Below are 57,671 nucleotides of genomic sequence, written 5' to 3'. Positions count from 1 at the left end.
TTCAGCACTTCGCCCATCGCCAGATAGAACGCACTCGAACCGCAAATAATGCCAATCCAGCCGGCAACGCGCAGCAACCCCGCGTTGTCGGTCAGGTGGCCGATAGCCAGCAGCGCAAACAGCAGCGTCAGGCTGGCGAAGATGAACTGCAGCATTTTCGGTGACTTCAGCGTGCCGAAAAATAGGAATGCAGTGAACACGCCCCACAGCGCGAGATACGCGCCAAGGAAGTGGCCGTCGGCCGCCTCTGCCAGCCCCAGTTTTGGCAGCAGTAGAATCGCTACCAACGTTAACCAGAAGCTGCCGTAAGAGGTAAAGGCGGTCAGCCCGAAGGTGTTGCCTTTCTTATATTCCAGCAGCCCGGCAAAAATTTGCGCGATGCCGCCGTAGAAAATCCCCATCGCCAGGATGATCACATCCATCGCAAACAGGCCGGTGTTGTGTAAGTTGAGCAGGATGGTGGTCATACCGAATCCCATCAGGCCCAACGGGGCGGGATTCGCCAGCGTGGTATTGCTCATAATTCCTCAGAAGCAGCGTTGAAGATGTTGTTCGTGTTTTACACCCGCGCAAACCGCTGGGGGCGCGAGGCGCTGCATAATAAGCGGCCTCTTTTTGCCCAACTTTGATCTGAATCGACGAGAGAATGAAATTTTTTTTAGTTTTAACCCTTGATGCGCATCGAACCGGCCCCATTTACTTGTCATCGAGCGTTGTGAGGCAGCAAAAAAAAGCCTGCTTCAGCAGTTGAAAGTGGTCAGTTTGACCGCATCTCTGTTTCACAACCCAAATTGGCAAAGAATTTAAGTAGGAGACGTTTAGATGGGTAAGATTATTGGTATTGACTTGGGTACAACCAACTCATGTGTTGCAGTTATGGATGGTGGTAAAGCACGCGTACTGGAAAACGCCGAAGGCGATCGCACCACGCCGTCGATCATTGCGTATGCACAAGATGGCGAAACTCTGGTGGGTCAACCGGCTAAACGTCAGTCTGTGACCAACCCGCAGAACACCCTGTTTGCGATCAAGCGCCTGATTGGCCGTCGCTTCCAGGACGAAGAAGTACAGCGTGATATTAAAATTATGCCGTACAAAATCATCGGCGCAGATAACGGCGACGCATGGCTGGACGTAAAAGGCCAGAAAATGGCACCGCCGCAGATCTCGGCTGAAGTGCTGAAAAAGATGAAGAAAACCGCGGAAGATTTCCTCGGTGAAGCCGTCACTGAAGCGGTTATTACCGTTCCAGCTTACTTCAACGATGCGCAGCGTCAGGCGACCAAAGACGCCGGCCGTATCGCGGGTCTGGAAGTAAAACGTATCATCAACGAACCAACCGCAGCTGCACTGGCTTACGGCCTGGATAAAGGTCAGGGCAACCGCACCATCGCGGTATACGACCTGGGCGGCGGTACTTTCGATATCTCAATCATTGAGATCGACGACGTTGATGGCGAGAAAACCTTTGAAGTTCTGGCAACCAACGGTGATACCCACCTGGGTGGTGAAGACTTCGATAGCCGTCTGATTAACTATCTGGTGGCTGAATTTAAGAAAGATCAGGGCATCGATCTGCACAACGATCCGCTGGCCATGCAGCGTCTGAAAGAAGCGGCAGAGAAAGCCAAGATCGAGCTGTCTTCAGCACAGCAGACCGACGTTAACCTGCCTTACATCACGGCGGATGCGACCGGTCCTAAGCACCTGAACATCAAAGTAACACGTGCGAAACTGGAATCACTGGTTGAAGACTTGGTTTCTCGCTCTATCGAGCCGTTGAAAGTAGCTCTGCAGGATGCGGGTCTGTCTGTTTCAGACATCAACGACGTGATCCTGGTGGGCGGTCAAACGCGTATGCCAATGGTTCAGGCCAAAGTGACTGAGTTCTTTGGTAAAGAGCCACGTAAAGATGTGAACCCGGATGAAGCGGTAGCCGTGGGTGCTGCGGTTCAGGGCGGCGTGTTGGCGGGTGAAGTGAAAGACGTTCTGCTGCTGGACGTGACTCCGCTGTCGCTGGGTATCGAAACCATGGGCGGCGTGATGACTTCGCTGATCAGCAAGAACACCACCATCCCAACCAAGCACAGCCAGGTGTTCTCTACCGCTGAAGATAACCAGTCTGCCGTGACGATTCACGTGCTGCAGGGTGAGCGTAAGCGTTCAGGTGATAACAAATCCCTGGGCCAGTTCAACCTCGACGGTATCCAGGCTGCACCGCGCGGTATGCCGCAGATCGAAGTCACCTTCGATATCGATGCGGATGGTATCCTGCACGTGTCTGCGAAAGACAAAAACAGCGGTAAAGAGCAGAAGATCACCATCAAGGCCTCTTCTGGTCTGAATGAAGAAGAGATCGAAAAAATGGTGCGTGACGCGGAAGCGAACGCCGAGTCTGACCGCAAGTTCGAAGAGCTGGTTCAGACCCGTAACCAGGGCGATCAGATTTCGCACAGCACCCGTAAGCAGCTGGACGAAGCGGGCGACAAACTGTCTGCTGACGACAAAGCGCCAATCGAAGCTGCGTTGACCGAGCTGAACACCGCGCTGAAAGGCGAAGACAAAGCAGAAATCGAAGCCAAAATGCAGGCATTGATGGAAGTGTCCAGCAAACTGATGGAGCTGGCACAGCAGCAGGGTCAGGCAGCTGATGCAGGCGATGCTTCTGCACAGAAAGAAGACGACGTTGTCGACGCTGAGTTCGAAGAAGTTAAAGACAAAAAATAATTGCCCCTGACCGGGCGCGACAGCTGGCCTGACAGCCGTTGAAACCAGCACGGGCGTAGGAGATCTCTCCACGCCCGTGCGATCATGTTAAGGGCAGAACAAATATGGCTAAGAGTGATTTATACGAGATCTTAGGCGTCTCTAAATCCGCAGATGAGCGTGAAATCAAAAAGGCTTATAAGCGCCTGGCGATGAAATACCATCCGGACCGTAATCCGGACAATAAAGAAGCCGAAGCGAAGTTTAAAGAAATTAAGGAAGCCTACGAAATTCTGACCGACGCACAGAAGCGTGCGGCCTACGACCAATATGGTCACGCAGCCTTTGAACAAGGCGGCATGGGCGGCGGTGGTGGCTTCGGCGGCGGCGGTGCTGACTTCAGCGATATCTTTGGCGACGTATTTGGCGATATCTTTGGTGGTGGCCGCCGTCAGCGTGCCGCTCGTGGCGCCGATTTACGCTACAACATGGAGCTAACGCTGGAAGAAGCGGTACGCGGCGTGACCAAAGAGATCCGCATTCCAACACTGGAAGAGTGCGATGTCTGCCACGGCAGCGGCGCGAAAGCGGGGACTAAACCGCAGACCTGTCATACCTGTCACGGCGCAGGCCAGGTGCAGATGCGTCAGGGCTTCTTCACCGTGCAGCAGGCGTGTCCGACCTGTCACGGTCGCGGTTCAGTGATCAAAGATCCGTGCAATGCTTGTCATGGTCACGGTCGCGTTGAGCGCAGTAAAACCCTGTCGGTGAAAATTCCAGCAGGCGTGGATACCGGCGATCGCATTCGTCTGACCGGCGAAGGTGAAGCGGGCGAACAGGGCGCACCAGCGGGCGATCTGTACGTTCAGGTTTCGGTGAAAAAGCACCCGATCTTCGAGCGTGAAGATAACAACCTGTATTGCGAAGTGCCGATTAACTTCGCGATGGCAGCATTGGGCGGCGAGATTGAAGTGCCGACGCTTGATGGGCGTGTGAACCTGAAAGTGCCTTCTGAGACGCAAACCGGTAAGCTGTTCCGCATGCGCGGTAAAGGCGTGAAATCGGTGCGTGGCGGGGCGGTAGGCGATTTGCTGTGTCGTGTGGTGGTGGAAACGCCAGTCAGCCTCAATGACAAACAGAAAGCGTTACTGCGCGAACTGGAAGAGAGTTTTGGCGGCCCGAGCGGCGAGAAAAACAGCCCGCGCTCCAAAAGCTTCCTCGACGGCGTGAAGAAGTTTTTTGACGATTTAACACGTTAATCCCGTCTGACATACCTAATGAAGCGGAGAGGAAACTCTCCGCTTTTTTTATGTTTTCCCGCCAACGCGTCGCTCCTGATATAAGCTCAATCTGCCTGGCGTGAGATAAAAGCAGAAACCCTTTCGTAATGCATCGGTATTATCGAGTCGTTAACGAGACATAAGCTGCTTTTAACGAGGTGTTTGAGTCGCTACACTTCTCAGCCTAAATGTCTCTACTCAGGAGGAGTTGTGAACAAACCCCGTTCTCTTCGAAGCTTACTGAAAAGCTTTATTGCCAGTGATGCCAGCAACGGCATGGTGCTGATTCTGGCGGCCGTCGCGGCAATGATTTTGGCTAACAGCGCGGAAACCGCTCAAGCTTATCAATCGTTTCTCGCCGAACCGGTGCAGATTCGCTTCGGTGCATTAGACATCAGCAAAAACCTGCTGCTGTGGATCAACGATGCCATGATGGCGCTGTTTTTCCTGTTAATTGGTTTGGAAGTGAAACGTGAACTGATCACCGGTGAACTCGCCAGCCGCGATCGCGCCATTTTCCCGGTGATTGCGGCAATTGGCGGCATGGTTATGCCGGGACTGATTTTCCTGATGCTTAATCATGGCGATCCTATTGCACGTAACGGCTGGGCAATTCCTACTGCTACTGATATCGCCTTTGCTTTGGGCGTGCTGGCACTGTTGGGCAGCCGCGTGCCAACCGCGCTGAAAGTGTTCCTGATGGCGCTGGCGATTATTGATGATCTCGGCGCTATCGTGATTATCGCGCTGTTCTACACCAGCGATCTCTCCGTGCTGTCGCTGAGCGTAGCGGCAGGTGCGATTGTGCTGCTGGCGATTCTCAATCGTTGCGGCGTGCGTAACATTGCCATCTATATGTTAGTCGGCATTGTGCTGTGGACGGCGGTGCTTAAATCGGGTGTGCACGCAACGTTAGCAGGCGTGATTGTTGGCTTCTTCGTGCCGCTGGAAGAGAAGAACGGCCATTCTCCAGCCGAGCATTTGGCGCATGGTTTAATGCCGTGGGTAAACTGGCTGATTCTGCCGCTGTTCGCTTTTGCCAACGCCGGCATTTCGCTGAGCGGCATTACCTTTATGGATACGCTGTCGCCAGAGCCGCTGGGCATCATTCTCGGCTTGCTGATTGGTAAACCGTTGGGTATCACGCTGTTCTGCTGGCTGGCGGTGAAGTGGCGGCTGGCGGTGTTGCCGGCGGGCACCACGATACGCGATATCATGGCGATTGGTGTGCTGTGCGGTATCGGCTTCACCATGTCAATCTTTATCAGTTCGCTGGCGTTTGATGCCGCCCATGAGCAACTGGTGACCTTCTCCAAGCTGGGGATTCTCAGTGGCTCGCTGCTCTCAGCGGTGATTGGTTACACGCTGCTGCGCATCAAATTGCGTTAAAAGAGGAAGGGGGCGAAAGCCTCCTTTTTTGCCGATGAATCAGCTCAACTTTAATCATCTCTACTATTTCTGGCAGGTGTGTAAAACTGGTTCGGTGGTGCGCGCGGCGGATGTGCTGTGCCTGGCGCCACAGACGGTCACTGGCCAGATTAAATCGCTGGAAGAGCAACTCGGCGGCGTGCTGTTTCGTCGTCAGGGGCGCGGTTTAGTGCCGACGGAGCTTGGTCAGCTGGTGTTCCGCTATGCCGACCGCATGTTCATGCTGAGCCAGGAGATGCTCGATATCGTTAACTACCGCAAAGAGTCGCATCTGCTGTTTGATGTTGGCGTGGCGGATGCGCTATCTAAGCAACTGGTGAGCAAGGTGCTGGAGGCTGCGGTGGTGGCTGAAGAGCGAATCCATCTGCGCTGCTTTGAATCGACGCACGAGATGCTGCTGGAACAGCTAAGCCAGCACAAGCTGGATATGATCCTTTCCGATTGCCCGATTGATTCGACTCAGCAGGAAGGGCTGTTTTCGGTCAAGCTGGGCGAGTGTCCGATCAGCTTCTGGTGCAACACGCCGTTACCGACTTTGCCGTTTCCTGCCTGCCTGGAAGAGCGGCGTTTGCTGATTCCGGGCCGTCGCTCGATGCTGGGTCGCAAACTGCTGAACTGGATTCACAGCCAGGGATTGCAGGTGGAGATTCTGGGCGAGTTTGATGATGCGGCATTAATGAAAGCTTTTGGTGCGCTGAACAACGCGATATTTGTGGCTCCGACGCTGTATGGCGACGAGATTTATCGGGATGACGCCATCAAAGAGATTGGGCGGTTGGATGCGGTAATGGAGGAGTATCACGTGATCTTTGCCGAACGGATGATTCAACATCCGGCGGTACAGCGGATCTGTCATCGCGACTTTAGTGCGCTGTTTACCACTGAATCGCAGGCATAAAAAAACCGGCTAAGCGCCGGTTCTTTTTTACAAAGCGATTAACAGACGGGCGATTAAGCCAGTTTGTTGATCTGAGCAGTCAGGTTTGCTTTATGACGTGCAGCTTTGTTTTTGTGGATCAGACCTTTAGCAGCCTGACGGTCCACGAGTGGTTGCATTTCGTTGAATGCGTTCTGCGCAGCAGCTTTGTCGCCTGTTGCGATAGCCGCGTATACTTTCTTGATGAAAGTACGCATCATTGAACGGTTGCTTGCGTTATGCTTGCGACGTTTCTCAGATGTTACGGCGCGTTTCTTAGCTGATTTGATATTAGCCAAGGTCCAACTCCCAAATGTGATCTATATGGACAAATCAAAGGCCGAGGACTATGCCTTTTGCGCCTTCTTATGTCAATGGATTTGTGCAAATAAGCGTCGTTTTAAAAACAACACTCGATTACGTAATTGATGGCGCAGGATTCTACCAGCAACGCGGCGTTGAATACAGTATTTCGCAGCAAAAATCTTCAGATCCTTGCTAAGCAACTGGCCACGCGTGGAATAAGCCGCGCCAGAAGCAGGAAAGGCACGTATACGGGTTAACCTAAACGCCATTCAAGGGTATAATCCGCCGATTTCCACCGGTTTGAGTCAGCCATGAAGTTTATCCGCGGTATTTATAATCTGAAAGAGCAGCATCGCGGCTGCGTCCTGACCATTGGCAATTTCGACGGCGTACATCGCGGCCACCAGGCTTTGATGGCGCAACTGATTGCCGAAGGACGAAAACGCAATCTGCCGGTGGTGGTGATGGTATTTGAGCCACAACCGCTTGAGCTGTTTGCCGGCGATAAAGCCCCGGCGCGCCTTACGCGTTTGCGTGAAAAGCTGAAGTACCTCGAACAAGCGGGTGTTGATGCCGTACTCTGCGTACGTTTTGATCGTCGCTTCGCTGCGCATTCGGCGCAGAGTTTTATTTCCGAATTGCTGGTGGACAAGCTGAACGTCAAGTTCCTTGCCGTCGGCGATGATTTCCGCTTCGGCGCTGGTCGCCAGGGGGATTTCCTGTTATTACAGAAAGCCGGTGCGGAGTATGGCTTTGAGGTTATCAGCACCCAGACTTATTGTGACAGCGGCAAGCGCATCAGCAGTACCGCCGTTCGTCAGGCGCTGGCGCAGGATGATTTTGCGCAAGCCGAAGCGCTGCTTGGCCATCCGTTCAGCATCTCAGGCCGCGTAGTGCACGGCGATGCACTCGGGCGCACTATCGGTTTCCCAACGGCTAATCTCCCTTTGCGTCGCACCGTTACGCCGGTTAAAGGCGTGTTTGCGGTGGCAGTGTTGGGCCTTGGCGATCAGCCGCTGCCCGGCGTGGCCAATATTGGTACGCGCCCAACGGTAAAAGGTTTACGTCAGCAGCTTGAAGTTCATCTGCTCGACACACATATGAATCTCTATGGGCGTCACATTGAAGTGGTGCTGAAACAGAAGATTCGCGATGAACAGCGTTTCGCTTCGCTGGACGCGCTGAAAGAACAAATTGCGAAAGATGTGGTGACAGCCCGCCAATTCTTTGGGCTAAAAACACCGGTTTAATGACCGAAATACGGAATCGAGAATCTGATGAGTGACTATAAATCTACCCTGAATTTGCCGGAAACGGGGTTCCCGATGCGTGGCGATCTGGCCAAGCGTGAACCGGGAATGCTGCAACGTTGGTATGATGACAACCTGTACGGCATCATCCGCGAAGCCAAAAAAGGGAAAAAAACCTTTATTTTGCATGATGGCCCTCCTTATGCGAACGGCAGCATTCATATTGGTCACTCAGTTAACAAGATTCTGAAAGACATTATCGTTAAGTCGAAAGGCATGGCGGGCTACGACTCGCCGTACGTTCCAGGTTGGGACTGCCACGGCTTGCCGATTGAGCACAAAGTTGAGCAGATGATTGGTAAGCCGGGCGAGAAAGTGAGCGCGGCTGAATTCCGTGCCGCTTGCCGCCAATACGCGGCGGAGCAGGTTGAAGGCCAGAAAAATGACTTCATCCGTCTCGGCGTGCTCGGTGACTGGGATCGTCCTTATCTGACGATGAACTTCCAGACCGAAGCCAACATCATTCGTGCGCTGGGTAAAATCATCGGCAACGGCCATCTGCACAAAGGCGCGAAGCCGGTGCACTGGTGCATGGATTGCCGCTCGGCGCTGGCTGAAGCGGAAGTTGAGTATTACGACAAAACCTCGCCATCCATCGACGTGATGTTCAATGCCGTTGATGCCGATGCGGTGCGCGCGAAGTTTGGCGTCGCCGCGTCAGAAGGCCCGGTTTCACTGGTGATCTGGACCACCACGCCGTGGACCATGCCAGCCAACCGCGGTATCTCGCTGCATCCGGAATTTGAATACCAGCTGCTGCAGATCGACGGTCGCAGCCTGATTCTCGCCAAAGAGATGGTTGAGAGCGTGATGAAGCGCGCGGGCATCAGCGACTGGACTGTGCTGGGCGAATGCAACGGCGCGGCGCTGGAGCTGCAGCTGTTCCAGCATCCGTTCCTCGAGCAGATCCAATCGAAAGTGGTTCTGGGTGAGCACGTGACGCTGGAAGCCGGTACCGGTGCGGTACACACCGCGCCGGGCCACGGCCCGGATGACTATGTTATCGGTCAGAAATACGGTCTGGAAACCGCCAATCCGGTGGGTCCGGATGGCGCGTATCTGCCAGGCACCTACCCTACGCTTGATGGCGTAAACGTCTTTAAAGCCAACGACATGATCGTTGAGCTGCTGAAAGAGAAGGGCGCGCTGCTGCACGTTGAGAAACTGCTGCACAGCTACCCGCACTGCTGGCGCCATAAAACGCCAATCATCTTCCGTGCCACGCCACAATGGTTCATCAGCATGGATCAGAAAGGCCTGCGTGCGCAGTCGCTGAAAGAGATCAAAGGCGTGCAATGGATCCCGGATTGGGGCCAGGCGCGTATCGAAGCGATGGTAGCGAACCGTCCGGACTGGTGTATCTCACGTCAGCGTACGTGGGGTGTGCCGATGGCGCTGTTCGTGCATAAAGAGAGCGAGCAGCTGCATCCGGATACGCTGGAGCTGATGGAGAAAGTCGCGAAACGGGTTGAGCAGGACGGCATCCAGGCGTGGTGGGATCTCGATCCGCGCGACCTGATGGGCGACGACGCTGACCACTACGTCAAAGTGCCAGACACCTTAGACGTCTGGTTCGACTCTGGATCTACCAGCTACTCAGTGGTGGATGCGCGTCCTGAATTCGGCGGCCATACGCCAGATATGTACCTGGAAGGTTCGGATCAGCATCGCGGCTGGTTCATGTCTTCACTGATGATCTCCACGGCGATGAAAGGCAAAGCGCCTTATCGTCAGGTACTGACGCACGGTTTCACCGTGGATGGTCAGGGCCGCAAGATGTCGAAATCGATCGGCAACACCGTGGCGCCGCAGGATGTGATGGATAAGCTGGGCGCGGATATTTTGCGTCTGTGGGTCGCTTCTACCGATTATTCCGGTGAGATGGCGGTCTCCGACGAAATCCTGAAGCGTGCCGCAGACAGCTATCGTCGTATCCGTAACACCGCGCGTTTCCTGCTGGCTAACCTTGCTGGCTTCAACCCGGCGACAGATTGCGTCAAGCCGGAAGAGATGGTGGTGGTGGATCGCTGGGCAGTTGGCCGTGCGCTGGCAGCGCAGCAGGATATCGTGCACTCCTACGAAAACTACGATTTCCACGAAGTGGTGCAGCGTCTGATGCACTTCTGCTCGATCGAAATGGGCTCGTTCTATCTCGATGTGATCAAAGATCGTCAGTACACCGCGAAAGGCGACAGCCTGGCGCGTCGCAGCTGCCAAACCGCGTTGTGGCACATCGTTGAAGCGCTGGTGCGCTGGATGGCGCCAATCATGTCCTTCACCGCAGACGAAATCTGGGGCTACCTGCCGGGCGAGCGCGCGAAATATGTGTTCACCGAAGAGTGGTATCAGGATCTGTTTGGTCTGGCGGATAACGAAACGCTGAACGACGCCTACTGGGATGACCTGCTGAAAGTCCGTGGCGAAGTGAACAAGGTGATTGAGCAAGCGCGTAGCGACAAACGCATCGGTGGCGCGCTGGAAGCGACGGTTACGCTGTATGCGGATGCCGAGCTGGCCGCCAAGCTGCAGGCGCTGGGCGATGAGCTGCGTTTCGTGCTGTTAACTTCAGGCGCGACCGTGGCGGATTACGCCACTGCCAGCGATGAAGCGCAGCAGAGCGAGCTGTTCAAAGGTCTGAAAATCGCGCTGCACAAAGCAGAAGGCGAGAAATGTCCGCGCTGCTGGCATTACACTACTGACGTTGGCCAGAATCCGGAGCATGCTGCGGTGTGTGGTCGTTGCTACACCAACGTCGCTGGCAATGGCGAACAGCGGAAATTTGCCTGATGAGTAAAGCGCTATCTTCAACCGGTTTGCGCTGGCTTTGGCTGGTGCTGGTGGTGATCGCCATCGATTTTGGCAGCAAGATGTGGGTCATCAACAACATGATGCTGCATGAAACGCAGCCGCTGATGCCGTTCCTGAACCTGTTCTACGCACATAATTATGGCGCGGCGTTCAGCTTCCTGGCCGACAAAGGCGGCTGGCAGCGCTGGTTCTTCGCCGGCATCGCCATTGCTATCGTGGTGGCGCTGTTGGTGATGATGTATCGCAACGCTGCCAGCAACAAATTAACCAATATTGCCTACGCGCTGATTATCGGCGGGGCGTTGGGTAACCTGTTTGACCGTTCATATCACGGCTTTGTGGTCGATTTTATCGACTTTTATGTCGGTGACTGGCACTTCGCGACCTTTAACATCGCCGACTGTGCCATCTGCATCGGCGCGGCGCTGGTGGTGCTGGAAGGTTTTCTCAGCCCGAACGGCAAACCGGCTAAACAGAAAGGGTAACTGATGACAGACTTAGTTCAGCGCGATAGCGCGTTGCTGGTGCATTTTACGCTGAAGCTGGAGGATGGCTCGACGGCCGAATCCACGCGCGCCAACGGCAAACCTGCGCTGTTCCGTCTGGGTGATGGCAGCCTGTCGGGTGCGCTGGAACAGCAGCTACTCGGGCGTAAAGTGGGCGACAAGCACGCATTTACGCTGGAGCCGGAAGATGCATTTGGCGGCACCAGCCCGGACCTGGTTCAGTACTTCTCACGTCGTGACTTTAACGATGCGGGCGAGCCGGAAGTCGGTGCCATCATGCTGTTCAGCGGCCGCGGCGGCAGCGAAATGCCTGGCGTGATCCGTGAAGTGTCCGGTGACTCGATCACCGTAGACTTCAACCATCCGCTGGCGGGCCAGCGCATTCAGTTTGACATTGAAGTGCTGGAGATTGATCCGGCGCTGGAGGCCAACGATGCAAATCCTGTTAGCTAACCCACGCGGTTTCTGCGCAGGCGTTGATCGCGCCATCAGCATCGTTGAGCGCGCGCTGGAGATGTACGGCGCGCCCATCTACGTGCGTCACGAAGTGGTGCATAACCGCTACGTCGTCAGCAGCCTGCGCGAGCGCGGGGCGATCTTTATTGAAGAGATCGCTGAAGTGCCGGATAACGCTATTTTGATCTTCTCCGCACACGGCGTATCGCAAGCGGTTCGCGCCGAAGCCAAAGCACGTAACCTCACCATGCTGTTTGATGCGACCTGTCCGCTGGTGACCAAAGTGCATATGGAAGTGGCGCGCGCCAGCCGTAAAGGTGTTGAAGCTATTCTTATTGGTCACGCGGGGCATCCGGAAGTGGAAGGCACCATGGGCCAGTACAGCAATCCCAACGGCGGCATGTATCTGGTGGAATCGCCGGAAGATGTGTTCAAGCTGAACGTCAAAGATGAGAGCAACCTGTGCTTTATGACGCAGACCACGCTGTCAGTTGATGATACCTCGGACGTGATTGATGCGCTGCGTCAGCGCTTCCCGGCGATTATCGGCCCACGTAAAGATGACATCTGCTACGCCACCACCAACCGTCAGGAAGCAGTTCGCGTGCTGGCGCGTGATGCGGAAGTGGTGCTGGTCGTGGGTTCAAAAAACTCCTCTAACTCCAATCGTCTGGCCGAACTGGCGCAGCGTGCTGGTAAGCTAGCGAAGCTGATTGATACGGCTGATGACATTCAGGAAGAGTGGGTCAAAGACAAGCAGATCATCGGCGTCACGGCGGGCGCTTCTGCCCCTGATATTCTGGTGCAGCAGGTGATTCAGCGTCTGCGTGAGCTCGGCGGTGAAGCAGCGATTGAGCTGATTGGCCGCGAAGAGAACATCGTGTTTGAAGTACCGAAAGAGCTGCGCGTAGAAGTGCGTAACGTGCAGTAAGTGGTTTACACCGCAGTAAAATCAGGCCGACATTGTTCGGCCTTTTCTTTGCCTGTCGCTGTAGAAAATCCTACTTCCAGCATGCGGGATTGCTTTTACTGATAATGTTTCGCGGCTGGCATAAAATTCTTATATCCCTTTATTATTGTGGCGTGACTGTTATCTGACCGTTAACCTGTTTACGCTTTACATGCATAGATTTGTATCAGGAATGAATAATTATGAGTGAAATCCGCATTGCTATCGTTGGTGCGCCGGGTCGCATGGGACGCAATTTGATTCAGGCCGTACAGCAGGCGGAAGGTGTTGCGCTAGGCGCAGCACTGGCGCGTAGCGGTTCGTCATTGCTGGGCGTAGATGCTGGCGAACTGGCGGGCATCGGCAAAACGGGCGTGATCGTCTCTGACGACCTGCAAAAGGTGGTTAACGACTTCGATGTCCTGATCGATTTCACCCGTCCGGAAGGCACGCTGGAGTATCTGGCGTTTTGTCGACAGCACAACAAAGCGATGGTGATCGGTACCACCGGTTTTGATGAAGCAGGCAAAGCGGCGATTCGCGCGGCCGCCGAAGAGATAGGCATCGTGTTTGCCGCCAACTTCAGCGTGGGCGTCAATCTGGTGCTGAATCTGCTGCAACAGGCGGCGAAGGTGATGGGCGACTACGCGGACATTGAAATTGTAGAAGCGCACCATCGTCACAAAGTTGATGCACCATCAGGCACTGCGCTGGCGATGGGCGAAGCGATTGCCGATGCCATGAAGTGGAATCTGGATGAACACGCGGTGTATGCCCGTGAAGGTCATACCGGTGAGCGTAAAGCGCAAACCATCGGATTTGCTACCGTGCGCGCTGGTGATATCGTCGGTGAACACACCGCGATGTTTGCAGATATTGGTGAGCGCGTAGAGATTAGCCACAAGGCTTCCAGCCGCATGACCTTTGCAAATGGTGCAGTTAAAGCGGCAAGCTGGTTAAAGAACAAGAAATCTGGCCTTTACGACATGCGTGATGTGCTGGATTTATCGATGTTGTGAGTGTTGTGAACCATCGTGATGTGGTTATTTCAATCGGTAAGACCTTGATTGACGAGGGCAATGTGATCATTGCCCTTTATTTTATCTGTAAATGAACATTTTGCTATATTATTGGTTCGAAGTGCTTATTTGTCGAAGTTTATGAGTGATTATCAGGCTTGCGATGGCTAATTTTGACCGTTTGGTCAAAAATTTATGCGCGCCAGCACCAGTTTGCCATTATCGCCGTCAGGCAACCGATTATTTTTCCGAGTTATCTCACTCTTTTATCGCCTTTCACCGTTTTTAACATTCAGTTGCCCGAAATATACAAAAAAATAACCACATGTTGTAGACAAGGTGCGGGGCGATCATTAGAATGCGCGCAATTTGCCAAAATTCGAGTACTCAGGCGGGTTTTGCATTGATTCTGGTACTGCTTTTGAATTAATATGCAAATATTGTGACTGTTTATTCCCTGGAGGATGTTTTGATTAAGTCAGCGCTCTTGGTTCTGGAAGACGGAACCCAATTCCACGGTCGGGCCATCGGGGCTACGGGGTCGGCAGTGGGGGAAGTTGTTTTCAACACTTCAATGACCGGTTATCAAGAAATCCTCACTGATCCTTCCTATTCCCGCCAAATCGTTACCCTCACTTATCCCCATATCGGCAATGTTGGCGTTAACGCCGCCGATGAAGAATCCAGCCAAATCCATGCTCAAGGCCTCGTTATTCGCGATCTGCCGCTGATTACCAGCAACTTCCGCAGCGAAGAAAGTCTGGCAGCTTACCTGCAGCGCAATAACATCGTTGGCATCGCCGATATCGACACGCGCAAACTGACCCGTTTGCTGCGCGAGAAGGGTGCACAGAGCGGCTGCATTATTGCGGGTGATAATCCGGATGCCGCACTGGCGCTGCAGAAAGCGCAGGCGTTCCCGGGCTTGAAAGGCATGGATCTGGCGAAAGAAGTGACCACCGCGGAAACCTACGCGTGGCAGCAAGGTAGCTGGACACTGGAAGGTGACCTGCCGGAGCAGAAAACGTCGGAAGAGCTGCCGTTCCATGTGGTGGCGTACGATTACGGCGCTAAGCGCAACATCCTGCGTATGCTGGTGGATCGCGGCTGCCGCCTGACGGTCGTGCCGGCGCAAACTCCAGCGGAAGAGGTTCTGGCACTTAATCCAGACGGTATTTTTCTGTCGAACGGTCCTGGCGACCCGGAGCCATGCGACTATGCCATTAACGCCATTCAGGCATTCCTGAAAACCGATGTTCCGGTATTCGGTATCTGCCTTGGGCACCAGCTGTTAGCGCTGGCGAGCGGTGCCAAAACCATCAAGATGAAACTCGGCCACCACGGCGGCAACCATCCGGTGAAAGATCTTGATAACAACACCGTGATGATCACCGCACAGAACCACGGTTTTGCGGTTGATGACAGCCAATTACCGGCCAATCTGCGCGTGACGCATGTGTCGCTGTTCGACCAAACCGTGCAGGGCATTCATCGTACTGACAAACCGGCCTTCAGCTTCCAGGGACACCCGGAAGCGAGCCCAGGCCCGCACGATGCGGCGCCACTGTTCGATCACTTTATCGAATTGATCAAAGCATACCGTTCTAACGCGAAGTAATCAGGAGCCCACGATGCCAAAACGTACAGACATAAAATCCATCCTGATTCTTGGTGCTGGCCCGATCGTTATCGGCCAGGCATGTGAATTTGACTACTCCGGTGCGCAGGCGTGTAAAGCGCTGCGTGAAGAGGGCTACCGCGTCATTCTGGTGAACTCGAACCCGGCAACCATTATGACCGACCCGGAAATGGCCGATGCGACCTACATCGAGCCGATTCACTGGGAAGTGGTACGCAAGATTATCGAAAAAGAGCGCCCGGATGCGGTGCTGCCAACCATGGGCGGCCAGACAGCGCTGAACTGTGCGCTGGAGCTGGAGCGTCAGGGCGTGCTGGCTGAGTTCGGCGTCACCATGATTGGTGCAACTGCCGATGCCATCGATAAAGCTGAAGATCGTCGTCGCTTCGACGTGGCGATGAAGAGCATTGGTCTGGGCACCGCACGTTCCGGTATCGCGCATACCATGGAAGAAGCGCTGGCGGTGGCTGAAGACGTTGGCTTCCCGTGCATCATCCGCCCTTCCTTTACGATGGGCGGCACCGGCGGCGGTATCGCCTATAACCGCGAAGAGTTCGAAGAGATTTGCGAACGCGGTCTGGACTTGTCGCCAACCAATGAGCTGCTGATTGATGAGTCGCTGATTGGCTGGAAAGAGTACGAGATGGAAGTGGTACGTGATAAAAACGACAACTGCATCATCGTCTGCTCGATCGAAAACTTCGATGCAATGGGCATCCACACCGGTGACTCTATCACCGTGGCGCCCGCGCAAACTCTGACCGACAAAGAGTATCAAATCATGCGTAACGCCTCGCTGGCGGTACTGCGTGAAATCGGTGTCGAAACCGGTGGTTCGAACGTCCAGTTCTCGGTGAATCCGAAAGATGGCCGTATGATCGTCATCGAAATGAACCCGCGCGTATCGCGTTCGTCAGCGCTGGCTTCAAAAGCGACCGGCTTCCCGATTGCCAAAGTGGCGGCGAAACTGGCGGTGGGCTTTACCCTTGATGAGCTGATGAACGACATCACCGGCGGCTTAACGCCTGCGTCGTTCGAACCCTCTATCGACTACGTCGTTACCAAGATTCCTCGCTTCAATTTCGAGAAGTTCGCCGGTGCCAACGATCGTCTGACCACGCAGATGAAATCGGTCGGTGAAGTGATGGCGATTGGCCGCACCTTCCAGGAATCGATGCAGAAAGCGCTGCGCGGTCTGGAAGTCGGTGCCAACGGTTTCGACCCGAAAGTCAGCCTCGACGATCCAGAAGCGTTAACGCGCATTCGCCGCGAACTGAAAGATGCCGGTTCTGACCGTATCTGGTACATCGCCGATGCGTTCCGCGCCGGCATGTCAGTTGATGGTGTGTTCAACCTCACCAACATTGATCGCTGGTTCCTGGTGCAGATTGAAGAGCTGGTGCGTCTGGAAGAGCAGGTTGAACGCGAAGGTGTGAACTCGCTGAACGCGGAGTTCCTGCGCGCGCTGAAGCGTAAAGGCTTTGCTGATGTCCGTCTGGCCGCGCTGGCGGGCGTATCTGAAGGCGAAATCCGTAAGCTGCGTCAGCAATTTAACCTGCATCCGGTTTATAAACGCGTTGATACCTGCGCGGCTGAATTCGCCACCGACACCGCCTATATGTACTCAACCTACGAGGAAGAGTGCGAAGCCAATCCAAACCAGGATCGTGAAAAAATCATGATTCTGGGCGGCGGTCCAAACCGTATCGGCCAGGGCATTGAGTTCGATTACTGCTGCGTGCATGCGGCGCTGGCGCTGCGTGAAGACGGTTACGAGACCATCATGGTCAACTGTAACCCGGAAACCGTCTCAACCGACTACGACACCTCGGATCGCCTCTACTTCGAGCCGGTCACGCTGGAAGATGTGCTGGAAATCGTGCGTATCGAGAAGCCGAAAGGCGTCATCGTACAGTACGGCGGCCAGACGCCGCTGAAACTGGCACGCGCGCTGGAAGCGGCTGGCGTGCCGGTGATTGGTACCAGCCCGGACTCGATTGACCGTGCAGAAGACCGTGAGCGTTTCCAGCAGGCGGTTGATCGCCTGAGCCTGAAGCAGCCGGCTAACGCCACCGTTGCCACGCTGGAACAGGCCGTTGAGAAAGCGGCTGGGATCGGTTATCCGCTGGTGGTGCGTCCTTCTTATGTGCTGGGCGGCCGTGCGATGGAGATTGTTTACGACGAAATCGACCTGAAGCGTTACTTCCAGACGGCGGTGTCGGTCTCTAACGATGCGCCAGTGCTGCTGGATCGCTTCCTCGATGATGCGGTTGAGGTGGATGTTGATGCGATTTGCGACGGCGAGCGCGTACTGATTGGCGGCATCATGGAGCACATCGAGCAGGCGGGCGTGCACTCCGGTGACTCCGCATGTTCACTGCCGGCCTACACGCTGAGCACTGAAATCCAGAACGTGATGCGTCAGCAGGTGGAAAAACTGGCCTTCGAGCTGAACGTACGTGGCCTGATGAACGTGCAGTTCGCGGTGAAGGACAATGAAGTTTACCTGATTGAGGTCAACCCACGTGCCGCGCGTACCGTGCCGTTCGTGTCGAAAGCCACTGGCGTGGCGCTGGCGAAGGTTGCCGCGCGCGTGATGGCAGGTAAAACGCTGGCTGAACAGGGCGTCACCAAAGAAGTAATTCCACCGTATTACTCGGTGAAAGAAGTGGTGCTGCCGTTCAACAAGTTCCCAGGCGTTGACCCAATCCTCGGCCCAGAGATGCGCTCTACCGGTGAAGTGATGGGCGTCGGCCGCACCTTCGCTGAAGCCTTCGCCAAAGCGATGCTGGGTGCGCAGAGCAACATGAAGAAAACCGGTCGCGCGTTGCTGTCAGTGCGTGAAGGCGATAAGAAACGTATCGTCGACCTGGCGGCAAAACTGCAGAAGTTTGGTTTCGAGCTGGATGCGACACACGGTACCGCTGTGGTGCTGGGCGAAGCGGGCATCAATCCACGTCTGGTAAACAAGGTGCATGAAGGTCGTCCGCACATTCAGGATCGCCTGAAGAATGGCGAATATACCTACATCGTCAACACCACGGCGGGACGTCAGGCGATTGAAGACTCCAAGCTGATTCGTCGTAGTGCGCTGCAGTACAAAGTGCATTACGACACCACGCTGAACGGCGGTTTTGCCACAGCGATGGCGCTGAACGCAGATCCAACGGAGCAGGTAATTTCGGTGCAGGAAATGCACGCGCAAATTAAAGGCTGATTCCAATTGGCTACCCATTAACGGCTCCTGCGGGGGCCGTTTTTTTATCCTTTTACCAATGCCCGCATTTCCTTATCTGTAAAAATCCTATTGATTTGACATATGTTTTATCAGTTGATGCGGAAAGCGTTACACCTCGGAATATCCGCACAAAATTATAAATAAGATCCCAGTTAGCGCACCGTACTATTTCGCTCGCTCACCAATAGAGCGCTCACCTTAACTGGGATATAAAAAATGCAAATGCGTGCTTTCACTCTCAGCGCTATTGCTGCGTTACTCGCAGCGGCGCCACTCGCCAGCCAGGCGGAAATTACTTTACTCAAGCAGGATCCACAGGCGGGCGATGCGCTAAGCCGTCTCGACTTCAAAGTGGGCGGCAGTATTCGTCCGCAGTTCCAACATCAGAATGGCGTGAACGACAAATCGTACAAACGTAATGGCTACGACGGTGGCTCACGCTTCCGCTTCAGCGCCAATTATTACCTGTTCGACGACGTAAGCTGGGTCGGTTACTACGAGTTGGGCGTTAACTTCCCGGCCTGGTGGGGTTGGGACAATCATCATGCAGATGGTGCGAATAACACCTCGCGCCGCCAACTTTATACTGGCTTCAAAAGCGCCACCTTGGGTGAGCTCTACTTTGGTCAGCAGAACAGCGTTTACTACGATGTCGTAGGAGCGAAGACCGATATCTGGGATTACGACATGCTGGCGCAGGCGCCGGGCAATGGCATCAATGGTGATTACGATGGTTCTTACCGTTCGCGCAAAATGCTGAAGTACAAAAATACCTTCGGCGATGCGGATGTGTATGCGTCGTATCTGTTTGAAGATAATGAGTTCCTGCCAGGCAACGGCCTACGCTACAAGCGTAAAGGCGGTGGCTCGCTGGGTGTGAACTACCACATCACCAAAGACCTGGCGTGGGGAACCGCGTGGAACTATACCCGCGCCGATATCCGCAATCCAGGCAATGGCGACAGCAAACGCTATGACCAGAATATCTACGGTACCGCTCTGAGCTGGACGCCGGATAACTGGACGCTGTCAGCCGGTGCGGGTTGGTATGAGAACTTCTCCCCAACCAAACGTAATACCGTTAACAATTACTTCGCGGATGACGCGTGGGGCATCGAATACTTTGCTGGCTACAAATTCCCAATTGGTCAGTATGCGGTGAAATCTATTCAGCCTTACTTCATGGGCGACCGTCTGGAGTTCGTCAACGGACGTGACTACAAGCGTATTGATAACGGCGTTGGCGTGAGTGCCCAGCTGGATTACGGCTTCCGTGTCGACTACGAATATGTCATCACCTCCAGCACCGACAAGTCACTGGGCAACGTGAACCTGGTGCGTCTACGCTACGATTTCTAAAGCGTTTCAACGGCTCCTGCGGGAGCCGTTTTCTTTTTTTGCACAGAGTGCGCTTTTCTTTACACTGCGATACCAATAACGCGACGTTTCGCGCCGAGTTGTGCCGCCTCGTCAGCAATTTCTGGCTCCTCGCCCCGCAATTGCCGGGAAAGTCGGTGTAAAACTCTGTCCAATAACAAAAGTGCGGTGGCATCGGAGCTTTACGCAAATAGCGGGGGCGGCCTATCGACGAAAGTTTCGCCTTTACGTATGATGGCGCCAATTTTTTCCAGTAGGTCTTTTAACATGATTAGTCTGATCGCGGCACTGGCAGCGGATCGCATTATTGGTATGGAAAACGCCATGCCATGGAACCTGCCTGCAGATTTGGCATGGTTCAAACGTAATACCTTGAATAAGCCGGTGATTATGGGTCGTCTGACCTTTGAATCGATAGGCCGCCCGCTTCCTGGACGCCTGAACATTGTGGTCAGCAGCCAGCCGGGCAACCATGAAGGCGTCACCTGGGTGACATCGCTGGAAGAGGCGGTAAAAGCGGCGGGTGATGTCGAAGAGATGATGGTGATTGGTGGTGGACGCGTTTACGAGCAGATGCTGGCTCGCGCGGATCGCCTCTACCTGACCCATATCGATGCGGAAGTGGAAGGGGATACGCAGTTCCCGGATTACGAACCGGACGAGTGGCAGTCAACCTTCAGCGAATTTCATGACGCCGATGAGCAGAACTCGCACAGCTACTGCTTCGAGATCCTTGATCGCCGCACGTAACGTTGCCAGTGATGGCGAACCATAAAAAACCCCGCTTATGCGGGGTTTTTTATTTACGGCGTATCACTTAACGGTGGATGCGCACTCACCGCGCTTTCGGCCATCGCCTGTTCGCGATTGGATGCCTGTACGTAATACTGTTTAGTTTCCCAATGCAGCAGCGTCAATGTTCCACCCCAGCAGCAGCCGGTATCCAGACCAATCACATGTTCCGGTGTGCCTTTACCTTCCAGCGATGCCCAGTGACCAAAGATCTGCGTATAGTCGCTGTCGATTTTGCCCGGCACCTTAAACCACGGCTTGAGCGGCGGCGGCGCTGATTCAGGCGACTCTTTGCAGATCATATCCAGCTGGCCGTTCGGGAAGCAGAAGCGCATGCGCGTCAGCGCATTAGTGCTAAAGCGCAGTCGCGCCAGACCGCTGAGTTCCGGCGTCCAGTTGTTTGGCATGTCGCCATACATCGCATCCAGAAACAGCGGATAGCTGTCGCTGGAGAGCACCGCTTCCACTTCACGCGCGCACAGCTGCGCCGTCTCTAAATCCCATTGCGGCGTAATGCCCGCATGCGCCATCAACAGCTTCTTCTCTTCATCTACCTGCAACAGCGGCTGACGACGTAACCAGTTGATCAACTCATCGGCATCATCGGCTTCCAGCAGCGGCGTCAGGCGATCTTTCGGCTTGTTGCGGCTGATACCGGCATACACCGCCAGCAAATGCAGGTCATGATTACCCAGCACCAGGCGCACGCAATTTCCCAGCGATTTTACATAGCGCAGCACATCGAGCGAACCGGGGCCGCGCGCCACCAAATCGCCGGTAAGCCATAAGGTGTCCTGCTGCGGATCGAAGTCAACCTGCGCCAACAGCGCACGAAGCTCGTCATAACAGCCATGAACATCGCCAATCAGGTATGTACTCATTGTCAGTCCGATTAAAACGCGCCGCCCGGACGGGCCGGGCGGAGGAGGATTAGTGAATGTGGGTTTGCACCGCGAGTCGGAACACCGGAATCTCGACGTGGAACTCTTCGCCCGCATCGTCGATCATCACATAGTGGCCTTGCATGGTGCCCATCGGCGTTTCCAGAATCGCGCCGCTGGTGTACTGATACTCGCCGCCGGCCGCAATGTGCGGCTGTTCGCCGACCACGCCTTCACCTTGCACTTCAGTCTCGCGACCGTTGCCGTTGGTGATCAGCCAATAGCGGCTACGCAGCTGGACGTTGCTGCGCCCCAAATTGCGAATGGTGATGGTGTAGGCAAACACGTAGCGATCCTCGTCGGGCAAGGATTGCGACTCCACATACTGACTATGCACATGGATACAGACGCGGGCCAAATCACTCATGCACTCAACTCTCCGGAGTTTCTGCCTGATGCTTGCTCAACCAGTTTGCCAGTTGGCAATATTGCGCCACAGAGACGTTCTCTGCACGCAGCGAGGCATCGATTTCTAATTGATCCAGCGCACCAGCCGCAAACATATGAGCAAGGCTGTTGCGCAGCGTTTTACGGCGTTTACCAAAGGCTTCCGTGGTGATACGGCTCAGCAGACGAATATCGCTGACCGGATACTGTGGCTGCATGTACGGCACTAAACGCACCACGGCCGATTCCACTTTCGGTGCCGGCGTGAAGGATTCTGGTGGCACCTCCAGCACAGGAATAACCTGGCAATAGTACTGCGCCATCACGCTCAAACGACCATAAGCTTTGCTGCCCGGACCGGCGACTAAACGATTCACCACTTCTTTCTGCAGCATGAAGTGCATATCTTTAATCGAACCAGTATAGCTGAAAAGGTGGAACATCAGCGGCGTCGAGATGTTGTACGGTAGGTTGCCGAACACGCGCAGCGGCTGGCCTTTCTCTTGCGCCAGCGCAGAGAAATCAAAGGTCATCGCATCCTGCTGGAAAATGGTCAGCTTAGGACCGAGGAACGGGTGCGTTTGCAGACGCGCAGCAAGGTCGCGGTCCAGCTCGACCACGGTCAGCTCATCCAGACGTTCGCCTACCGGCTCGGTTAATGCACCCAAGCCGGGGCCGATTTCCACGATAGCTTCACCTTTTTGCGGGTGAATGGCGGAGACAATGCTATCGATAATGTACTGATCGTTCAGGAAGTTCTGCCCGAAACGTTTACGGGCGTAATGCCCCTGATGGACGCGATTATTCATTACTGCTCTTGATCATAGTGATGGCGAGATTAAGCGCCGTGATAAAGCTGCCCGGTTCTGCCTGACCGAGACCGGCTAATTCAAGCGCGGTGCCGTGATCGACAGAAGTCCGGATAAAGGGCAGGCCAAGTGTGATATTCACCGCGCGGCCAAACCCCTGAAATTTTAGCACCGGCAAGCCCTGGTCGTGATACATCGCCAGAACCGCATCGGCATGTTGCAGATATTTCGGCTGGAACAGCGTATCGGCTGGCAGAGGTCCGGTAAGTTGGATGCCTTGCTGGCGCAGTTCGTTGAGGGCCGGAATGATAGTATCAATCTCTTCGCGGCCCATATGGCCGCTCTCGCCGGCATGCGGATTAAGGCCGCAGACGAAGATATGAGGATGCGGTAAACCAAACTTCTGCTGCAGATCCCGATGCAGAATGGTGATCACTTCATGCAGCGTGTCGCGGGTAATTGCGGCAGAAACATCTTTCAGCGGCAGATGTGTGGTAGCCAATGCCACACGCAACTCTTCTGTTGCCAGCATCATCACCACTAAATCGCCACCGGCGCGATCGGCAAAAAATTCGGTATGACCGGTAAACGGAATGCCCGCATCGTTGATCACGCCTTTGTGCACCGGACCGGTAATCAGCGCGGCAAATTCGCCGTTCAGACAACCGTCACAGGCGCGCATCAGGGTTTCCAGCACGTAGTGACTGTTTGCGACGCAGAGTTCTCCGGCGGTCACTGGCTGAGCGGTATCGACCTGCAGCAGCGTAAGCGTGCCGGCCTGCTGCGGTTGTGCCGCAACGCCAGGTTGATAATCACGTAGCGTCAGCGGCAAACCCAATAAAGCAGCGCGACGGCGCAAAAGCTCGCCGTCGCAGCAGACCACCAATTCAACCGGCCAGTTTTGCTGCGCCAGTTGCAGGGTGAGGTCGGGACCAATCCCGGCGGGTTCGCCGGGCGTGATCACCACTCGATAATTACTGACCATTGTTATCCAGAATTTTCACGTAAGCACTGGCGCGCTGTTCCTGCATCCAGGTTTGCGCTTCTTCCGCGAATTTACGGTTGAACAGCATGCGATAGGCGCGCTCTTTCTGCGCGGCATCGGTCTTATCAACCTGACGCGTATCCAGTAACTGAATCAAGTGCCAGCCAAATGAGGAGTGAACCGGCTGGCTGACCTGGCCTTTCTGCAGCTTCAGCAATGCATCGCGGAATGCCGGATCGTAAATTTCTGGAGATGCCCAGCCGAGATCGCCGCCCTGGTTAGCCGAACCCGGATCGTCGGAGAACTGTTTGGCCGCTGCGGCGAAGGTGGTTTTACCGCTTTTAATATCCGCTGCAATCTGTTCGATTTTGGCCTGCGCCTGAGCGTCGGTCAGGATCGGTGAAGGCTTCAGCAGAATGTGACGCGCATGCACCTCAGTCACAGAGATGCTTTTGCTTTCGCCACGCAGGTCGTTCACCTTCAGGATGTGGAAACCAACACCTGAACGGATTGGACCGACGATATCGCCTTTCTTCGCGGTGCTCAGCGCCTGCGAGAACAGCGTTGGCAGCTCTTCGATTTTGCCCCAACCCATGTTGCCGCCTTTCAGCGCCTGCGGATCGGCTGAGTAAGTCACGGCCAGCTTGCCGAAGTCTGCACCGCCTTTCAGCTGAGCAACCAGTTGGCGCGCCAGCGTTTCCTGGTCGTCAACCTGCTGCTGCGTCGGGTTTTCTGACAGCGGCAGCAGAATCTGGCTGATGTTAAGCTCAGTACCTTGCGTGTTCTGCGCACCCACCTGCGTAGCCAGCGTATCCACTTCCTGCGGCAGGATAGTGACGCGGCGACGCACTTCGTTGTTACGCACTTCTGAAATCAGCATCTCTTTGCGGATCTGCGCACGATAATCGTTGTAGTTCATACCGTCGTAGGCCAGACGGCTACGCAGCTGATCGAGGCTCATGCGGTTTTGGGCGGCAATGTTCTGAATTGCCTGATCCAGCTGCTGATCGGTAATCTGCACGCCCGCTCTTTCACCCATTTGCAGAATGATGGCATCCATGACCTGACGTTCAAGGATCTGATGACGTAAGGTTTTGTCATCAGGGAGTTGCTGGTTTGCCTGCTGCGCCTGTGATTTCACGGTGCGCATCATGTTATCAACGTCACTTTCCAGTACCACGCCGTTGTTCACGACTGCGGCAACTTTATCAACCACTTGTGGGGCTGCGAACGCAGTGTTAGCGGTAATCGCTACACCAAGAATCAGCATTCTCCAGTTCTTCATACTTTATCCATTGTTGTTTCCGCACTGCGGGAGAGCCTGTCAAACATCACAACATCAGAAAGCGCGCTGGTAAGGGATGATGCCCTGACGCAGCATTTCGTTGGTGCCTAAGCCATAGTTAGAACTCAGACCACGCAGCTCAATGTTGAATGAGATTTGGTTGTCATACTTACTGTCGTTGTTTTCCCAACCGTTGATCTTGCGTTCGTAACCCAGACGAATGGCATAGCAGCACGAGCTGTACTGCAGGCCGACCAGCTGTTCAGCCGGACGACTGTTGCGGGTATCGTAGTAATAACCGCCCACCAGTGACCAGGCATCCGCAATCGGCCAGCTGGCAGTGCCGCCCACCTGTGAAATCCCGTTTTTATAGATCGGGTTAGTCACCAGGCTTGAGTTATTCAGCGCCTGCGCCACATATTCCGGGCTGCTGTAGCGATAGCTCAGCTGCACCATACGATCGGCATCCTGACGATACTCAACTACCGCATTGCCCTGCGCGACGTTATCGAGGCGGGTGTCATATTGCAGACCGCCACGCGCCCCCCAGCGATCGCTGATTTTCCAGTACGTGTCGCCGGCCCAAACCAGGCTGCCGGTGTCATCTTCCTGGTTCGTCTGGTTTACGCCGGTACGAGACGGGGTAAACGAGTAGATTTGACCCACAGAAACGTTAAAACGTTCAACCAGATCGTTATCATAAATACGCGTGGTTACGCCGGTCGCCACTTCATTTGCTGAAGCGATGCGATCCAGGCCGCTATAGGTACGATCGCGGAACAGGCCGGTGTAGTCGGTTTGCAGCAACGTCGAGTCGTACGGATAGATATTGCTCTGGTTACGATAGGGGACATAAAGGTACTGAACACGCGGTTCCAGCGTTTGCGTATAGCCTGGTTCCCAGTCCATATCGCGGTCAAACACCAGGCGGCCATCCACTTTGAACTGGGGCAGCGTGCGGTTGACCGAGTTTTCCAGCTGATTATCACGAGCGGTATTAACCGAGGTGTTGTAATACTCAACGTCATCCTGCTGATAATGGGTTGCCAGGAATTTCGCTTCGGTATCGAGACTCGCCCAGCCGTTAGACAGCGGCAAATTCAACGTTGGCTCAACATGCAGACGCGTGGTTTCAGGCATCTGGCTATTCACGTTGGTAAATTTCACCGCCTGCGCAAAGATTCGACCATCAAACGGCCCCATATCGTTCTGATAGAAGTTCAGATCGAGCTGCGGCATCGCACGATAGACGTTGCTGTTGCTGGTGTTACCAAACACCTGGAAGTCTTTGGTCGACAGCGTCGCGTCCCAGTTGGTATCCGCGTAGCCAAGGCTGAATTTCTGCGTGGCGTAACCATCGGTGGAGCTGTAGTACTTCGACTCAAGATCGTTGAAGTAATAGGGGTCGCTTACTTTGGTGTAGTCAGCGTTGAAGCGCCAGTGCTGGTCGTATACACCCGAATGGCGCCAGTAGAACAGCCAGCGATCGGAACTATCGTCCTGCGCGATACCACGCACTGCTTTGTCATTGTCGTACTGCTTATCTGACTGCAGATAATCCAGCTCCATCAAGCCAGCACCAAACACTGTCAAATAGCGGAATTCGTTCTGCAGCTGCAGACCCCGTTTTTCCATATAGTGCGGCGTGATGGTGGCATCGGCCTGCGGCGCGATGTTCCAGTAATACGGCAGCATGAACTCGAAGCCGTTATTACTGCCGTATTTCGCATTCGGGATCAGGAACCCGGAGCGGCGGCGATCGCCAATCGGTAGCTGTAAATAAGGGCTGTAAAAGACCGGCACATTGCCGAGCTTAAAGCGGGCGTTCCAGATTTCCGCGACTTCTTCCTCGCGGTCCTGGATCACTTCGGAACCGACCACGCTCCAGCTGTTGGAACCCGGCAAACAGGAGGTAAAGCTGCCGTTTTCCAGAATGGTGTAGCGATTGTTACCGCGCAGTTTCATCTGATCGGCATCGCCGCGGCCCTGACGGCCAACCATCTGATAATCACCGTTCCACACGTTGGTGTCTTTGGTGTTCAGATTTGACCAGGCTTTCGGACCTTTGAGGATGACCTGATTATCGTCATAGTGCACATTACCCAGCGCATCCACGGTACGAACCGGCGTGGTTTGTCCTTCCTGCTGACGTTGATGCAGCTGCACCTCATCGGAACGCAGGCGGCTATTGCCTTGCTGCACGTCGACGTTACCGGTGAACACCGCATCATCCGGATAGTTGCCTTTGGCGGAATCAGAATGGATGGTGACCGGCAGCGAGTTGGTGTCGCCATTGACCAGCGGGCGGTTGTAACTCGGCACGCCCAGCATGCACTGCGACATCAGATCGTCGGCGAGTGATGACTGGCTATAAAGCGCTGCACCAATCATGGTAGCCAGCAAGGTAGGTATACGTTTTTTCATACGCGGTTTCGATAATTCCATGAAAACTGGCATCATGCCGACAATCCGGTCAGAGACTAACTTACTGCCCGGCGTTGCGCCAGTGTTAATCCTTGTCTGCCCGCGTTGCCGTTAGGCGCTGAGATAAATGACAGGTATGATAATGCAATTTTCAGCCGCAAGCATGGCGAATTGAGGAGTTTATGCGCTACTGGGGAAAAGTAATTGGTCTGGCGCTCGGGATATTTTCCGGGGCAGGCTTTTGGGGCATTGTACTGGGTCTGATCATTGGTCACATGTTTGACAAAGTGCGCAGCGTAAAAGGACAGGGCTATTTCGCCAATAACCAGGCGCGTCAGACGCTGTTTTTCAGTACCACATTTCAGGTGATGGGCCATTTGACCAAATCAAAAGGGCGCGTCACCGAAGCGGATATCCAGATTGCTTCCTTATTTATGGATCGCATGCAGCTGCATGGCGATGCGCGCACTGCCGCGCAGCGTGCGTTCCGTGAAGGTAAACAGAGCGACTATCCGTTGCGCAGTAAACTGCGCGAGCTGCGCAGCGCCTGCTTTGGCCGGTTTGATTTGATTCGGATGTTTCTGGAAATCCAAATCCAGGCCGCCTTCGCTGATGGTTCACTGCATCCCAACGAACGTCAGGTGCTGTATGTGATTGCCGAAGAGCTGGGTATTTCACGCGCACAGTTCGATCAGTTCCTGCGCATGATGGAAGGCGGTCAGCAGTTTGGTGGTGGCGGTTCTTCCCGCGGCGGCGCCTATCAGCAGGCGCAACGCGGTCCTACGCTGGAAGATGCCTGCAGCGTGCTGGGCGTGAAAAGCAGCGATGATGGCACCACCATCAAGCGCGCCTACCGTAAGCTAATGAGCGAACATCATCCCGACAAGCTGGTGGCGAAAGGTTTACCGCCGGAAATGATGGAGATGGCGAAGCAGAAAGCGCAGGAGATTCAGGCGGCTTACGATCTGATTCGTAAGGAGAAGGGGTTTAAATAATTTTATTGCTGTCCCCCATCCCGGTCTTCCCCCGCAAGAGGGGGAAGGAGATACTGCCCCATGCAGCTTCATCACTAACATGTAGCAACATCTTCCTCCCCCATTTATGGGGGAGGACCGAGGTGGGGGGCAGCAAGCACGGAACGAGGAGAGGGACTGCAAGCACGGACCGAGGAGGGGCAGCATCTCCAACACTAAAATCCCGCCGGCTGCCTGAACGTCATGCTATTGCCAAACGCCGGATGGGTGATCGTCAGCGACTCCGCATGCAACTGCAAACGCGGCGCCATCGCCAGCGCCTCATCATGTGCATAAAAGCGGTCGCCAAGAATCGGATGCCCCAGCGCCAGCAGATGCACACGCAGCTGGTGTGAGCGTCCGGTAATTGGCTTAAGCTTGACGCGCGCACTGTTCGTGGCTTCATACTCCAGCACCTGATATTCGGTCTGCGCCGCTTTGCCGTTCTCGAAACACACCATCTGCTTCGGCCGATTCGGCCAGTCGCAAATCAGCGGCAGATCGATCAAACCCTCTTCTGCCGCTGGATGGCCCCACACGCGCGCCACATAGTATTTGGAAGGCTCGCGCTCACGGAACTGTCGCTTGAGCTCACGCTCAGCCGCTTTATTCAGGGCCACGACGATCACGCCGCTGGTAGCCATATCGAGACGGTGCACCGATTCCGCCTGTGGGAAATCACGCTGGATGCGCGTCATCACGCTATCCTTGTGCTCTTCGAGACGGCCCGGCACCGACAGCAACCCGCTCGGTTTATTCACTACCATAATGTGCTCGTCCTGATACAGAATATGCAGCCAGGGTTCGAGCGGCGGGTTGTAAGCTTCCATCAGCATGATGTCGCGGTCCTGAACATTATTGGTGCGTGACAACGATCAGACGCAGCGCATCGAGACGCCAGCCTGCATCGCCCAGGCTTTCCAACACCTGTTCGCGATTGCTTTCCAGCGCTTCAACCTCGTCATCACGGATGTTGGGGTTAACCGCGCGCAGCGCTTCGAGACGTGACAGCTCAGCACCGAGTTTCTCTTCGGCTTCCACTTTCGCTGCCGCGATAATCGCCTGCGCTTCCGGAACGATCGCTTTTTCGGCCTGGGTCAGAATCTCGTGCACGTCTTGCTGCACCGCATTCACCAGCTTGCTGCCGGTATGACGATTCACCGCATTCAGCTGACGGTTAAAGCTTTCAAACTCCACTTTGCCCGCCAGATTGTTCCCGGCGCGATCCATCAGTAAACGCACCGGCGTTGGCGGCAGGAAGCGGGTGAGCTGCAGACTTTTCGGCGCTTGCGCTTCAACCACATAGATCATCTCGACCAGCAGCGTCCCGACCGGCAGCGCCTTGTTCTTCAGCAGCGACAGCGCACAGCTACCGGTATCGCCCGAAAGGATCAGGTCGAGGCCGTTGAGGATCAGCGGATGTTCCCAGGTAATAAACTGGGTATCTTCGCGCGACAGCGCCTGGTTGCGGTTAAAGGTCACGGTGCAACCCTCTTCCGGCAGGCCAGGGAAATCAGGCACCAGCATGTGATCGGACGGCGTCAGCACGATCAGGCTATCGCTGCGGTCTTCCTGATTGATGCCGACGATATCGAACAGGTTCAGCGCAAAGTTAACCAGATCGGTATCGTTGTCCTGCTCGCCGATGGCATTTGCCAGCTCCTGAGCGGCTTCACCGCCGTTGGAGTTCAGTTCCAGTAAGCGATCGCGTCCCTGTTCCAGCTGTGATTTCAGCGCATCGTGCTGCTTGCGGCTTGCGCTGATGAACTCATCGAGTCCCTGCGGATTTTCCGGCGCGGCAAGATATTCAATCAGCTGATTGTACTCGTTGTCATAAATGGCGCGGCCAGTTGGGCAGGTGTGTTCAAACGCATCCAACCCTTCGTGATACCAGCGCAGCAGCACCGCCTGCGCGGTTTTTTCCAGCCACGGCACCAGAATCTGGATGTCATGCATCTGGCCGATACGATCGAGACGACCGATACGCTGCTCCAGCAGATCCGGGTTGAACGGCAAATCGAACATCACCAAACGGCTGGCGAACTGGAAGTTACGGCCTTCAGAACCGATTTCGGAACACAGCAACACCTGCGCGCCATCCTCTTCGGAGGCGAAGAAGGCTGCTGCGCGGTCGCGTTCGATAATCGACAAGCCTTCGTGGAACACGGCGGCACGGATGCCTTCGCGCTCACGCAGCACCTGCTCCAGCTGCAGCGCGGTGGCGGCTTTGGCGCAGATCACCAGCACTTTCTCTTTGCGGTTGCTGGTGAGGTAACCCATCAGCCACTCAACGCGCGGATCGAAGTTCCACCATGTACCGCTATCGCCTTCAAATTCCTGATAAATCTGCTCGGGATACAGCATGTCACGCGCGCGCTCTTCTGCGCTTTTGCGCGTGCCCATGATGCCGGAGACTTTAATCGCGGTTTGATACTGCGCCGGCAGCGGCAGACGAATCTGGTGCAGCTCGCGTTTCGGGAAGCCCTTCACGCCGTTACGGGTGTTACGGAACAGCACGCGGCTGGTGCCGTGGCGATCCATCAGCATCGAGACCAGCTCTTTACGCGCGTCTTCTTTGCCATCGCGATCGCTGTTCGCCACTTGCAGCAGCGGCTCGATATCCTGTTCACCGATCAGATCGTTAATCAGGTTCATCTCATCTTTGCTGATGGCGTGGTCGGCCAGCAGCGAGCTCACCGCATCTGCCACCGGACGATAATGCTGCTGCTCTTCGACAAACTGGCCGAAATCGTGGAAACGATTTGGGTCGAGCAGACGCAGACGCGCAAAGTGGCTCTCTAAGCCCAGCTGTTCTGGCGTGGCAGTCAGCAACAGTACGCCAGCGGTTTTCTCTGCCAGCTGCTCGATAACCTGATATTCGCGGCTCGGTGCGTCTTCGCTCCATGCCAGATGGTGCGCTTCATCAACCACCAGCAGATCCCACTCGGCATCGGCCAGCAGCTCAAGACGCTGCTTGTTACGGCGTACAAAATCGAGCGAACAGATAATCAGCTGCTCGGTTTCAAAGGCATTGTCGCTGTCGTGCTGCGCTTCGGTGTAGCGATCGTCATCAAACAGCGCAAAGCGCAGGTTAAAGCGACGCAGCATTTCCACCAGCCACTGATGTTGCAGCGTTTCCGGCACCACAATCAGCACACGCTCGGCACGACCGGCCAGCAGCTGTTGCTGGATGATCATCCCGGCTTCAATGGTTTTACCCAAGCCCACTTCATCTGCCAGCAGCACGCGCGGCGCGTGGCGACGGCCGACATCGTGAGCGATGTGCAGCTGATGCGGAATCAAATTGGTGCGCATCCCGCGCAGGCCGCTGATCGGCAGGCGGTATTGCTCGCTGTGGTATTTGCGTGCGCGGAAACGCAGCGCAAAGCGGTCCATGCGGTCGAGCTGACCGGCGAACAGGCGATCCTGCGGCTTGCTGAACACCAGTTTGCTGTCCAGCATCACTTCGCGCATGACGACGCCCGCTTCTTCGGTGTCGAGACGTGTGCCGATGTAAGTCATTAAATCGTTTTCGTTGCGGACTTCATCGACGGTCATCTGCCAGCCTTCGTGGCTGGTGATGGTGTCACCCGGATTGAAAATCACACGAGTGACCGGAGAATCGTTTCGGGCATACAGGCGGTTTTCGCCGGTTGCCGGAAAAAGCATGGTGATCATGCGCGTATCGAGCGCGACCACCGTGCCCAATCCCAGTTCACTTTCCGTATCACTAATCCAGCGCTGACCCAGTGTAAAAACCATATATTTTTTGCTCGACTCTCTGACATGCCATAAAGAAGTTCACCTGTACTCAGGCAATACCCAACCGCCAAACGGGTGTTTGGTCAGATTGTGAGTGCGGTGAGAATCAGGAAGGGCGCTATGGTACTGGATGGCAAGGCATTCGTCACCTGTCAAAAAAGCCCCAGCTGCCCAGTAATGAGTGTAGCAAAGTCGTCACCGACGAACGGCAAAATGCCGTCAGCCACCGGCTGCAGCTGTTTGGTGACGTAATGATCGTAGTCGAGGGGCGTATTACGCGCCTCGAGCGGTTCCGGTCCGGCCGTGGCCATCACATAGCGGATCGAGCCACCGTTTTGATACTGCAGCGGGCGCTGCAGCTTGCGGTTTTGCTCATCGGCGAGACGCGCAGCGCGCACATGTGGCGGCACATTGCGCTCGTAATCTTTCAGCGCGCGCCGCAGGCGTTTTTTATACACCAGCTGATCGTCGAGTTCACCGTTCAGCAGCTGCGCCACCGTTTCGCGAATGTAATCCTGCCACTGCTCGCCACGGAAAATACGGCCATACAGATTTTGCTGGAACTGCTGCGCCAGCGGCGTCCAGTCGGTGCGCACTGATTCGAGGCCTTTAAACACCAGCCGCTCGCCGCCCTCGTTGCGAATCATGCCGGCATAGCGCTTTTTGCTGCCCTGTTCGGCGCCGCGAATGGTAGGCATCAGGAAACGGCTGAAGTGCGTTTCATACTCCAGCTCCAGCGCGCTCTCCAGCCCATAAGTCGATTGCAGATGCTGCCGCCACCAGCCGTTCACCTGTTCAGCGAGATGACGACCAATCGCCGTCGCCTCCGCTTCACTGTGCGCGCCTTTCAGCCAGACGAAGGTGGAATCGGTATCGCCGTAAATCACATCAAAGCCTTCCGCTTCAATCAGCTCGCGCGTTTGCTGCATGATGGCGTGGCCGCGCAGGGTGATGGATGACGCGAGGCGCGGATCGAAGAAGCGGCAGGCGCTGGTGCCGAGCACGCCATAAAAAGCATTCATGATAATTTTCAGCGCCTGCGACAGCGGTTTGTTGTTGTCGCGCTTGGCGGCTTCACGCCCTTGCCAAATCTGCTCGACAATCGCCGGTAAACAGTGGGTTTCACGGGAAAAGCGCGCATTGCGGAAGCCGGGCACGGAATCGGCGTCATCCGGGTGCGCCAGACCCTCCACCAAACCCACCGGATCGATAAGGAAGGTGCGAATAATTGAGGGATAGAGGCTTTTGTAATCCAGCACCAGCACCGAATCGTACAGGCCGGGCCGCGAATCCATCACGTAGCCGCCGGGGCTGGCTTCAGGTGCCACTTCGCCGAGATTCGGCGCCACGAAACCGGCACGGTGCATGCGTGGGATATAGAGATGACCAAAGGCCGCCACTGAACCGCCGTGACGATCCACCGCTAAGCCATTCACCGTGGCGCGTTCCAGCAGGAACGGCATGATGGCGGTGTGCTGGAAAATGCGCGTCACCAGCTCGCAATCCTTGAGATTATATTTCGCCAGCGCCGGTTTATCATTGGCAAAGCGCCAGTTGATCTCTTCCATGCGATCCCACGGATTATTGATGGCCTTGCCTTCACCAAGCAGCTGGCGCGAGACCGCTTCAAGGCTGAAAGAGGGGAAATCCCAGAAGGCAGATTTGAGCGCGTCGATACCATCAATAATCAAGCGGCCCGTTGCCTGCGCGAAGAACACACCAGGTTTGAAGCCGTGCTCGCGCCACTCCAGCGCCTGCTTCTGACGCCCTAAACGCAGCGGAATGCCGTAGCGATCGGCGTGTTTCTGCAGTACGCGCAGATCGAACTGCACTACATTCCAGCCAATAATCACATCCGGTTCATGCCGCTCAAACCACGCGTTGAGCTGCTCAAGCAGCTGCGGGCGGCTATCAACATAGATCAGTTCAAAATCGAGCGTGCTGGCATCGCCGTTGGGCGGACCGAGCATGTAAACCTGGCGCTGACCGCAGCCTTCCAGCCCGATGCAGTAGAGCTCACCGTGCTGCGTGGTTTCGATATCCAGCGATACCCATTTCAGCTGCGGACGGTAATCAGGATGCGGTTTCAGACGCGCGTTGACCACGCTGTCACCGCGTGTTTCACCGCTAAACCACACCGGCGCGGTGATAAAGCGCTCCATCAAATAGCGTTCGGGTGGCCGAATATCCGCTTCATAGACCGGAATGCCGTTTTCACGCAGGCGCTTTTCCAGATTTTGCAGCTGACGATTGCTGCGGCAATAGAGGCCAAACACCGGGCGGCGGCGGAAATCCTTCAGCTCCAGCGTTTGCAGGCGCGTATGGCGTTCGTCGCGGATCAGCGCTTCGGTTGGCGTGCGAAACTCTTCAGGCACAAACGCCACGGATTCCTGGGCAGGCAGCACCAGCCGCTGCGGGCCGCTGTCGGTGGCCAGCCACAGCACCACTTCGCTGCCAGTCGGCGTATCTCGCCAATGTCGGGTAAGCAGAAAACCTGCGCGCGGATCGGTCACGTGAACTCCAGAGAATGAATTGCATTGAGTATAACATGGATGTTTATACAGTGTCCTGCAGGCGAAATTGTCACCACTTTGTCAACATCGTTCTACAATTCTTGCCTTGACGGCTACCTGCATGCTCTGGACAATCCAGCCTCTATATTCCGCAGAGGATATTTATGGAAGCCTGGATTCAACACCTGTTTTCGCAATCGCTGGAGTACGCGCTGATCGCTGTGGCGCTGGTGACCTTTCTTGAGTCGCTGGCCTTCGTGGGATTGCTGTTGCCGGGCACGGTATTAATGGCCAGCCTTGGGGCGCTGGTCGGAAGCGGACAAATTGGTCTTTACCCTGCGTGGGCGGCCGGATTCGTTGGCTGTTTAATCGGCGATTGGGTCTCTTACGGCATCGGCTGGAAGTTTCAGGGGCCGCTGCATCGCTGGAAATATCTGAAAAAGTACAAGGGTTTGCTGGATAAAACCGAGCATGCGCTGCATCAACACAGCATGTTCACCATTCTGGTGGGGCGATTTGTCGGCCCGACGCGTCCGCTGATTCCGCTAGCAGCGGGCATGCTGGAGTTGCCGGTGCGCAAATTCCTGCCGCCTAACCTGATTGGCTGCATCCTCTGGCCGCCCGCGTATTTGATGCCGGGCATTCTGGCGGGCGTGGCAATTGATGTACCACAGGCCGCGCAGGGCGGCAGCTTTAAATGGCTGCTTTTGCTGGTGGCGCTGCTGCTGTGGATCGGTGGCTGGTTGCTGTGGCGCTGGTCGCGCAGCGGTAAAACGGTGGATTGGGCGACAAAGTATCTGCCTGCATCGCGTTTGCGCTGGCTGGCACCGCTGATGGCGGCGATTGGCCTGGGCGCGTTTATCGCAATCCAGTTCCATCCGATGATGCCAATCTTCCGCCACCTGCTGTGGAAAGTTTTCTTCGCTTAACGCGCTGTCACGCCAAGGATGGCGGCCGCGGCACTTTCACCGCGCACCAAACTCTCTGTACTGCCATCCCAATAGATGCGCCCGTCGACGATCACCAAACTGCGCGGCGCAATCTGCTGAGCATCTTCCAGGCTGTGCGACACCATCAACAAGGTGATGTTGCGGCTTTCGCATACCGAACGTACCAGTTGCAGCATCTCGTTGCGCAGCGCCGGATCCAGCGCTGAGAAGGGTTCATCCAGCAGCAAAATCGGCTGATTGCGCAGCAGGCAACGCGCCAGTGCCACGCGCTGACGCTGGCCGCCGGAAAGCTGACCAGGCAAACGCGTTAGCATCGCCTGCAGGCCGGTTTGCTCGGCGATATCCACCACTTGTTGCTGCTGTTCGCGCGTCAGTTTCAGGCCCGGATGTAAACCCAACGCCATGTTTTGCTGCACCGTGAGATGCGGAAAAAGATTGTTCTCCTGGAACAGCATGGAAACTGGCCGCGCCGACGGCACGCTGTGGGTATGATCAACGCCGTTCATCACCAGCGCGCCTTGATTGATCGGCAAAAAGCCGCCAATCAGACTCAGCAAGGTACTTTTCCCCGCGCCGCTCGGACCGAGGATCGCCAGACGTTCACCCGCCTGCGCTGCAAAACTGAAGCGCATCGGCAGATGCTGATAAAGGTAAGTGAGGTTATTCAGTGTCAGCATGGCGACCCGGTAATTTTTCCATCAGAGTAAAAAGTAGTAAGCAGAGCAGCAGCAGCAGGAGTGCGGTGACGGCACCGTCCGCACCGCGATAGGCGCCAATCTGTTGGAACAGATAGAAGGGCAGCGTGCGGAAATCGGCGCTGCCGAACAGCGCGACCACGCCAAAATCGCCAATCGACAGCACGCAGGCAAACGCCAGCGCCTGAGCAATCGGGCGTTTCAGCGCGCGTAGCTCAATCAGCCGCAAGCGGTTGAAGCCGGAGATGCCGAGTGAAGCGCAGAGCTGGCTGTAAAGGGCGCTGATATCGCGCATCGGATTCTCCAGCACTTTCATCGCATAAGGAATGGCGATCAGGGCGTTAGTAAAGATCACCAAACCATCGGCGCGCTGCGGCAACCCCACGGTGGCGTTGAACAGCAGAAAGAAACCGCTCGCCAGTACAATGCCCGGCATCGCAAGAATCAGCATGCCGCTCATCTCCATCGCCTGCGCGGCGACTCTGTTCTGGCGCTGCCGCAGTTCGCGGCTGCTCCATAGCAGCATCATGGTCAGCACCACACTGAGCACGCCGGCGCCCACGGCAATACGCAGCGAGGTAAAGGTGGCTTGCCACAGCGCCGCTTGTTGCAGCGCACCGGCAACGCCGCCGCGCAAACCATCGACGATTACTGCCGCCAGCGGCGGTAGCAGCAGCAGCAGCGCCAGGCCAATCAGCACCGTATCGCTGATGCGCGCCTGCCATGAATCCTGCGGATCGCGCCAGCCGCGAATGCTCTGGCTGCCGGTGGGAATGGCTTTGCTAAAGCGCTGGCTCAGCAGCACCAGCAGCAAACAGCAAGCGAGCTGTAACAGCGCCAGCAGCGCCGCGCGGCCCGGATCGTAATCGAAATTCAGCGCCTGATAGATCGCCAGTTCCAGCGTGGTCGCTTGTGGTCCGCCGCCCAGCGCCAGCACCGTGGCGAAGCTGGCGAAACAGAGCATAAAGATCAGTGCCGCCGTCGGCAGAATCTGACGGCGCAGCCACGGCCACTCCAGCAAGCGAAACAGATTCCAGCCGCGCAGGCCAAGCTGGGCGGCGACTTGCCGCTGCTCGCCGGGAATGCTCTCCAGCGCCTGTAACAGCAGGCGCGTCGCCAGCGGTAGGTTAAAGAAGACGTGCGCCAGCAGAATGCCCTGCAGACCATACGGCGAAAAGTGGTAGTCAAAGCCGATGGTCGTGCACAGTTGTGCCAGCCAGCCGCTGCGACCGTACACGCTGAGCAAGCCAAACACCGCCACCAGCACCGGCAGCACCAGCGTCATGGCGCACAGACGTAGCAACAGATTGCGTCCCGGAAAACGGCGACGATAGAGCGCGCGCGCCAGCAGGATCGCGGGCAGCACCGACAGCAGCGCCGACAGCAGCGCCTGCTCAAACGAGAACAGCAGCACATGATGCAAATAGCTGTCGTCGAGTAGCGCGCGCCAGTCGGTGGCCGGAGCGACCATCACCAATGCGCCAAATGCCAGCAGCGCCACCGCGCACAGCAACAGCGCGATGGCGCTACCGGGAATCAACCAGCCGGGCATTAACGGCTTACGGCGCTTTGCCATGCGCTGATCCACGCGGCGCGATGGTCGGCGACTTCGGCTGGCGTGAATTGCAACGCCTTCGTAGGCACCTGCAACGTTTGATAACCGGCTGGCAGATCGCTTTTGATCACCGGATACATCCAGTTGCCGGTAGGAATGGTCTGCTGGAAGGCCGGAGAAACCATAAACTGCATGAACTGCTGCGCCAGCTTAGGCTGTTTGCTGCTGGCGAGCTGCGCGGCGACTTCCACCTGTAAATAGTGGCCTTCGCTGAATTTGGCCGCGGCGTAATTCTCTTTCTTCTCTTCGATGATGTGATAAGCCGGAGAGGTGGTGTAGCTCAACACCAGATCGCCTTCGCCTTTCAGGAACAAGCCGTAAGCTTCGCTCCAGCCTTTGGTGACGGTAACGGTTTTTTGCGCCAGCTTCTGCCACGCGTCAGCTGCGTTATCGCCATACACTTTTTGCATCCACAGCAGCAGGCCAAGCCCCGGCGTGCTGGTGCGCGGATCTTCATAAATCACGCGCCATTTTTCCGGGCTTTCGACCAGCTCTTTCAGGCTTTTCGGCGGGTTCTGCAGCTTGTTTTTATCGTAGACGAAAGCGAAGTAGCCATAATCGAAAGGGATAAAGGTTTGATTGTTCCAGCCGTCCGGCAGTTTTAAGCCGCGGGTATCGACGCTGCTTTTGGCAAACAGGCCGGTTTTCTCCGCCGCCTGAACCAAATTGTTATCTAACCCGAGCACCACATCGGCTTTGCTGTTTTTGCCTTCCATGCGTACTCGATTGAGCAGCGATACGCCATCTTCCAGCGCCACATACTTCAGCTCGCAGTCGCACTGCGCTTCAAAGGCTTTTTTGACCGCCGGACCGGGGCCCCAATCGGCAGAGAACGAATCGTAGGTGTAAACGGTCAGAACCGGTTTGGCAGCGAAAGCCGGTGCCGTAACCAGCAGCAACATAGGCAGAACTTTGTTTAACACTTTGCGCTCCTTGAGGAGAAGAGATGTTGAGTCGCAAAGGATCTGAGGCGTGAGGCATCTCAAATCCCTACGCCGGTATTAGCCGGATCAGGTTCGACGGGTTTCTCTCAGCCCTGATATCAAGGCACCCCGTTGAGAACGGCTCATTCTAGACATTTATATGACAGCGCGAAAGGATCACAGCTCCGGTGGTGCAAACCAGGCTGATTTGAAGTCAAACCAGCCGAGCGTATTCAGTCGCACGCCGCGCATACTGCGTTGCCCTTCCAGCAGCAGCCAGTGATGGAACAGCGGATGCAGATAGTCGCGGTCGATCAGCTGTTTGCTCCATTCCGCCAGCGGTAACGCTTTCTGCCGCCAGCGCGCGGCATCGGCTTGCCAGTCAATCGGAATGCAGTGATGCATCAACGGCAACTCGAACAGTTGGGCGAACAGCGCGTACTCCAGCGGCAGGGTAAAGTTGACGCTGCCGAGCCAGATATCACTCTCACCTTCGCCATCGAACCACTCTTCGTAGCTCACGACACGAGTAATTAGTTCAACACCTTGCTGCGCCAGCAGCGGTCGCAGCGCGTTGGCGATACCTTCATGCTCAACGTGATGGCTGTACCAGCTCAGCGTCAGCTGAGTTAAGCCTGCCGGTTTATCGGCGGAGGTGAGATCGCGGCGATGGTGCCAGCGCGGCAGCAAGCCATAAGCCGGGAACCAGTAACGCTGATAGCCGACGCCAGCATGATTCAGTAAGGCGATGGGATTAAACAGATAGCTTACCCAGCGGCGGAAATGCGCATCGCGGCCCAACTCGGAGCGCTGATCGTACAGCAGGAAGTAGCAGCCTTCTTCCAGACGACTCTCTTCCGATTTTTCATCGGCGGTTTCGCCTTGCAATTTAACCCCGGCATACACCAGCTCGTCGCTGATCTCCGGCAGCACCCAAATCGACACATCGTCAATCAGCGCGCGATAGCCAAAGTAATCATCAAAGGCGGCGATTTTCAGCTGCGTTTGCTGATTGCGCACCACGCTGTACGGACCGGTGCCAAGCGGCTGGCGGGCAAACTGGCGCAGCGTGGGCCATTCGCGCGGCAGGATCATCGCGCTGACGCTGGCCAGCAGCCACGGCAACCAATCGTCCGGCTGGCTCAGATGAATATCCAACGTCCAGGGCGCGGGCGAATCCAGTTTACTGATGTGAGAAAAAAGCGGCTGGCTGCGCACGCGCTCCAGCGAAGCAATCACATCCGCCATTTCCAGTTCACGGCCATGATGAAAACGAATCGCCGGGCGCAGGAAGAAACGCCACTGCAGCGGCGAGGTTTGCTGCCAGTGATGGGCGATATCGGGTTCGATTTCCCCCTTTTCCTCATTTATACGCATCAGGCCGTTGAAAATTTGTCGCGCCAGATGGGTTTCCGAACGGCGCAGCGGCGAACCGGGTAGCAGATTGGGCAGCGGGCGATAATAGAGCACGCGCAGGATGTGTTTACCCTGGCGGAAGCTGCGGCCTAAATGTGCCGCAATCATCTGGCGCACCTGGTTTTTATCGCCCACCAGCTGCACTAACTGTTCGATACGATCTTGTTCCAGCAGATCCTCGGCGCGCTGCTGCTGGAGCGCCAGGCCGGTGTAGCAAAAACTCAGCATTGAGCGCTTGCCGCGTCCCGCTTCTGCCTGCCAAATCAGCCAGCCTTCGCTTTGCATGGCGTTGAGCAGGTTACGCATATGGCGACGCGAGCAGTGCAGCAGATCGGCCAGCTCGCTGAGCGTGGTTTCCTGATCCTGCCCCTTACAGCTTTGCCATAGGCGGATAAATTGCTGCTGCAGACGTGAAGAGGACATAAAAGGGGAACTCCTTGTCAGAATCGCTCAGTTTTTCCTGCCTCATATTAGAGGCATACTGCCCGGCAATGGAAGAGCGGGAGGCATTCAGCAATGAATGGCGCTCTGCCAGCGGTTCCGCCGACGTGGAACCTCTTTCTGAGTAGGGTGCATTTTCACCGCCAGCAGCGCTTTATCTGCTGGCTTTTTTCGTTTTGCTGTAGAATCTTCTACCCTCATTTCTCTACCTATTTTTTATTCGCAAAGGGATTTCTGCATGAAATCGCTGTTAACGCGTCAACGTCGCATCAATCCGGTCTACCTCTCGTTTATGGCGGTGTCGTTTATGACCGGCGTGGCCGGTGCACTTCAGGCGCCGACGCTGAGCCTGTTTCTGACGCGCGAAGTACAGGTAAGTCCGTTCTGGGTCGGCTTGTTCTTTACCATCAATGCGATCGCGGGGATTGTGGTCAGCCTGCTGATGGCGAAACGCTCCGATAATCAGGGCGATCGTCGCAACCTGATTCTGTTTTGCTGCCTGATGGCGACGCTGAATGCGCTGCTGTTTGCCTTCAATCGCCACTATTTAACGCTGGTGACGCTGGGTGTGTTTTTGTCGGCGCTGGCCAGCGTGTCGATTCCGCAGGTGTTTGCCCTCGCGCGGGAATATGCCGATCAGTCGGCGCGTGAAGTGGTGATGTTCAGCTCGGTGATGCGTGCGCAGCTGTCGCTGGCGTGGGTGATCGGGCCGCCGCTGTCGTTTGCGCTGGCGCTTAACTACGGCTTTGAGACGCTGTTTTGCGTGGCGGCGGGGATTTTCCTGCTGAGCATGCTGCTGATCTGGCGTACCTTGCCCTCGGTGCCGCGCGTGGTGGCCTCGCCTGAACAGGTGCTGACGCAGCTTAGCCCGTGGAAAGACAGTCAGGTGCGGTTGCTGTTTATCGCCTCCGTCACCATGTGGGCGTGCAACACCATGTATATCATTGATATGCCGCTGTATATCAGCACCACGCTGGGCCTGCCGGAGAAGCTGGCGGGATTGCTGATGGGCACCGCCGCCGGGCTGGAGATTCCGATCATGCTGCTGGCCGGCCATTACGCGCGGCGCACTGGCAAACGCAACCTGATGCTGCTGGCGCTGGTGGCGGCGATTGTGTTTTATCTCGGATTGGTGATGTTCCAGTCGCGCACTGCGTTGATGGTGCTGCAACTGTTTAACGCCGCGTTTGTTGGCATCATCGCCGGAATTGGCATGTTGTGGTTCCAGGATTTAATGCCGGGCCGCGCGGGTGCGGCGACGACGCTGTTCACCACCTCAATTTCCACCGGCATGATTATCGCCGGCATCATTCAGGGCACCATGAGCGAACGCTTTGGTCATGAGTCGGTTTACTGGCTGGCGTTGGGGCTGGCGGTGCTGGCGTTGGGATTGGCGTCGCGCGTGCGGGATGTGGTTGATAGCTAGCAAAGAGAAGGGCGACAGGATGTCGCCCTTGTTGCCTCAGCGTAAGAACGCGGGCTGATTGGTCTCGTAGCTGGAGATAGACGCTTCGTGTTGCAGCGTCAGGCCAATGCTGTCGAGGCCGTTGATCATGCAGTGACGGCGGAAGCTGTCGATTTCGAAGCTATAAGTCTTATCGCCTGCGGTTACAGTTTGCGCTTCCAGATCCACGGTGAAGGTGATGCCCGGCTGCGCGGCAACCAGTTTGAACATCTCATCCACTTCTTCATCGCTCAGCTTCACCGGCAGCAGCTGGTTGTTAAAGCTGTTGCCGTAGAAAATGTCGGCGAAGCTTGGCGCGATCACCACATGGAAGCCGAAGTCGGTCAGCGCCCACGGCGCGTGCTCACGCGATGAGCCGCAGCCAAAGTTCTCACGCGCCAGCAAAATGCTGGTGCCTTTGAACTCCGGTTTGTTCAGCACAAAGCTGGCGGTTGGCACGGTGCCCGCATCATCTTCAAAACGCCAGTCGTGGAACAGATGCGCGCCAAAACCGGTGCGCGTCACTTTCTGCAGGAACTGCTTTGGAATAATGGCATCAGTATCGACGTTGGCCGCATCCAATGGCGCCACAATGCCGGTGTGTTGAGTAAATTTGTTCGCCATGGCTTACGCTCCCTGAGTCAATTCACGAATGTCGGCAAAGCGACCGGTTACGGCAGCCGCAGCAGCCATTGCCGGGCTCACCAGGTGAGTACGTCCACCGCGGCCCTGACGGCCTTCAAAGTTACGGTTGCTGGTTGATGCGCAACGTTCGCCTGGATTAAGGCGGTCGTTGTTCATGGCCAGACACATGGAGCAACCCGGTAAACGCCATTCAAAACCGGCTTCGAGGAAGATTTTGTCCAGACCTTCGGCTTCGGCTTGTGCTTTTACCGGACCCGAACCTGGCACCACCATCGCCACCACGCCCGGCGCCACTTTACGGCCTTTGGCAATCGCAGCAGCGGCGCGCAAATCTTCAATACGTGAGTTGGTGCAGGAACCGATAAACACTTTATCGATCGCCACGTCAGTCAGTTTGATGCCTGGCTGCAGATCCATGTAAGCCAGCGCTTTCTCTGCTGAGGCGCGCTCAACCGGATCGGCAAAGGATTGGGGATTCGGGATCGCTTGATCTACCGCCATTACCTGGCCTGGATTGGTGCCCCAGGTCACTTGCGGAGCGATATCTTCCGCGTGCAGCGTGACGATGCTGTCGAATTTGGCATCGCTGTCAGACTTCAGCGTGCGCCAGTAAGCGACCGCTTGTTCCCACTGCTCGCCCTTCGGCGCGAACTGCTTGTCTTTCAGATAATTGAAAGTGGTGTCGTCCGGCGCGACCAGGCCCGCTTTGGCGCCCATTTCAATCGCCATGTTACACAGCGTCATGCGGCCTTCCATGCTCAGCGCTTCGATCGCTGGGCCACAGAATTCAACAACGTGACCGGTACCGCCAGCGCTGCCGGTTTTACCGATAATGGCCAACACAATGTCTTTGGCGGTAATGCCCGGCGCAGCTTCGCCCAGCACTTCAATCTTCATGGTCTTCGCGCGGCCCTGTTTCAGGGTTTGCGTGGCAAACACGTGCTCAACTTCGGAAGTACCGATACCGAATGCCAGCGAACCAAACGCGCCGTGCGTGGCGGTGTGGGAATCACCGCAGACGATGGTCATGCCCGGCAACGTCATACCTTGCTCTGGCCCAATGACGTGCACGATGCCCTGGAACGGGTGATTCAGGTCATACAGCTGAATGCCGAACTCAGCACAGTTTTTCATCAGCTCTTGCATCTGAATACGCGCCATCTCGCCAGACGCATTGATGTCTTTGGTCTGCGTCGAAACGTTGTGATCCATGGTGGCGAAGGTTTTCGACGGCTGACGCACTTTGCGCCCGTGCGCACGCAGGCCATCAAAGGCCTGCGGCGACGTCACTTCATGGATCAGATGGCGATCGATATAGAGTAACGGCGTTTCGTTCGGGGTTTCGTTAACGACATGTGCATCAAATAACTTCTGATATAAGCTTTTCATTTTATTATTTTTCCTCGGCGATGAAACCGGCAATGATGCTGCCCATCTCATCTGTGCTCACGGCTTTGCCGTCACCGGCCAAATCACGGGTGCGATAACCCGCTTCCAGCGCACGGCTCACGGCGCGTTCAATGCTTGCGGCGGCTTCATCCGCATTCAGGCTGTAACGCAACAGCAGTGACAGCGACAGAATCTGCGCAATCGGGTTAGCGATGTTCTGACCTGCGATATCCGGTGCGGAACCGCCCGCTGGCTCAAACAGGCCAAAACCTTCTTCATTCAGGCTGGCGGAAGGCAGCAAGCCCATTGAACCGGTAATCATCGCGCATTCATCTGACAGGATGTCGCCAAACAGGTTAGAACACAGCAGCACGTCAAACTGTGATGGATCTTTAATCAGCTGCATGGTGGCGTTATCGATGTACATGTGGCTCAACTGCACATCCGGATAATCTTTTGCCACTTCGTTCACAATTTCGCGCCACATGACGGAAGTCTGCAAAACGTTGGCTTTGTCAATTGAGGTGACGATGTTGCGACGCTTACGCGCGGATTCAAACGCGATACGCGCGATGCGCTCGATTTCGAAACGATGATAAACCTCAGTATCGAAAGCGCGCTCGTGCGGGCCGCTGCCTTCGCGGCCTTTCGGCTGACCGAAGTAGATGCCGCCGGTCAGTTCACGCACGCACAGGATGTCGAAACCGCGTCCGGCGATATCGCTACGCAGCGGGCAGAACGCTTCCAGACCTTTATACAGTGCCGCAGGGCGCAGGTTGCTGAACAGCTTGAAGTGCTTACGCAGCGGCAACAGCGCACCGCGCTCAGGTTGCTGCGCAGGTGGCAGATGTTCCCATTTCGGGCCACCTACCGAGCCAAAAAGAATTGCATCTGCCTGCTCTGCGCCGGCAACGGTAGCCGGTGGCAGCGGTTCACCGTGACGATCGATGGCGATACCGCCAACATCATATTCGCTGGTGGTGATACGCATGTCGAAACGCGTACGAATTGCATCGAGAACTTTCATGGCCTGCGCCATCACTTCCGGACCAATTCCGTCGCCTGGCAATACCGCGATATGAGAAGACTTAGACATAATTACACCGTTTCCTTCTGATCTTTAAATTTACGCTGCAGTTCTTTTTCCACCTGCTTAGCACGCCAAATATTGTTCAACGCGTTCACCATCGCTTTCGCCGATGATTCGACGATATCGGTCGCCAGGCCAACGCCGTGGAATTTACGACCGTTGTAGTTGACCACGATATCGACCTGACCCAGCGCGTTCTCGCCGTGGCCTTTCGCCGTCAGCTTGTAGTTAATCAGCTCGGCTTCAAAGCCGGTGATGCGGTTGATCGCCTGATAGACCGCATCAACCGGACCGTTACCGGTTGCGGCGTCCGCTTTGGTCTCTTCACCGCAGCCCAACTGCACGGAGGCCGTTGCGGTTACGCTGGAGCCGGTCTGCACGTTGAATTCATTGAGCTCGAAATATTCCGGCTCTTCGTTCTGCTTGTTGATGAAGGCCAACGCTTCCAGGTCGTAATCGAACACCTGACCTTTCTTGTCGGCCAGCTTCAGGAAGGCGTCGTACAACGTGTCGAGGTTGTAATCGGACTCTTTGTAACCCATCTCTTCCATGCGGTGTTTCACCGCAGCGCGGCCAGAACGGGAAGTCAGGTTCAGCTGGATTTTGTGCAGGCCGATAGATTCTGGCGTCAGGATTTCGTAGTTTTCGCGGTTCTTCAGCACGCCATCCTGGTGAATACCGGAAGAGTGGGCGAAGGCGTTAGAACCCACCACCGCTTTGTTGGCTGGAATCGGCATGTTGCAGATTTGGCTCACGGTTTGGCTGGTGCGGTAGATTTCCTGATGATTGATATTGGTGTGGACGTTCATGATCTGCTGGCGGGTTTTGATCGCCATAATCACTTCTTCCAGCGCACAGTTACCGGCGCGCTCGCCTAAACCGTTCAGCGTACCTTCAACCTGACGCGCACCGGCCAATACCGCAGCGATGGCGTTGCCGGTCGCCATACCCAAATCGTCGTGGGTGTGAACCGACAAGATGGCTTTATCGATATTTGGAACGCGTGCCACCAGTTGGCCAATGATGTTGGCGTATTCGCCTGGCAAGGTGTAGCCGACGGTGTCCGGAATGTTGATGGTGGTTGCACCGGCATTGATCGCGGCTTCAACCATGCGGCACAAATCGTCGATTGGCGTACGCCCGCCATCTTCACAGGAAAACTCAACGTCGTCGGTGTAGTTGCGGGCGCGTTTGATCATGTGCACTGCGCGTTCAATCACTTCTGGCAGCGTGCTGCGCAGTTTGGTGGCGATGTGCATCGGCGAAGTCGCGATGAAGGTGTGAATACGGAACGCTTCAGCCACACGCAGTGATTCGTAAGCGGCGTCAATGTCCTTCTCAACGCAGCGTGCCAGTCCGCAGACGCGGCTGTTTTTAATGGTACGAGCGATGGTTTGTACGGATTCAAAATCGCCTGGAGAGGAAACGGGGAAGCCCACTTCCATCACATCCACGCCCATACGTTCCAACGCCAGAGCGATTTGCAGTTTTTCTTTAACACTCAGGCTGGCCTGTAAAGCCTGTTCGCCATCACGCAGAGTGGTATCGAAAATAATAACTTGCTGGCTCATCGTAATCTTCCTTATGCATTAACTTTGCCGGTGCTACGAGCATAAAAAAACCCGCGCATTGGCGCGGGTTTCTTAAACTTCTGCAGGTTCGAATCAGTTATTGATTCCGCCCACGAGTCTACCGCGCAAACTGGATGCGTTTAGTAGTAGACCGAGTAGGCGGAAAGAATGAAACATGAGTCAAACCTCGTAAATTGAGTGCTGCACATATTGGTACTGGAATTGACGTGTGAAGTCAACCTTAAGTACAAGGGTATTTCTGTGAAGTCAGAAGGGCGATGTGCTGTGATTTTTCGGCTGCGCAGAGCAATGACATTAATTAGCAACAGAATAAGTGAATCCATCCACTTAAAAAATCGTTTAGAAAATGGAATTTATTTTAAATAGTTGATAATTAACATCTTAAGTTGATAATGCGCATTGCTGATAAAACAAGATTAGGCTTGTTGTTAAGAAGAATATGATGTGATCAGGCCGTTTTATAGATAATCACGCCAGAAAGTAATTATCACAAAAGATTGTGGACTGAGTGGTCAGGCAATATGAAAATCATATTTCTTAGAACACGCTGCAAATAATCTATAAACCAGCATTTTCCTCTGTGGTTATGACGAAGCATTAGTTTAATCCTCGCAGGCAATAATCACGCATCAGTGCCTTTATTGCCGGATCGGGCGCGACGTGGCGTCCTGGCGTTTGCAGGCCGGGTTGTCTGCGGTTATGGTAATCGACCTACTCTCAAATAATTAACTCAAGTAGATTCCCTGTACCTGGAAGGCGGATAGAGCGCCGCCTTCTGAGCATAAACATAAGGTTTTGATCTTAATTGGCGATCGGGGGCCGGATAGCAGTGGCGTGCGGGAGACGCGAACGTCAGTGGATTCAGTCCCTCAAGCCTGGAGGCAGAAAATGGAGATGTTATCAGGAGCCGAAATGGTCGTCCGTTCGTTAATCGATCAGGGCGTTAAGCAGGTATTCGGTTATCCGGGCGGAGCGGTGCTCGATATTTACGATGCGCTGCAAACGGTAGGTGGTATTGACCACGTATTAGTCCGTCATGAACAAGGCGCGGTGCATATGGCCGATGGCCTTGCGCGTGCGACCGGTGAAGTGGGCGTGGTGCTAGTGACTTCCGGTCCGGGCGCCACCAACGCGATTACCGGTATTGCAACCGCCTATATGGATTCGATCCCGATGGTAATTCTGTCGGGTCAGGTGCCTTCGTCACTGATTGGTTACGATGCGTTCCAGGAGTGCGACATGGTCGGCATCTCCCGTCCGGTGGTGAAACACAGCTTCCTGGTGAAAAACGCCGAAGAGATCCCAACCGTGCTGAAAAAGGCCTTCTGGCTGGCAGCCAGCGGTCGTCCGGGACCGGTGGTGATCGATCTGCCTAAAGATATCCTCAATCCAGCCAACAAACTGCCGTACGTCTGGCCGGAAACGGTGAGCATGCGCTCATACAATCCGACCATTCAGGGCCATAAAGGACAGATCAAGCGCGCGCTGCAAACATTACTGGCAGCACACAAGCCGGTGATTTACGCCGGCGGCGGGGCGATTATGTCGGGCTGCGAAGCTGAACTGCTGCAGCTGGCAGAGCAACTGAATATTCCGGTGACGACTTCGCTGATGGGGCTGGGCGTGTTCCCTGGCACGCATCGCCAGTGCGTCGGCATGCTGGGGATGCACGGCACTTACGAAGCCAACATGACCATGCACAATGCCGATTTGATCTTCGGTATTGGCGTGCGCTTCGACGACCGCACCACCAACAATCTGGCGAAGTACTGCCCGAACGCCACCATCATGCATATCGATGTCGATCCGACGTCGATCTCCAAAACGGTCAGCGCCGACATTCCAATCGTTGGCGATGCGAAGCAGACGCTGGCACAGATGTTAGAGCTGCTGGCGCAAAGCGATGCGAAGCAGGAACTTGATAGCCTGCGCGACTGGTGGCAGACCATAGAAGGCTGGCGCGGTCGCAAGTGCCTGGAATTCGATCGTACCAGCGACAAAATCAAACCGCAGGCAGTCATCGAGACCATCTGTCGTTTGACCAAAGGCGAAGCTTACGTGACGTCTGACGTTGGTCAGCATCAGATGTTTGCCGCACTTTACTACCAGTTCGACAAGCCGCGTCGCTGGATCAACTCCGGCGGCTTAGGCACCATGGGCTTCGGCTTGCCTGCAGCGTTAGGCGTGAAGATGGCGCTGCCGGATGAGACGGTTATCTGCGTGACCGGCGATGGCAGTATCCAGATGAACATTCAGGAGCTGTCGACCGCGTTGCAGTACGATTTACCGGTGCTGGTATTGAACCTCAACAACGGCTTCCTCGGCATGGTTAAGCAGTGGCAGGACATGATTTACTCGGGCCGCCACTCGCAGTCCTACATGCAATCGCTGCCTGACTTCGTGCGTCTGGCCGAAGCGTATGGGCATGTGGGCATTTCCATTGCGCATCCGGCGGAGCTGGAAGAGAAGCTGCAGCTAGCACTGGATACGCTGGCGAAAGGCCGTCTGGTGTTTGTCGATGTAAACATTGACGGCAGCGAGCACGTTTACCCGATGCAAATTCGTGGTGGTTCGATGGATGAGATGTGGTTGAGCAAAACGGAGAGGACTTAATTATGCGTCGTATTTTATCGGTTCTGCTGGAAAACGAATCCGGCGCATTGTCCCGCGTAGTGGGACTGTTCTCTCAACGTGGTTACAACATCGAAAGCCTTACTGTCGCGCCAACCGATGATCCGACTTTGTCACGCATGACGATTCAAACGGTCGGCGATGAGAAAGTGCTGGAACAGATCGAGAAGCAACTACACAAGTTGGTGGACGTGTTACGTGTCAGCGAGCTGGGTCAGGGCGCTTACGTTGAGCGTGAGATTATGCTGGTGAAAATCCAGGCCAGCGGTTACGGCCGTGAAGAAGTGAAGCGCAGCGCGGAAATTTTCCGTGGTCAGATTATCGATGTGACGCCAACGCTTTACACGGTTCAGCTGGCGGGCACCAGCGATAAACTCGATGCGTTTCTTAACACCGTGCGTGACGTGGCAGAAATTGTCGAAGTGGCGCGCTCAGGAATCGTGGGTGTGTCGCGCGGCGATCGCGTGATGCGTTAATCACCCAAAGTAACGATTTCATCTGATTCTAACCCGGCGAAATGCCGGGTTTTTTTATTTTATGCGCTTAACCAGGATGCGAGAGAAAAGCGGTTGCTCGGCGTAGTTTTCTGCGGTTAGATGTTACAAATGTTTTACCCATAGCTACTCTGCGGATATTTTCGTCAGCGCTGGCTTATCAGAATTAAGGTGTCACCGTGAAACTGGATGAAATTGCGCGCCTGGCAGGCGTGTCGCGCACCACCGCCAGCTATGTAATTAATGGCAAAGCGCGGCAGTATCGTGTCAGCGAAAAAACCGTCGAAAAAGTGATGGCGGTGGTGCGTGAACACAACTATCACCCCAATGCCGTCGCGGCTGGGCTGCGCGCCGGACGCACACGTTCAATTGGCTTGGTGATCCCCGATCTGGAAAACACCAGTTACACGCGCATTGCGAACTATCTGGAGCGTCAGGCGCGTCAGCGCGGCTATCAGCTGCTGATTGCCTGCTCAGAAGATCAGCCGGACAACGAAATGCGCTGCATCGAGCATCTATTGCAGCGCCAGGTTGATGCCATCATCGTTTCGACTTCACTGCCGCCAGAGCATCCGTTCTATCAGCGTTGGATCAACGATCCTTTACCGATTATCGCGCTGGACCGTGCGCTGGATCGTGAACACTTTACCAGCGTAGTGGGTGCCGATCAGGACGACGCACAAGCGTTGGCGGCTGAATTGCGTCAGCTACCAGTGAAAAACGTGCTGTTCCTCGGCGCGCTGCCTGAGTTGTCGGTCAGCTTCCTGCGTGAACTCGGCTTCCGCGATGCGTGGAAAGATGATGAGCGGCCGATTGATTATATCTACTGCAACAGTTTCGATCGTGCCGCCGCTGCCACGCTGTTTGAGAAGTACCTTGAGGATCATCCGATGCCGGAGGCGCTGTTCACCACTTCGTTTGGGCTGCTGCAGGGCGTAATGGACATTACGCTAAAGCGTGATGGTCGCCTGCCGACCGATTTGGCGATCGCCACTTTTGGCGACCACGAATTACTGGATTTCCTCGAGTGCCCAGTGCTGGCGGTGGGTCAACGTCATCGCGACGTGGCTGAGCGCGTGCTGGAACTGGTTTTAGCCTCGCTGGATGAACCGCGTAAACCCAAGCCAGGTTTAACCCGTATTCGCCGTAATTTATTCCGCCGCGGACAATTAAGCCGCCGCCCTAAATGAAATGCTGGGCAGTTCGCTGCCCAGCATTAATTAACCTGCAGATATTTCCTGAGAACTTCCCGGCGTAAATAAGCGTAAATAATCGCCACTCCAGCTAACAATTTAACCTTGCTGACTTTTCTTAATTGTTTACATGTTCATCAGCGAGGCGTAGCTGAGCTGGCGCGACGATGCTGGGCTTCCTTTCAGAAATCCCCTAAAATGCCGCCGCTGTCGCAGATTGCGAGGCAATTATATTTTTGCGTCAAAGCGCTTTATTTTTCGCCATTTATCATCGTGCGGAAATTTTTATTCAATTATTCATCAGGTTAATTTTTTATTTTGCGAATCCATGTCGATTAATTCCCTCATTGATTAATTTCACCCGATGTAAATAGTGATATTCACTTGCCGTTGCGGCTTGACAAGGATTTCATCGGCTCCGTAAACTCGTTTCGTGGTAAAAAGTGGGATAAAGTGGTGAAAACGGGTGAGTGAGGGATAAGGCTGGCATGTTCCGTGGAGCAACGTTAGTCAATCTCGACAGCAAAGGACGATTAGCAGTACCAACGCGCTATCGTGAATTGCTTGTCGCAGAGTCTCAGGGGCAAATGGTATGCACCATTGACCTCCACCAGCCATGCCTGCTGCTTTATACCCTGCCCGAATGGGAAATCATTGAGAAAAAGCTGTCTCGCTTATCCAGCATGAATCCTGCCGAGCGTCGCGTACAGCGGCTGCTGTTGGGACATGCCAGTGAATGCCAGATGGATAATGCGGGTCGTTTGTTGTTGGCGAACACGTTACGTCAACACGCCGGCCTGACCAAAGAAGTGATGCTGGTTGGACAGTTCAACAAGTTTGAGCTGTGGGATGAACAGACCTGGTATCAACAAGTTAAGGATGATATTGACACAGAACAGTCGGCTCAGGAGCCTTTATCTGAGCGGTTGCAGGACTTGTCGCTATAGCTATGCAGGAAAATTTCAAACACACCACAGTGCTGCTGGATGAGGCGGTAAACGGCCTCAATATCAGGGAAGACGGCATTTATATCGATGGCACTTTTGGTCGCGGCGGTCACTCGCGCTTAATCCTTTCGCAGCTTGGCGAGAAAGGGCAACTGATAGCGATTGATCGCGATCCGCAAGCGATAGCCGCAGCCGCTGAGATAAAAGATCCACGTTTCTCGATCGTCCACGGTCCGTTTTCGGCTTTGGCGGAATACGTCGAAGAGCGCGGGCTGACCGGCAAGATCGATGGCGTTCTGCTCGATCTGGGCGTCTCTTCTCCGCAACTGGATGATGCTGAACGCGGCTTCTCCTTTATGCGTGATGGACCGCTGGATATGCGCATGGACCCAACGCGCGGGCAATCGGCCGCCGAATGGCTGATGAGCGCGGAAGAGGCGGATATCGCTTTCGTGATCAAGACCTACGGTGAAGAGCGTTTCGGTAAACGTATTGCGCGCGCCATCGTTGAACGCAACCGCGACCAGCCGATGACACGCACCAAAGAGCTGGCGACGGTGATTGCCGCCGCAATGCCCGTCAAAGATAAATTTAAGCATCCGGCAACGCGTACTTTCCAGGCGATTCGCATCTGGATCAACAGTGAGCTGGACGAGATCGATACCGCGCTGAAAGGGGCATTATCGGTTCTCGCGCCAGGCGGCAGGTTGTCGATCATCAGCTTCCACTCACTGGAAGATCGCTTAGTGAAGCGTTTTATGCGCGATCAGAGCCGCGGTCCTCAGGTGCCAGCAGGCATTCCGATGACGGAGTCGCAGCTTAAAGCCTTAGGCGGCCGTGAACTTAAAACGCTGGGCAAACTGATTCCTGGTGAAGCCGAAGTGAACGAAAACCCACGTGCGCGCAGTTCGGTGTTGCGTATCGCGGAGCGAACGGCCTTATGATTGGCAACGAGCGCCACAGCTTACCCGGTGTCATTGGTGGGGACTTGCTGCGATTTGGCAAGATCCCGCTGTTGCTGTTGATCGCGGTACTGGTGTCCTCGGTAATGGTCGTGACCACCACGCATAAGACGCGCCTGTTAACGGCGCAGCGTGAACAGCTGGTGCTGGAGCGTGATGCGCTTGATATCGAATGGCGCAACCTGATTCTTGAAGAGAACGCACTTGGCGATCACAGCCGCGTAGAGCGTATAGCAACCGATAAACTGCAAATGCAGCATGTTGATCCTTCGCAGGAAAATATTGTGGTGCAGAAATAAGGAATCGCAGAACTCAATGAGTGGCGCAGGCAAAACGCTGAAGTTAAAAAAACAAGAAGATAAGGCCAGCTTTGTAAGCTGGCGCTTTGCGTTACTGTGCGGGTGCATTTTACTGGCGCTGGGCGGACTGCTGTCGCGCGTAGCGTGGCTGCAGGTGATCAACCCTGACAAGCTGGTGAAAGAGGGCGATTTGCGTTCGCTGCGCGTGCAATCGGTGCCAACCTCGCGCGGTATGATCAGCGATCGTGCCGGTCGTCCGCTGGCGGTGAGCGTGCCGGTGAATGCGATCTGGGCCGATCCGAAAGAGCTGACCGAACACGGCGGCGTCTCGCTGGATAGTCGCTGGAAAGCGCTGTCGGATGCGTTATCGATCCCCCTCGATCAACTTGCTGCACGTATCAATGCCAACCCGAAAGGGCGCTTTGTCTATCTGGCGCGCCAGGTGAATCCAGCGATTGGCGAGTATGTGAAAAAGCTTAAGCTGCCGGGCATCTACCTGCGTGAAGAGTCGCGCCGTTACTATCCGGCGGGCCAGGTGACAGCGCACCTGATTGGTTTCACCAACATTGATGGTCAGGGCATTGAAGGAATCGAAAAGAGCTTCGACAAATGGCTGACTGGTGCACCGGGTGAACGTACGGTACGTAAAGATCGCAATGGCCGCGTCATCGAAGATATCTCCTCGGTAGACAGCCGCGCCGCCCACAACCTGACGCTGAGCATTGATGAACGTCTGCAGGCGTTGGTTTATCGCGAACTGAATAACGCCGTGGCCTTTAACAAAGCCGAATCAGGCACCGCGGTACTGGTGGATGTGAATACCGGTGAAGTGCTGGCGATGGCGAACAGCCCCGCTTACAACCCGAATAATCTCAGCAACACGCCGAAAGACGTGATGCGTAACCGCGCTATTACCGACATCTTCGAGCCAGGTTCCACCGTGAAACCGATGGTGGTGATGACGGCTTTGCAGCGCGGTGTGGTGAAAGAGAACAGCGTACTGAATACCGTGCCGTACCGCGTCAATGGTCATGAGATCAAAGACGTGGCGCGCTACAACGAATTGACCCTTACCGGGGTTTTACAGAAGTCGAGTAACGTCGGGGTTTCACGTTTGGCGTTAGCGATGCCCTCCTCAGCACTTGTAGATACTTACGCGCGCTTTGGACTGGGTAAACCGACCAATTTGGGGCTGGTCGGGGAAAGTAGTGGCTTATACCCTCAAAAACAACGGTGGTCTGACATAGAGAGGGCCACCTTCTCTTTCGGCTACGGGCTAATGGTAACGCCGTTACAGTTAGCGCGAGTCTACGCAACCATTGGCAGCTACGGCATCAATCGCCCGCTGTCGATCACCAAAGTTGACCCGCCAGTGGCGGGTGAACGCGTTTTCCAGGAAGACCTGGTGAAAACGGTGATGCACATGATGGAAAGCGTTGCGTTGCCTGGCGGTGGTGGGGTTAAAGCCGCCATCAAGGGCTATCGCATTGCCATCAAAACCGGTACCGCCAAGAAAGTTGGACCGGATGGACGTTACGTCAACAAATACATTGCTTATACCGCAGGCGTTGCGCCTGCCAGCCGTCCTCGTTTTGCGCTGGTGGTGGTGATCAACGATCCCCAGGCCGGTAAATATTATGGTGGTGCGGTTTCAGCACCGGTGTTTGGCGCCATCATGGGCGGCGTATTGCGTACCATGAATATCGAACCTGATGCGCTGCCAACAGTTGATAAGAACGAGTTGGTGAAGAATAGAAGTGAGGAATCAAGTGACAGATCGTAACCTGCGCGACTTACTGGCCCCGTGGGTGCCGGGTGCGCCGGCGCGTCCACTCCGTGACATGACACTAGATAGCCGCGCGGCGGCTTCTGGCGATCTGTTTATCGCCGTGGCGGGCCATCATGCTGATGGACGTCGTTTTATTCCGCAGGCTATTGCACAAGGCGTAGCGGGAGTGATTGCCGAAGCCGAAGGCGAAGCCAGCGATGGAGATATCCGCGAGATGCATGGCGTCCCGGTTATCTATCTGGCGCAGTTGCAGCAGCGTCTCTCTGCACTGGCCGGACGCTTTTATCAGCAGCCTGCAAGCAAACTGAAATTGATTGGTGTTACTGGCACCAACGGCAAAACCACCACCACGCAATTGATGGCGCAGTGGGCCAATCTGCTCGGTGAAACCGGCGCAGTGATGGGCACGGTAGGCAATGGCCTTTACGGTCAACTGGTGGCAACCGAAAACACCACCGGTTCTGCGGTGGATGTGCAGCATGTGCTGAATGATTTAGTCGGGCAGGGCGCAACCCTAACGGCAATGGAAGTCTCCTCACACGGTTTGGTGCAGCATCGCGTTGCCGCCTTGCCGTTTGCGGCCGCGGTGTTTACTAACCTGAGCCGCGATCACCTCGATTATCACGGTGATATGCAGAGTTATGAATCCGCTAAATGGTTACTGTTCTCTGAGCATCAGGTCGCTGAAGCCATCATCAACGCTGATGATGAAGTGGGGCGTCGCTGGCTGGCAAAATTGCCGGATGCGGTAGCGGTCACCATGGAAGACAATCTGCAATCGGGCTGTCATGGCCGCTGGCTGAAAGCTACGGCGGTGGATTATCACGACGGCGGTGCGCATATTCAGTTCAGCTCCAGCTGGGGCAACGGCGAGTTTGATAGCCGCCTGATGGGCGCTTTCAACGTGAGCAACCTATTGCTGGCGCTGGGTACGCTGCTGGCGCTGGATTATCCGCTTGATGCGCTGGTTGCCACTGCACCGCAGCTGCAGCCGGTGTGTGGTCGCATGGAAGTATTCACTGCGCCAGACAAACCTACGGTGGTTGTCGATTACGCTCACACGCCGGATGCGCTGGAAAAAGCGCTGGAAGCGGCGCGTCTGCACTGTAAAGGCCAGCTGTGGTGCGTGTTTGGCTGCGGTGGCGATCGTGACAAAGGCAAACGTCCGCTAATGGGCGCGATTGCTGAGCAATTCTCCGACATCGTCGTGATCACCGACGATAATCCACGCAGCGAAGAGCCGATGGCGATTGTGAATGACATTCTCACCGGCTTGCTCGATCCGGGCCGCGCACGCGTGGTTTCCGGTCGTGCGCAGGCGGTCACCAACGCCGTGATGCAAGCCGGCGCCGATGACATCGTGTTGGTAGCCGGAAAAGGCCACGAAGATTATCAAATCATTGGCAACCGCCGTTTGGATTACTCCGACCGCGACACCGTCGCCCGTTTGTTGGGGGTGATGGCATGATTCCCGTTTCTCTCAATACGCTGGCCGAAATCAGCGGCGGTCAACTGCACGGCGCTGATTTAACCCTTGCCGATGTCACCACCGATACTCGCAAAGTTACCGCCGGCAGCCTGTTTGTGGCGCTAGTGGGCGAACGTTTTGATGCTCATGATTTCGCTAACGATGCCATTACTAAGGGCGCACAGGCGCTGCTGGTCAGTCAACTGCTGCCGGTTTCTGTCCCGCAAGTGGTTGTGGCTGATACGCGGATTGCTTTTGGGCAACTCGCCGCGTGGGTACGCCAACAGGCGAAAGCTCGCGTGGTTGCGCTGACCGGTTCATCTGGCAAAACCTCGGTCAAAGAGATGACCGCCGCGATTTTGCGCCAGTGTGGCGAAACGCTTTACACCGCTGGCAACCTGAACAACGACTTCGGCGTACCGATGACGCTGCTGCGTCTCACTAAAGAGCATGCTTATGCGGTGATCGAACTGGGTGCCAACCATCAGGGTGAAATTGCCTACACCACCGATCTGGTGCGTCCGGAAACTGCGCTGGTGAATAACCTTGCTGCCGCCCATCTGGAAGGCTTTGGTTCGCTGGCGGGTGTGGCGAAAGCCAAAGGCGAAATTTTTGGCGGCTTGCCGGTACACGGCACCGCGATCGTTAACGCTGACAGCAACGATCTGGCCAACTGGCAATCACAATTTGTAGACAAAACTTTGTGGCGCTTCTCGCCGCAGCCGATGGCTGATGCAGAGTTCCGCGCCAGTGAAATCGTGCTGCGTGCCGATGCCACGCTATTTACGCTGCACACGCCACGCGGTGATACCGCCGTGGAACTGCCGCTGCCAGGCCGT

General features: G+C 55.4%; 46 protein-coding genes and 1 riboswitch (2 of these 47 cut by a window edge). Of the genes, 26 read left to right on the top strand and 20 right to left on the bottom strand.

What is annotated here, in order from left to right:
• A protein-coding gene (gene satP, locus K5Y30_RS11845) for an acetate uptake transporter (RefSeq protein WP_101762154.1) crosses the window boundary here: on the bottom strand, positions 1-521 show its 5' portion. It extends 40 nt beyond the left edge of the window; the window shows 521 of its 561 coding nt (coding positions 1-521); the start codon lies at positions 519-521; its stop codon lies beyond the left edge, outside the window.
• 301 nt (positions 522-822) lie between these two features.
• On the opposite strand from satP, the gene dnaK reads away from it, so the two are divergent.
• The 4 genes from dnaK to nhaR all read left to right on the top strand — a co-directional run bounded on the left by dnaK (position 823) and on the right by nhaR (position 6,312).
• Complete coding sequence (gene dnaK, locus K5Y30_RS11840) at positions 823-2,727, top strand: molecular chaperone DnaK (RefSeq protein WP_101762153.1); 1,905 nt, start codon at positions 823-825, stop codon at positions 2,725-2,727.
• A gap of 104 nt (positions 2,728-2,831) precedes the next feature.
• Positions 2,832-3,965: a molecular chaperone DnaJ gene (gene dnaJ / locus K5Y30_RS11835; protein ID WP_101762152.1), complete on the top strand. Its 1,134-nt coding sequence runs from the start codon at positions 2,832-2,834 to the stop codon at positions 3,963-3,965.
• A 231-nt stretch (positions 3,966-4,196) separates the two neighbouring features.
• Positions 4,197-5,375 (top strand): Na+/H+ antiporter NhaA, encoded by a 1,179-nt coding sequence (nhaA, locus tag K5Y30_RS11830; protein WP_101762151.1) that lies wholly within the window; start codon positions 4,197-4,199, stop codon positions 5,373-5,375.
• A gap of 34 nt (positions 5,376-5,409) precedes the next feature.
• Positions 5,410-6,312: a transcriptional activator NhaR gene (gene nhaR / locus K5Y30_RS11825; RefSeq protein WP_176970737.1), complete on the top strand. Its 903-nt coding sequence runs from the start codon at positions 5,410-5,412 to the stop codon at positions 6,310-6,312.
• Positions 6,313-6,365: 53 nt separating this feature from the next.
• On the opposite strand, the gene rpsT is transcribed toward nhaR, so the two are convergent.
• A complete protein-coding gene (gene rpsT / locus K5Y30_RS11820) occupies positions 6,366-6,629 on the bottom strand; it encodes a 30S ribosomal protein S20 (protein ID WP_036619798.1) in 264 nt (87 codons plus the stop codon).
• A gap of 318 nt (positions 6,630-6,947) precedes the next feature.
• Between rpsT and ribF the strand changes: the two genes are divergently transcribed.
• The 10 genes from ribF to folA all read left to right on the top strand — a co-directional run bounded on the left by ribF (position 6,948) and on the right by folA (position 20,688).
• Positions 6,948-7,886 carry a bifunctional riboflavin kinase/FAD synthetase gene (ribF, locus tag K5Y30_RS11815; RefSeq protein ID WP_101762149.1) on the top strand — a complete coding sequence of 313 codons (939 nt, stop codon included), beginning with the start codon at positions 6,948-6,950 and terminating at the stop codon, positions 7,884-7,886.
• A gap of 27 nt (positions 7,887-7,913) precedes the next feature.
• Positions 7,914-10,733, top strand: a complete 2,820-nt coding sequence (gene ileS, locus K5Y30_RS11810; protein ID WP_222211522.1) for an isoleucine--tRNA ligase — start codon at positions 7,914-7,916, stop codon at positions 10,731-10,733.
• Complete coding sequence (lspA, locus tag K5Y30_RS11805) at positions 10,733-11,239, top strand: signal peptidase II (protein WP_101762147.1); 507 nt, start codon at positions 10,733-10,735, stop codon at positions 11,237-11,239. The genes ileS and lspA overlap by 1 nt, the downstream gene beginning before the upstream one ends.
• A 3-nt stretch (positions 11,240-11,242) precedes the next feature.
• The gene (gene fkpB, locus K5Y30_RS11800) at positions 11,243-11,713 is read left to right on the top strand and encodes an FKBP-type peptidyl-prolyl cis-trans isomerase (RefSeq protein WP_101762146.1); all 471 of its coding nucleotides are present in this window, start codon (positions 11,243-11,245) and stop codon (positions 11,711-11,713) included.
• On the top strand, positions 11,694-12,647 hold the full coding sequence (gene ispH / locus K5Y30_RS11795) for a 4-hydroxy-3-methylbut-2-enyl diphosphate reductase (RefSeq protein WP_222211520.1): 954 nt from the start codon (positions 11,694-11,696) through the stop codon (positions 12,645-12,647). The genes fkpB and ispH overlap by 20 nt, the downstream gene beginning before the upstream one ends.
• A gap of 221 nt (positions 12,648-12,868) precedes the next feature.
• Positions 12,869-13,684, top strand: coding sequence for a 4-hydroxy-tetrahydrodipicolinate reductase (gene dapB, locus K5Y30_RS11790; RefSeq protein WP_222211518.1), 816 nt, complete (start codon positions 12,869-12,871; stop codon positions 13,682-13,684).
• A 469-nt stretch (positions 13,685-14,153) separates the two neighbouring features.
• Positions 14,154-15,302, top strand: a complete 1,149-nt coding sequence (gene carA, locus K5Y30_RS11785; RefSeq protein WP_222211517.1) for a glutamine-hydrolyzing carbamoyl-phosphate synthase small subunit — start codon at positions 14,154-14,156, stop codon at positions 15,300-15,302.
• Between the two features lie 13 nt (positions 15,303-15,315).
• Positions 15,316-18,540, top strand: a complete 3,225-nt coding sequence (gene carB, locus K5Y30_RS11780) for a carbamoyl-phosphate synthase large subunit (protein WP_101762143.1) — start codon at positions 15,316-15,318, stop codon at positions 18,538-18,540.
• 237 nt (positions 18,541-18,777) lie between these two features.
• Positions 18,778-19,920, top strand: a complete 1,143-nt coding sequence (locus K5Y30_RS11775) for a porin (RefSeq protein WP_101762142.1) — start codon at positions 18,778-18,780, stop codon at positions 19,918-19,920.
• Positions 19,921-20,205: 285 nt separating this feature from the next.
• Positions 20,206-20,688 (top strand): type 3 dihydrofolate reductase, encoded by a 483-nt coding sequence (gene folA, locus K5Y30_RS11770; protein WP_137385137.1) that lies wholly within the window; start codon positions 20,206-20,208, stop codon positions 20,686-20,688.
• Between the two features lie 53 nt (positions 20,689-20,741).
• Here the strand turns inward: folA and apaH are convergent, their stop codons facing one another.
• Genes apaH through lptD form a run of 6 tightly spaced genes read right to left on the bottom strand, consistent with a single transcriptional unit; the run spans position 20,742 to position 27,561 of the window.
• Positions 20,742-21,611, bottom strand: a complete 870-nt coding sequence (gene apaH / locus K5Y30_RS11765) for a bis(5'-nucleosyl)-tetraphosphatase (symmetrical) ApaH (protein WP_110867508.1) — start codon at positions 21,609-21,611, stop codon at positions 20,742-20,744.
• 49 nt (positions 21,612-21,660) lie between these two features.
• Positions 21,661-22,038 (bottom strand): Co2+/Mg2+ efflux protein ApaG, encoded by a 378-nt coding sequence (gene apaG, locus K5Y30_RS11760; RefSeq protein WP_101762139.1) that lies wholly within the window; start codon positions 22,036-22,038, stop codon positions 21,661-21,663.
• Between the two features lie 4 nt (positions 22,039-22,042).
• On the bottom strand, positions 22,043-22,867 hold the full coding sequence (gene rsmA, locus K5Y30_RS11755; RefSeq protein ID WP_008108647.1) for a 16S rRNA (adenine(1518)-N(6)/adenine(1519)-N(6))-dimethyltransferase RsmA: 825 nt from the start codon (positions 22,865-22,867) through the stop codon (positions 22,043-22,045).
• On the bottom strand, positions 22,860-23,852 hold the full coding sequence (pdxA, locus tag K5Y30_RS11750; protein WP_137385139.1) for a 4-hydroxythreonine-4-phosphate dehydrogenase PdxA: 993 nt from the start codon (positions 23,850-23,852) through the stop codon (positions 22,860-22,862). The genes rsmA and pdxA overlap by 8 nt, the downstream gene beginning before the upstream one ends.
• Entirely contained in the window at positions 23,842-25,137 is a 1,296-nt protein-coding gene (gene surA, locus K5Y30_RS11745; protein ID WP_101762137.1) for a peptidylprolyl isomerase SurA, read from the bottom strand. The genes pdxA and surA overlap by 11 nt, the downstream gene beginning before the upstream one ends.
• Positions 25,138-25,191: 54 nt before the next feature.
• Positions 25,192-27,561, bottom strand: coding sequence for an LPS assembly protein LptD (gene lptD / locus K5Y30_RS11740; RefSeq protein ID WP_225614463.1), 2,370 nt, complete (start codon positions 27,559-27,561; stop codon positions 25,192-25,194).
• A 182-nt stretch (positions 27,562-27,743) separates the two neighbouring features.
• On the opposite strand from lptD, the gene djlA reads away from it, so the two are divergent.
• A complete protein-coding gene (djlA, locus tag K5Y30_RS11735) occupies positions 27,744-28,556 on the top strand; it encodes a co-chaperone DjlA (protein WP_061718138.1) in 813 nt (270 codons plus the stop codon).
• Positions 28,557-28,750: 194 nt separating this feature from the next.
• On the opposite strand, the gene rluA is transcribed toward djlA, so the two are convergent.
• From rluA to polB, 3 genes are all read right to left on the bottom strand, one after another.
• Positions 28,751-29,410, bottom strand: coding sequence for a bifunctional tRNA pseudouridine(32) synthase/23S rRNA pseudouridine(746) synthase RluA (rluA, locus tag K5Y30_RS11730; protein WP_137385141.1), 660 nt, complete (start codon positions 29,408-29,410; stop codon positions 28,751-28,753).
• A gap of 19 nt (positions 29,411-29,429) precedes the next feature.
• Complete coding sequence (gene rapA, locus K5Y30_RS11725; RefSeq protein ID WP_101762134.1) at positions 29,430-32,336, bottom strand: RNA polymerase-associated protein RapA; 2,907 nt, start codon at positions 32,334-32,336, stop codon at positions 29,430-29,432.
• A 152-nt stretch (positions 32,337-32,488) separates the two neighbouring features.
• Positions 32,489-34,849, bottom strand: coding sequence for a DNA polymerase II (gene polB / locus K5Y30_RS11720; protein ID WP_222211516.1), 2,361 nt, complete (start codon positions 34,847-34,849; stop codon positions 32,489-32,491).
• A gap of 164 nt (positions 34,850-35,013) precedes the next feature.
• On the opposite strand from polB, the gene K5Y30_RS11715 reads away from it, so the two are divergent.
• Positions 35,014-35,778 (top strand): DedA family protein, encoded by a 765-nt coding sequence (locus K5Y30_RS11715; RefSeq protein ID WP_101762132.1) that lies wholly within the window; start codon positions 35,014-35,016, stop codon positions 35,776-35,778.
• Here K5Y30_RS11715 and thiQ read toward each other — a convergent pair.
• From thiQ to sgrR, 4 genes are all read right to left on the bottom strand, one after another.
• The gene (thiQ, locus tag K5Y30_RS11710) at positions 35,775-36,476 is read right to left on the bottom strand and encodes a thiamine ABC transporter ATP-binding protein ThiQ (protein ID WP_222211515.1); all 702 of its coding nucleotides are present in this window, start codon (positions 36,474-36,476) and stop codon (positions 35,775-35,777) included. The two genes, K5Y30_RS11715 and thiQ, sit on opposite strands and share 4 nt — an antisense overlap.
• On the bottom strand, positions 36,460-38,070 hold the full coding sequence (gene thiP, locus K5Y30_RS11705) for a thiamine/thiamine pyrophosphate ABC transporter permease ThiP (protein WP_222211513.1): 1,611 nt from the start codon (positions 38,068-38,070) through the stop codon (positions 36,460-36,462). The genes thiQ and thiP overlap by 17 nt, the downstream gene beginning before the upstream one ends.
• Positions 38,046-39,032, bottom strand: coding sequence for a thiamine ABC transporter substrate binding subunit (gene thiB, locus K5Y30_RS11700; protein WP_222211511.1), 987 nt, complete (start codon positions 39,030-39,032; stop codon positions 38,046-38,048). Before thiB ends, thiP begins: the two co-directional genes overlap by 25 nt.
• Positions 39,033-39,078: 46 nt before the next feature.
• Positions 39,079-39,174: riboswitch (TPP riboswitch) on the bottom strand.
• Positions 39,175-39,209: 35 nt separating this feature from the next.
• Positions 39,210-40,871, bottom strand: coding sequence for an HTH-type transcriptional regulator SgrR (gene sgrR / locus K5Y30_RS11695; RefSeq protein ID WP_222211509.1), 1,662 nt, complete (start codon positions 40,869-40,871; stop codon positions 39,210-39,212).
• A gap of 256 nt (positions 40,872-41,127) precedes the next feature.
• On the opposite strand from sgrR, the gene K5Y30_RS11690 reads away from it, so the two are divergent.
• Positions 41,128-42,315 carry an MFS transporter gene (locus K5Y30_RS11690; RefSeq protein WP_222211507.1) on the top strand — a complete coding sequence of 396 codons (1,188 nt, stop codon included), beginning with the start codon at positions 41,128-41,130 and terminating at the stop codon, positions 42,313-42,315.
• A 36-nt stretch (positions 42,316-42,351) separates the two neighbouring features.
• Here K5Y30_RS11690 and leuD read toward each other — a convergent pair whose 3' ends face one another.
• The 5 genes from leuD to leuL form a co-directional block, all read right to left on the bottom strand.
• Entirely contained in the window at positions 42,352-42,957 is a 606-nt protein-coding gene (gene leuD, locus K5Y30_RS11685; RefSeq protein ID WP_101762126.1) for a 3-isopropylmalate dehydratase small subunit, read from the bottom strand.
• Between the two features lie 3 nt (positions 42,958-42,960).
• Positions 42,961-44,367: a 3-isopropylmalate dehydratase large subunit gene (gene leuC, locus K5Y30_RS11680; RefSeq protein ID WP_176970714.1), complete on the bottom strand. Its 1,407-nt coding sequence runs from the start codon at positions 44,365-44,367 to the stop codon at positions 42,961-42,963.
• 4 nt (positions 44,368-44,371) lie between these two features.
• Entirely contained in the window at positions 44,372-45,463 is a 1,092-nt protein-coding gene (gene leuB / locus K5Y30_RS11675; protein ID WP_101762124.1) for a 3-isopropylmalate dehydrogenase, read from the bottom strand.
• Positions 45,464-45,465: 2 nt separating this feature from the next.
• On the bottom strand, positions 45,466-47,028 hold the full coding sequence (gene leuA, locus K5Y30_RS11670; protein WP_101762123.1) for a 2-isopropylmalate synthase: 1,563 nt from the start codon (positions 47,026-47,028) through the stop codon (positions 45,466-45,468).
• Positions 47,029-47,121: 93 nt separating this feature from the next.
• Positions 47,122-47,205 (bottom strand): leu operon leader peptide, encoded by an 84-nt coding sequence (gene leuL, locus K5Y30_RS24940; RefSeq protein ID WP_099686952.1) that lies wholly within the window; start codon positions 47,203-47,205, stop codon positions 47,122-47,124.
• 732 nt (positions 47,206-47,937) lie between these two features.
• Here leuL and ilvI point away from each other — a divergent pair.
• From ilvI to murF, 9 genes are all read left to right on the top strand, one after another.
• Positions 47,938-49,662 carry an acetolactate synthase 3 large subunit gene (gene ilvI, locus K5Y30_RS11660; protein ID WP_137385150.1) on the top strand — a complete coding sequence of 575 codons (1,725 nt, stop codon included), beginning with the start codon at positions 47,938-47,940 and terminating at the stop codon, positions 49,660-49,662.
• Between the two features lie 2 nt (positions 49,663-49,664).
• Positions 49,665-50,156: an acetolactate synthase small subunit gene (gene ilvN / locus K5Y30_RS11655; RefSeq protein ID WP_008108620.1), complete on the top strand. Its 492-nt coding sequence runs from the start codon at positions 49,665-49,667 to the stop codon at positions 50,154-50,156.
• A gap of 197 nt (positions 50,157-50,353) precedes the next feature.
• A complete protein-coding gene (gene cra, locus K5Y30_RS11650) occupies positions 50,354-51,364 on the top strand; it encodes a catabolite repressor/activator (protein ID WP_176970712.1) in 1,011 nt (336 codons plus the stop codon).
• Between the two features lie 491 nt (positions 51,365-51,855).
• Entirely contained in the window at positions 51,856-52,314 is a 459-nt protein-coding gene (gene mraZ / locus K5Y30_RS11645) for a division/cell wall cluster transcriptional repressor MraZ (protein ID WP_007885013.1), read from the top strand.
• Positions 52,315-52,316: 2 nt separating this feature from the next.
• Complete coding sequence (gene rsmH / locus K5Y30_RS11640) at positions 52,317-53,258, top strand: 16S rRNA (cytosine(1402)-N(4))-methyltransferase RsmH (protein WP_222185261.1); 942 nt, start codon at positions 52,317-52,319, stop codon at positions 53,256-53,258.
• The gene (ftsL, locus tag K5Y30_RS11635) at positions 53,255-53,575 is read left to right on the top strand and encodes a cell division protein FtsL (protein ID WP_101762119.1); all 321 of its coding nucleotides are present in this window, start codon (positions 53,255-53,257) and stop codon (positions 53,573-53,575) included. Before rsmH ends, ftsL begins: the two co-directional genes overlap by 4 nt.
• A gap of 16 nt (positions 53,576-53,591) precedes the next feature.
• Positions 53,592-55,358, top strand: a complete 1,767-nt coding sequence (locus K5Y30_RS11630; RefSeq protein WP_222185262.1) for a peptidoglycan glycosyltransferase FtsI — start codon at positions 53,592-53,594, stop codon at positions 55,356-55,358.
• Positions 55,345-56,832, top strand: coding sequence for a UDP-N-acetylmuramoyl-L-alanyl-D-glutamate--2,6-diaminopimelate ligase (gene murE / locus K5Y30_RS11625; protein WP_222211505.1), 1,488 nt, complete (start codon positions 55,345-55,347; stop codon positions 56,830-56,832). Before K5Y30_RS11630 ends, murE begins: the two co-directional genes overlap by 14 nt.
• Positions 56,829-57,671 carry the 5' portion of a UDP-N-acetylmuramoyl-tripeptide--D-alanyl-D-alanine ligase gene (gene murF, locus K5Y30_RS11620; protein ID WP_222185263.1) on the top strand. It continues 519 nt past the right edge of the window, so 843 of the gene's 1,362 nt are visible here — the first part of the coding sequence; its start codon is at positions 56,829-56,831; its stop codon lies beyond the right edge, outside the window. The genes murE and murF overlap by 4 nt, the downstream gene beginning before the upstream one ends.

It is taken from the genome of Pantoea sp. DY-5 (genome assembly GCF_019795955.1).
GTDB classification, from domain to species: Bacteria; Pseudomonadota; Gammaproteobacteria; order Enterobacterales; family Enterobacteriaceae; genus Pantoea; species Pantoea leporis.
The sequence above is the reverse complement of the archived record's forward strand: the minus strand, read 5'-3'. Positions and strand labels throughout refer to the sequence as shown.

Bases quoted from the DNA above. Each gene is read 5' to 3' on its own strand.
- ileS (WP_222211522.1), top strand. From the start codon at position 7,914: ATGAGTGACTATAAATCTACCCTGAATTTGCCGGAAACGGGGTTCCCG.
- sgrR (WP_222211509.1), bottom strand. From the start codon at position 40,871: ATGTCCTCTTCACGTCTGCAGCAGCAATTTATCCGCCTATGGCAAAGC.
- K5Y30_RS11775 (WP_101762142.1), top strand. From the start codon at position 18,778: ATGCAAATGCGTGCTTTCACTCTCAGCGCTATTGCTGCGTTACTCGCA.
- folA (WP_137385137.1), top strand. From the start codon at position 20,206: ATGATTAGTCTGATCGCGGCACTGGCAGCGGATCGCATTATTGGTATG.
- thiP (WP_222211513.1), bottom strand. From the start codon at position 38,070: ATGGCAAAGCGCCGTAAGCCGTTAATGCCCGGCTGGTTGATTCCCGGT.
- mraZ (WP_007885013.1), top strand. From the start codon at position 51,856: ATGTTCCGTGGAGCAACGTTAGTCAATCTCGACAGCAAAGGACGATTA.
- K5Y30_RS11715 (WP_101762132.1), top strand. From the start codon at position 35,014: ATGGAAGCCTGGATTCAACACCTGTTTTCGCAATCGCTGGAGTACGCG.
- K5Y30_RS11690 (WP_222211507.1), top strand. From the start codon at position 41,128: ATGAAATCGCTGTTAACGCGTCAACGTCGCATCAATCCGGTCTACCTC.
- leuA (WP_101762123.1), bottom strand. From the start codon at position 47,028: ATGAGCCAGCAAGTTATTATTTTCGATACCACTCTGCGTGATGGCGAA.
- nhaR (WP_176970737.1), top strand. From the start codon at position 5,410: ATGAATCAGCTCAACTTTAATCATCTCTACTATTTCTGGCAGGTGTGT.
- ispH (WP_222211520.1), top strand. From the start codon at position 11,694: ATGCAAATCCTGTTAGCTAACCCACGCGGTTTCTGCGCAGGCGTTGAT.
- leuB (WP_101762124.1), bottom strand. From the start codon at position 45,463: ATGTCTAAGTCTTCTCATATCGCGGTATTGCCAGGCGACGGAATTGGT.
- rapA (WP_101762134.1), bottom strand. From the start codon at position 32,336: ATGGTTTTTACACTGGGTCAGCGCTGGATTAGTGATACGGAAAGTGAA.
- apaG (WP_101762139.1), bottom strand. From the start codon at position 22,038: ATGAGTGATTTGGCCCGCGTCTGTATCCATGTGCATAGTCAGTATGTG.
- dapB (WP_222211518.1), top strand. From the start codon at position 12,869: ATGAGTGAAATCCGCATTGCTATCGTTGGTGCGCCGGGTCGCATGGGA.
- djlA (WP_061718138.1), top strand. From the start codon at position 27,744: ATGCGCTACTGGGGAAAAGTAATTGGTCTGGCGCTCGGGATATTTTCC.
- rsmA (WP_008108647.1), bottom strand. From the start codon at position 22,867: ATGAATAATCGCGTCCATCAGGGGCATTACGCCCGTAAACGTTTCGGG.
- rsmH (WP_222185261.1), top strand. From the start codon at position 52,317: ATGCAGGAAAATTTCAAACACACCACAGTGCTGCTGGATGAGGCGGTA.
- ilvN (WP_008108620.1), top strand. From the start codon at position 49,665: ATGCGTCGTATTTTATCGGTTCTGCTGGAAAACGAATCCGGCGCATTG.
- ftsL (WP_101762119.1), top strand. From the start codon at position 53,255: ATGATTGGCAACGAGCGCCACAGCTTACCCGGTGTCATTGGTGGGGAC.
- dnaK (WP_101762153.1), top strand. From the start codon at position 823: ATGGGTAAGATTATTGGTATTGACTTGGGTACAACCAACTCATGTGTT.
- ribF (WP_101762149.1), top strand. From the start codon at position 6,948: ATGAAGTTTATCCGCGGTATTTATAATCTGAAAGAGCAGCATCGCGGC.
- lspA (WP_101762147.1), top strand. From the start codon at position 10,733: ATGAGTAAAGCGCTATCTTCAACCGGTTTGCGCTGGCTTTGGCTGGTG.
- surA (WP_101762137.1), bottom strand. From the start codon at position 25,137: ATGAAGAACTGGAGAATGCTGATTCTTGGTGTAGCGATTACCGCTAAC.
- apaH (WP_110867508.1), bottom strand. From the start codon at position 21,611: ATGAGTACATACCTGATTGGCGATGTTCATGGCTGTTATGACGAGCTT.
- leuC (WP_176970714.1), bottom strand. From the start codon at position 44,367: ATGAAAAGCTTATATCAGAAGTTATTTGATGCACATGTCGTTAACGAA.
- pdxA (WP_137385139.1), bottom strand. From the start codon at position 23,852: ATGGTCAGTAATTATCGAGTGGTGATCACGCCCGGCGAACCCGCCGGG.
- rluA (WP_137385141.1), bottom strand. From the start codon at position 29,410: ATGCTGATGGAAGCTTACAACCCGCCGCTCGAACCCTGGCTGCATATT.
- K5Y30_RS11630 (WP_222185262.1), top strand. From the start codon at position 53,592: ATGAGTGGCGCAGGCAAAACGCTGAAGTTAAAAAAACAAGAAGATAAG.
- ilvI (WP_137385150.1), top strand. From the start codon at position 47,938: ATGGAGATGTTATCAGGAGCCGAAATGGTCGTCCGTTCGTTAATCGAT.
- lptD (WP_225614463.1), bottom strand. From the start codon at position 27,561: ATGAAAAAACGTATACCTACCTTGCTGGCTACCATGATTGGTGCAGCG.
- carB (WP_101762143.1), top strand. From the start codon at position 15,316: ATGCCAAAACGTACAGACATAAAATCCATCCTGATTCTTGGTGCTGGC.
- thiQ (WP_222211515.1), bottom strand. From the start codon at position 36,476: ATGCTGACACTGAATAACCTCACTTACCTTTATCAGCATCTGCCGATG.
- leuD (WP_101762126.1), bottom strand. From the start codon at position 42,957: ATGGCGAACAAATTTACTCAACACACCGGCATTGTGGCGCCATTGGAT.
- leuL (WP_099686952.1), bottom strand. From the start codon at position 47,205: ATGTTTCATTCTTTCCGCCTACTCGGTCTACTACTAAACGCATCCAGT.
- fkpB (WP_101762146.1), top strand. From the start codon at position 11,243: ATGACAGACTTAGTTCAGCGCGATAGCGCGTTGCTGGTGCATTTTACG.
- dnaJ (WP_101762152.1), top strand. From the start codon at position 2,832: ATGGCTAAGAGTGATTTATACGAGATCTTAGGCGTCTCTAAATCCGCA.